Genomic DNA, 44223 nt, shown 5'->3' with positions numbered 1-44223 from the left:
ATGTTTTTGGTTATATTCAATTACTTTTTCTCTTATGTAATCACTATCTTCTTGGACCCATTGTTTTACTATTTTCATTTTAATTATCACGCTCCTTTTAAAGTATCTATTCAATTTAATAATCGTAATATCCTGTCTAACTTAATAGTCGTAGTGCACTGTTTCATTTCACTAAAATTTTAAAAAACCGTACTACATTTTATCTGTAGTATGGCTTTTTACCGCGTTTGATTCTTTTTAATTCAAGTTTCAACATATTAGTACAATAATTCAATTGTATCACTGCGAAAAAGAATGAACATTCCTAAACCAATTAGAACAATTGGAACAATAATATGACAATTGTTCTCAAGTACTTTAACTAGAATAGGAGTTCTTATCAATTTGTAGCTAATAAAACACCATATCGCTATCATGGAAAAAAGATTATTAATGTAACGATATTTGCTTCCAAGGATTGACTAGCGAACATTGGTATATAAATTGAGATATTGTCAGCTCCATTAGCCAATGTAATCGTAGCTACTTTAAATAATGACTCAGAAGTGTTATCAATGACTTCATTACTTTTGTTAGAACGAATCGAGGCTTCTCAAATCATTTCATTTTAAATTAAATAACTCTATTCTCTCTATACTAAAAAGAGCCCTATATTAGGACTCTTTTTAGTATTACGCCACTTTCCGATGTAAATGTTTTAGTTCCTTTTTCTTCTCTGCATTTGGTGGACGGATTAATATTGAAATAATGAAGGAAATAACACTTAAAACACCGATTATAATGAAAGTTGGTTGAAATCCCCCGAGTATCGCTCCAATAAATGATCCTGCAAGCGCACCAAATCCAAAACCTTGGTAGACAATCCCGTAATTTGTACTATGGTTTTTTAATCCAAAGAAATCTCCGACAATAGCTGGGAATATAGTTATATTACCGCCGAAGCAAAAGGCGACACTTGCTACACAAGCAAAATAGATTCCGTAATTTAGCGGAATAAAACTTAAAGTAAAGACTGACAAACCTATAATAATAAACGTTGCAGAGACAATTTTCATTCGGCCGATTTTATCTGATAACGTCCCAAGAATGATTCTACCTACTGTATTAAAGATCGCAATCATAGCAACGGCGTTTGCAGCGGTTGCTGCGCTAAGTCCAACGAGTTGTACACCGATATCTTTTACCATACTGATTAAATACAAACCACCCATACACGAGGTGAATAACATAAAAAATAGCAGATATACTTGTTTCGTTCGCATCATTTCACGCGGAGTATAGTCATTGTGTAATGTTTCAGTTACAGCATTACTTACAATTGCCTCACGTAAGAAGAACGATCCGATTAACACTAAAAGTAACACGATAATACCCCAATATAAGAATGCTTGTGATACACCAAGGTTATCGATAAGATTTCCGTTTATATATCTAAAGATTAAGCTGCCCATTCCATACGCTGATACAGATATACCTGAAATAAGCCCTTTCCGATTTGGAAACCATTTAATTAAATTAGATAGTGATGTAATATAAGCTGTTCCATCCGCATAACCAACAACGACACCAGCTAATAAATATAATAGTGGTAAGGAAGAAACTTGTGAACTAAGTATTAAGCCGAGTCCTAAAACAATTCCTGCAGTAGCAATAAGTTTCCGAAGTCCTAATTTTTTCTGTAACTTTGCTGCAAATAAAGTTGAGAATGATAAAGAAAAACTTGTTATAGAGAAAGTTATCGCTACTGCATTAAGATTCCATCCAAACTTACTTACAAGGGGTTGATTAAATAAACTCCATGTATAAATTGTTCCAAGTCCAATTTGAACAATGATTGTACCTAGAACAATTAGTAACGGATTTATAGAAGTTTGTTTCATACTAACTGTCCCCTTCTTTTATCTTGACATGAATTTTCACAGTTAGTATATCCATCATAAATTGCAAGATACTGTACGGAAAATGGTAATTAAGTTCATATACACAAAAAGACACTTCATAAAGAAGTGCCTTTTGCAGGTTATATCAGATGTTTCTAAAGAAAGCTTTGTTAAGATAAGCCATTTTCAAATGCTTATGTATATATGTTATCAAATAATTTCTTATATGTGATGAGACTTAAGACGTATTTTTCATTCATCATATAGTCGGATGAAAAATTAATATTCGATTTCATCAAAATCCTTCGGCTGCGGTACAGTTTGCATATTAGCTGCATCTTTAGGATCGCTATAAATCGCATTTTGCTCTGTATTTACATCTTTTATATTTTGTTTTTTATTTTTGTTCACTTTATCTTTCACTTTCAATCACTCCTTTTTGTTATAGGAGTAATTATGCCCTATTACCGTTACTAAATGTATCAGCGACTAAATTACTAAATTCACGTAGATAATATAAGTAATTATCACCGCCGTAGTTATATCTTTTGTTATACATTTTTGCAACAACTACATTATATTCAGGTATTACTAAAATGGTCGGTCCAGTAATCCCTAATATTTGATACGACCCTTTTGGAACACGTTCACCAAGTTCGCTTAATTGCGCAGGCTCATTTTGGATGAACCAAAACAATCCATTTTGTGGTAGCTCTTTGTTTATATATGTTGGACTCTGCAAACTCGTAGCGATTTTTATAACTTCTTTTGGAACAATTTGTTTACCATCTATCCCACCTTGATTTAAATGAAGATTGCCCCACTGCGCAAATTCTCTAGCTGAGACAAACAAATTTTTTTCAGTACCGTCATCTACCGTACCAATTTCACTAATTGCGTCTTCATTTGGATTATTAACAACGTCAACTAAATTTTCATCTCGCTGAACTCTCCAACCTGTTTCTTGAAAATTAGCAGGCTTAAACACACGCTCCTTTAACAATTCAGGAAAACTTTTGTTATATAGCTGATAAATAAGACGTGTCATCATTCTTACATTAATATCTCTATACGCCCATGATTGTCCCGGTGCAAATTCACGAAAAATTGTCCTGTCATTCGTTTCTTCTAATCCGTGCGAATGTGTTACTAAATGTCTTATCGTCGTTTTACTAAGCAATGCAGGATCAAAGTCTTTAAAATATTTTATCGCTTCATCATCAATAGAGTTTATTTTCCCCTCATAAAGCGCATACGCTATCATTAATCCTAAATAACTTTTTCTAGCAGAAGCAACGTTAAATTGTGAAGATGCTGTTACTCTCTTGGTTGTAGATGTATTTGAGTGATAACCACTATAATGCTCTAGTACGATTTTATTATCTTTTATAATACAAAGTGCTGTAGCAGAACTATGATTTTTTTCTTTTATATCCTCTACCCAAGAAATCAACTTATCATATGTATACAAATAAATCCCCCTTAATACACATCAAAATTACAGCATGAAAGAAAAGTGCAAAATAGTTTTTACACCTTTCTTTCATATAAAATAACTTGAATTTTCTATACTTAAATAATCCACCAGTTCCAGCAATTAAAGCAACTGAAACATCCTGCGCATCCTATGCATCCGCCGCAACGACCTGCACAACCACCACATCTACCGCCACATCCACCGCAACGTCCACCACAACCGCCACATCCGCCGCAACGACGTGCATCGTCTTGAATGTAATAGTATGGATATTGACTTTGTTGTTGATCCCAATACACAACATTGCCAGTTTGATAATCATTAAGGTTTAATGATTGTAGTTCTTGTTGAAACTGATTCATTATGAAACCCTCCATTTATAAATGTAAATTCCGTCCAAATATTAAAGTTAATAAATTCTTTTAAACAAAGTAGAAACAAGACTATAGACTAAATGCGTACATCAACAAAATATGAACTTACACTAGGTGATGTACCTTGTTTTTCAGCCTATTTTCTTTATATTCATTCGATGGACGTATTTACTATAAATAAAGTGATTTAAAAATTACTAATCCAACAATTTAGTAGTTCATCACTTAACTTTCTTTCTAGTAATTCCTTCACTAAAGGCATTGGCATGATTTCATAATGATTTAAGGCTTCTTTATTATAATCTATCCAGTGAAATGCTAAATGAGACTCGCTAGATTTCGGTGTTAAGTCCGTATGTAAATCTTGTGACTCTACTTCAAAAATGTGGTTAATTTCATGATGAAGCACTTCTTTATCTTGCCATTGATTTTCTATGACTCCTAAAAATTGTTGTATACTACAGTTTACTCCAAGTTCTTCTCTTAACTCTCTTTTTAATGCATTCTCTGCTGATTCTCCAATTTCAACATGGCCACCAGGTAAAAAATAATGATGGCCGATATATTCAGCAACTAATAATTTTTCATCTTTTATCATGACTGCTCGTACAATATGATGAAATTTACTTTTCAATTGATATTCCTCCTAGTTATTTAATGTATAGTTTCTCAAAATAGTCATTTAGTATTGGTATAATATAAATCATAGGTGTTTCATATGGATGAATATCATTAATAACTTCAAGAGCATCTTTTACAAGTTCTCGTTTACACTTTATTTCAACTTTACATTCTTGTCCTTCGCATATTTGACCAATTTCTCCATTAAAAGGAGATGCCTCTTCTAAAGGTCTCCAATATCCTTTCACTGAACTATAGGAAAGACAATGGTCATATTCGCCCGTTTTACATGCTCCAATTTTATTTAATTCATCCCTTAATGTTTCAATATATTCTTCAGGAATGAACACTTCAATTTTCACTTCAGTAAATTGCATATTTCATTTCACACCTTTACTTCTTAATAGTTAAACAAATAAACGGTATACTTGCTCACCATCATACTCCTGTCCTAATGATATGAAACCATATCGTTCATATAATTTCTTTGCAGAGAGATTATCTTTATGTACGGTTAATCTTATTTCTTTACACGATTTAAAAGTATTTTTTATTATATCAATACTTTCTTGTAATGCTGCTTTTCCATAACCATTACCTTGTTGCGATTGATCAATAATAAATCCGTTAATCCAATACATATCCGATGTCTCTATTACAACAGCATGCATAACAAAACCAACCATAAGGTCACCATCGTATATAGCGAATGGTATGTACTCTACATTGTCACCATCTGGTTTTATATATACTTTAGCAAGTGAAACTGCTACAGCGGGGACAAATTTTCTTTGATCTTCTTTAACTTGTAACTTTAATGCATCTTCCCAATTGTCTCTCGTAACAACCTTTAACTGGACATTCAATATTGTAAGCTCCTTTATCTAGAGGATGTATTTTTATATTCAACGCATTGAAATAATTCCCTTTTTCGACAGCAACTTATAACATAATTTTTATAAAATCTTGAATGAATTTTTCTGCATCTATTTCTAAAGCTATACGGGCTCCTTCAGATTTAGAGTTAGGGCGAAAATCAGCAAATGTTTGTCCTTTCGTATCTCCGTATGTATCTACATTTACTGTACGATGCACAAATTCAAAAAAACTTGGATTTACTAATCCGCTTATTGCAACCACATCATGTAGCAAAGGTCCTTCCATAGATGGATTAAGTTTTTGGTATGCGGATAGATAGTAGTCATACATTGGTTTCATTATCATATGAAATGGATTCTTTGCATTAGCTTGAATATAGTTAAATACATTTGGTGTTAACACAGCTTTGTTTGTTACATTTAAAGGGAATATGAATAAATTCTTTGCTTGATGGAAAACAATTTTACTTGCTATCGGATCTCCATACACGTTTGCCTCTGCTAATGGCGTAACGTTTCCTACTTCTAAAAAAACACCACCCATGAAATAGATTCCTTTTACATTTAGCATTAAATCATTCCATAAATTAAAAGCAATTGCTAACGAGGTAGATCTTCCTACATCAACAATCGTTAAATCTTTTCCGTACTTTATAAGAATCGCAGCAATACTGCCGAAATTATATATTGGAATAGATAATATATTTCCTGGAACATGGATGGGCCCTAATCCTTCTGCTCCGTGAATTTCAGGATAGTACGTAGTGATTTCTTCTGTCAGTGGTTTTGTTGCACCACTAATGACAGGAATGTCTTGTCTATTTGCTAACTGTAAAATATACGCTGCATTATGTGCAGCATGTATATGCTCAACATTTCCGTATCCGGTTACAATACCTACAATTTCAATTTCGGGATGCAGTAAACCATACATAATGGCAAATGAGTCATCAATACCTGGATCTCCGAAAAATAATACTTTTTCCAAGAAATACTCTCCCTTCATAAAAACATAGAGTCATCAATAACTATGTATATGAAAAAAGCAAGTATATCTATGCGAATTTTAGAATGGATAATGTTTTACAAAACATTAAAAAGGAACTAGCGAATGCTAATTCCTTTCTTCAGTAACCATTCTCAAATTTAATTAATTATCGTATCCTTCATAAATTGCATCATTTATTAGATTTTGTGTTTTTTTATCATCAGGTACAGGCTTCCACCAATTTCCTGTAATAAATAACATAGTTAATAAATTATAACTATCACTAAAATAACTTTCTCTCTTATTCTTCATCCAATCCCAACCACTATTTACCCACTTTTGATTATTGCTACTCGTTATACTTGCAGCAATAAACGGTGAAACAAATACAGCAGTTGGATAACTACCAATATTGGATCCATTTAATTGATAACCATCCACAATTTTAGAAGGATTTCCATTCGTTTTATTTTGAATCCATGAAGAGACTTTATCAGAAATGACTTTACTTCGCTTCTCGCCGTACATCGCATAGTCCATTACAATTCTTAAAGGTACTCGACTAGCATTATAATAATATGCATTTGTATATTCTGACTCATCTAAGAAGTCTTTAGGTGCGGGTTGTGGTGGGTTTTTTACAACGAAATCTGAAATAAGTCCTGTATTTGGAGAGTACTTATTACTAAATTGCGTATAAACATCGTACAAATTATTAATAACAGTAATCCAAGTTTTATCACCTGTAAATTCATAAAATGCTCTAAGGTGTGACATCATCCAATCAGATGGTCTCGTATCAAGTGAACTTTTAGAATCCCAATCTCCTAAATTTAGTCGGTTATTATTTGTAACATTACTAGCTTTAATACCTTTTGTAATCATGTCTTGTGCTTCTTTCAAATAATTAACTGTTCCATTAGATCCCCACTGCTTATGAGCAAGAAGAAGAGAATACGCAATATCTAAATCTCCATCAGTAGCAGAATCAAAATGACCTTGTGCTTTTTTACTATCTGCGACAACCCATCCCATTAAATTAGGATTTTGAGAGCTTTTAAAAGTTCTTGCTGTTTTAAATAATCCGTCATATATTTTTTGAGCATTCGAATCATAACCAGCCATTAATACTGTAATTATCATCCCATACCCTTGACCTTCTGAAGTTCCAAGTGGCTTAAACCCATCCGCATCACCTGTAATCTCTCCTTTTACGTAATAACCACCAGGTAAAGAAGATAAATCATTTTTCAAATATTTCTTTTTCCAATTATCGTAGTAACTTCTTACAGAAGCATTTAAACTTTCCTGTGTAACATGATTCGGTTTTATAACACCTGCATAATTAACTTGCTGGGGAAATGGTTTCATTTCCTTTGCAGCAGCTACTTGTTGATTAACTACGGGAATAGAATTTTGTATTGAATTGTCCGTTACACTTGCTGCGAAACTAGAATTAGAAAAACTAGCTAGTCCGATTCCTACAATAGAAATACATGTAAAAATATTTCTTTTTCCATTCATTATGTTGTCAGCTCCTTTTAAAATGCTTACTACATAAAATGTAACATACAATATTTAACTGAAATACAAAATATTATATTTATCAACATAAGAAAGAAACTATATAAAAAAGTATCATAAAATTATTATTGAATTACATTATACGGATTGATTATTTGCTAAATTCCTATGTTTTTCTTTTCTTAATACCGGTATATGAGCAATCACAATTCCAAGTATAGTAATTCCTCCGCCAATTATCGAAACTAAAGTTGGCACTTCTCCTAACCATATCCAAGCAATGAAACACGCAGTTATTGGCGTTAAATATAGAGAACTTGTTGCTTCAGAAGCACCAGCACGAAATATAATATAGGCCAATGCAATATACGGGAGTACTGTTGGAAAGACACCTAAATATATAACGCTCAAGTTAACTTCAAGAGGAGCTGCTAGTATTTCTTGATAAACTCCGGGTAAGAAAATAAGCATACATACAGTACTAGACAAAATTGTATATATGGTAAATGGTAAGAAGCCGTATTTTTTTAAGTAAGATGTTTGGAAAACGAAAAATAGACTTTCTGAAATCGCCGCTAATAATATAAATAATCCCCCGCTATTCAATTGAATAGCATCGCCCTGGCTAAATGAAATTAAGGCAATTCCTGCAAAACTCATGACACCACCGATCCAGCCATTTAATTTCATTTTTTCATTCAAAAAAACAGAAGCAAGAATTGCCGTTACTATTGGGGTGACTGAAATAATTAAACTTGCAGATCCAGCATTTACTGTTTTTTCGCCGTAATTTAATGCGATGTGATAAACAGTAAACCCTAAAGCACCAAATATAAAAATTGCTGGGATATCCTTTAAATCCGGTAGTCGTAGTTTGTATATAAATGAAAATAACAAAAGTATAAATGAGGCGATTAATAAGCGTAGTAAAGTAAGGTGTTCAGGCGTATAAGATTCAAGCCCCATACGAATTGCTGGAAAAGCAGTTCCCCATATAAGAATTGTAAAAGCGTGAGCACATATAATGCGTAAATCCCATTTTTTATTATGCATATTTTCTCTCCTTCCCTAAAAAAACAACCATTTTTAAATTACCAATTATTTCTTTTCATCATATTTAATAGTTGATACAATGTCTTCAACCAGTTATTTATCGGAAAAACCAACCACTTTGAATCTTTTAAATAAACGAAGGAGTTTTTTATATGACGACCGATAAAAAAGTGCCCAAATATCAGCAGATAATAGACTATATGAAAGAAAAAATTGAAAACGGAGAATGGCCAATTGGAAGTAAAATCCCTAGTCAGCGGCAGTTAGCAAAATTATTTCATGTAAATCGAAGTACTGTAATTACTGCGCTAGATGAACTTATAGCAGATGGTTTAATTCAAGGACAAATCGGAGCAGGAACAATTGTAATGAATAATACATGGTCATTATTAGCAACTAATCCTCCGCCCGATTGGAGTGAATATGTAAAAGCCGGTATTCATAAACCAAGTAAGTTAATGGTGCGAGAAATAAATGAAGCAGAAGCAAATAAAACGCTTATCCATCTTAGTAAAGGTGAACTTGCACCTCATCTTTTCCCGCTCGAAACTATGCAATCTATAATAAAAAACGTCAGTGAGGAATTAGATTATTTCGGATACGAAGAACAAAAAGGTATTTATCCGTTACGTGAAGCAATAAGCAAATATGTAAGATCATTTGGAATACATGCATCACCGGATTCTATATTAATAGTCTCTGGTGCACTCCAAGCATTACAATTAATATCGATTGGTCTTTTACATAGAAAATCAACTGTTTTACTTGAGCAACCTTCTTACTTATATTCACTTCATGTTTTTCAATCAGCAAATATAAATTTATCAGGTATATCAATGGATCATCACGGTATTTTACCTAACGACTTATTAAAACGAATTAAATATAGTCAAAAGAATAATATTTTATATTCAATCCCTTGTTTTCAAAATCCAACGGGGATATTGATGTCCAAAGAGCGAAGAAAAGAAATATTAAAAATATGTGAAAAAGAGCAATTGCCTATCATCGAGGATGATATTTACCGAGAGTTATGGCTTGTTGAATCACCTCCAGCTCCTTTAAAGTCGATGGATAAACATGGACATGTATTATATATTGGTAGTCTCTCTAAAACACTTAGCCCAGGACTTAGAATTGGATGGATAATCGGACCAGAACCTGTTATTGATAGATTGTCAGATATAAAAATGCAAACAGACTATGGATCCAGCTCTTTATCTCAAAGAGTAGCTGCTAAATGGATAAATGAAGGTTTTTATGAAGCACATGTAGCAAACGTAAGAATGCACCTGAAAGAACGAAGACAAATAATGATACGAGCTTTAAATAAATATTGTGCAGATATTGCATCATGGGATATTCCTAGTGGTGGATTTTTTATATGGCTAAAGGTTGTACATAACATTCCGATGAAAAAACTATTTTCAGAGGCACTATCAAAAGGAATTCTTTTAAATCCGGGACGTATTTATGAAGAAGAATCAGATCAGTACATTCGTTTATCATATGGATATGCTACTCCAGAACAAATGACTAACGGAATTAAATCGCTCAGTGAATTAATTCGGAAGTTAACAGCATAAAAAAATCCTCTTTTGTTTTTGGAGGATTTTTTTATGTATCTTATTTACCACAATTTCATTTCCTGCCCTAATAAAATAAGTTCTTCATAAGGATCTCCGTCAATATTTAATACTTGAGCAAAAGCAGGTTCTGTTTTTAAACCTTGTTCCTTTAAGTGAATAACTTCTTCCCTTATATGGGGATGCTGCATTAATAACATGTGCTCCACTATCATATGTCTATATGCATTTTGATTACGCACTGGCTTAGGTTGAGCAAATAATTCAAATTCAAAACCTTCGAATTCAAAATTCACCTTTATCGATTCAGTACCTTTAATTTTTTTCTTTTTTATGTTGAACCCTCCATAAGAACCATATAAAGATCTCATTTCCTGCTCAAAAACATCAAAATTATATACTTCCATTACAATATCTAAGTCAGATTGAGGAGTATCAATTCTTATAGGGATTGTCCCGCAAAGAACGGGATTATATAAAGCTAAATCCTCCATTATGTTTAGGCTATTCAAAACATCATATATTTTTTGTTGTTTCTCATTGCCAGATTGTAAATATGTAATAGATGTAAACATAGAAGTCTCTCCTTCATTTAACATAATAATCATCTCACTAAATATTTAAATCATTGGGTTTTGTTCTAGGAGTACCTTTATTTCAATATATTAAGCCGAACTAACTATATTTTTCAACTTTTCTCCTATACTGCAATACTATAAAAATAAAAAAGGAGGAATTATTATGAGCATTTTTAACATTCTTTTAACCATACACATCCTATTTGGAACAATATGCTTAATCACTGGTATTGTAGCGATGGTTGCCCAAAAGAAGAAAGGAAAACATACCGAATGGGGCGAAATATATCATGCATCCTATGTTGTCATTACCCTTACGGCAATAATATTATCCATTATCAACTGGGATAAAATCGCATATTTATTTTATGTAGCAATCTTCTCTTATTCATTTGCGATTTATGGATACCTTGCACGAAAAAAACGTTGGAAAAATTGGCTCCATCACCACATTAGAGGCATGTTAGGTTCTTATATTGGTGCAGTCACCGCGCTTTTAGTAAATGTCGGCATCCATATTCCCATTATAAATTTACTTCCGCCAATATGGTTTTGGTTTTTACCGACCTTAATTGGTATCCCCCTCGTAGCCAGTGTATCAAAAAAATATAAAAAGCGTAGTTGAAATTAATTACATTTTGATTACTTTCTGATTATTAGAATGAAAAATTATACTCTATGTATCACGAATGATATTATAAGTGTTCGCCCTATGAATATTTAAAATAAAGTGCCGCCCAACTGGACGGCTCTTATTTTCACTTTACAAACGTAACATATTCACCAGAAACCCATTGATTTCCACCAACATTATACCAACCATCTTTATATCCAAACGATTGATATTTTTCACCTTGGTACACGTTTTTCACAATGCCGTAATTTGTTCCTGGGCCGGTACGAACACGCAATACATCAGCGATTATAGTAACTACACCTACACCATCGTTTGATGATTGTGAAGTTGCTGGTACATTTCCTCCCGTATAACGAATGTATGATGGATCGTTATAAACCCACTGATCGCCACCTAGATTTAACCAGCCATTTGATTGTCCAAATACTTTGTAGGACTCTTCTTTCCCTAATTGACGAATAACGCCATATCCAGTACCAGGTCCTTTTCGTAAATTTACATTACTACCGTTAATATAAGCAACCCCTACATTATCATTCGACGTGGGAGGAGTCACTACGTTTTGAGCACCTTTTCCAAAAGTATCCGTTCCATACCCTTTGTAGTTATATTGCAAATGCGGGCTATCCACAAATCCTTTCCAGTCACCGCCCCATTCGAAACCAATTTGTTTAGCATAACGAATTGCTGAAGCCCACGGTTCTTTATTATAGCCATTCCAATCTTCTGTACCATTCGACTGAATTGGAACAAAATCTAATGCCTGTCCTACTAAGTGATATGAGCGCATCGTTTGTGATGCTCCTTTACGAACATATTCACGTTGTTGCTCGACCGTACGGATTGTTTCATAAATTAATACTTCAATTCCATTGTCGATACAGTACTGATACCACTTAAAAGCTGCAGCTTTCGTATTATCCGCTAATTTATTCAGATTACTTACATTTCTATTGTGGTATTTCAATATGCAACATCTCCTTTTCTATTATCCTATGCAAAACTCGTCTCACGGGCTGTACATATACCTAGAACGATACGAAGTACAAATACATAGGAAGCCAATTCAGCTAAAAAGGTTTTCACTTCTAGCTTCAAACTTTGTAAGTTGAAATCGAAGCAATAAAAAAACCACAACCTAAGTCTTCAAGTTGCGGTTTTTGGTATTTTCTTTTTATATGCTACATGCCTTCTTGCATTGATAATCCTAATATGCAGGTTTTGTAAATTTCTCCTTTATGAATAACACTTCTTATTCATGACTTTTCAAATCCAATAATATTGAATGTAAACGATCCGGATAATTAGTAAACATCCCATCGACTCCCCATGAAAGTAACTTTTTCATATCTTTTTCATTATCTACTGTAAATGGATGAACTTCTAATCCGCTTTTCTTTATTTTCTTTACATAATCTGAATCAATATATTTGTAATTCATACCAAGACCTATGCAGTACGTTTTATACTTTTCTATCTCTAATTCTGTTAATTGAACTGCTTTTTTATAAGGTAATAATTGTACTAAGGATATATTACTATTTAAGCCATGAATCTTTTGTAGACTTTCTTCACTAAACGATTGAATAATAACTTTATCCTGTATTTCATAATGATTAATAATTTCTAATAATTTTTCTTCCATTCCTGGATATTCATTAGGTGATTTTGTTTCGATATAATAGTTCGCATTATGCCCAAACGTTTTAATAATTTCTGTTAATGTTGGGACTTTAACATTTTCAAATTCTTTCTTTGCTAAGTTCGGATATTTTTCATTAAAAAAAGAACCAGCATTTAGTTGCTTTATTTCTTCTAATGTATGCTCTTTCACTAGCCCAGTACCATTTGTTGTACGGTTTAAGGTTTCGTCATGCATTGCCACTAAATGCCCATCTTTTGTCATTTGGAGATCAATTTCTATATAATCTCCATTTATTTTTTGTCCTAATTGATATGCTGCTATTGTATGTTCAGGCGCGAACGCAGAAGCACCTCTATGTGCGATATTTTTTATATGATTTGATTGATTCATAGCTTTAGTATACTTATGTTCATTAATTTTCTGAAAAACAAAGATACTTATTATTATAAAGGCACAAATTATTGTAACGAGATATATCTTTTTCATAACGATTTATAAGCTCCTATATAAAGACAATTTAACTTGAATGATTTACTCAATTAAATGTCGATTTTCCAATACAGTCATTTTGCCGATAGCTTGAAATCCCGATTTTTTATAAATATTGATTCCATCGGTTGAAGCTTGTAATACACAATACGTATTTTTTAATTTTTGTGCTTCTTGCAGAAGGAAATTGAACATAGTAGATCCGAATCCTCGTCCTCTCATTTCTTCTTTCGTTGCGATGTCATAAATACCAATACTATCTTTTGAACATATCAATGAACCAACAGTTACGATTTCACCTTCATAAAATCCTAAAAATAGTTTCATATTCTCACTGTTCCATAAATCAAGATTAGAAATTTGATTATAGAATGCTTGTACATGTATACCTTCTTCCGATGTGCCGAATAGATTAGCTAACGTTTCTCCAAATTTTTTTATTAGTCCAGGTGAAGATGCTTGTTGAATTGTAAAACTTACTGGCATGTGTATTGTTGGAGAAATTGTTTTTAAGTCTGCTACCATCGCAATATTTTGCTCCGTTTCTTTTAACCCGATTTTATTTAACCCGCTTTTTATATCCCGCTCTTGCTCCTCATCCCATAACCAAACACTCATTGGAAATTTCTTTTGATTATAGTATTCTACCTCCTTATGTAATTTCTCGACCCCTTCCGTTAAATTATTGTTCAGTAGAGTAATGATATTGAATGTATCGGCAGGTAATCCACAATCAACAGCAATATAATCTTTCGTTTCTTTTATACTCATTCCGGGCACAAATTGCGCAACATATGAAGTTTTAAATGCAAAGTTATCTATTAGTAATTGTTTATAATTCATCAATAGTTCTCCTTTTCATAAAAAGTAATACTCGAATCCCTCTATATTAAATATAACATATTAGAAATTTACCTTTTTTTATAAAAAGTACCTCTTTAAATTGTGCTCTATAGTTTAAAATAATTAAAAATGATATAACGTTGTCGGAATGAAAAAAGTGGTATATAATAAATATTAACATTACTAGTAATTATTTTAGGTATTCCTAGAATAAAGGAGCGATACATATGAAAATTACTATTTATTTCGGAAGTCATGAAGATCAAGATGTTCGTACTATGGACTGTCATTTAGATGTAGAAGATACAGAAGAGATTGTTTCTGTATCATAATATAAATAGTTAGGATAAACCCTATTCCCTACAGCGTTTAAGGCACCTTTTATAAGGTGTCTTTTTTGTTATATTTTCATCAAAAACCCTTTACTTTATAGCGTTTTAATAGTAAAATATAAATATACGAACAAATGTTCTTTTTTATTTTAAACGTACATGAAGGGATGATTTTAACAATGGCTCCATTAAAGCGCAGAGGAAGAAAAAAGCAAGCACCTATTATTTCAAATACAGGCTTTATCGGCTCTGTCTTTATTGATACATTGGAGTTACAAAAGAAATCCTATTATTTCGCTCGTAAAAAACTTCAAATTGTTCATCACGTATTAGATGGTCTCTCTGGAGCAACAAGCGCTTTGTTTAAAGAACATAACATTTCAGCATACATGTCATGTGTGTATTTACATAAACAAAAGAAAATTGGTTTTATTCTTTCAACGAAACCATTTGAACAAAGTGATGGCGTTGCTTATTTTGTAAATTATTTAATCGAAAAGAATTTTTATGGCGGCCATGATGAAGATGTAGAATATCAAGAAGTATTTAATACAGGTTTTATCGGTGTAGTATTCGCTGATTTATCTAGTATAGATCGCTTTAATTTCGAGTTTGAAATGGGTATGCTAACGAAATTAATGAAAGATATGATTATCCCGGTTAAAGAACTCTTTTTACGCCATAATGTACCGGCTTACATCTCCACTTCTCACTTAGAAGAACAAAACAAATTAGGTTTCGTTCTCTCTGTAAAGCCATATGACGAACGCGCTGAAGCAGATTTATATTTTGAAGCATATTTAAAAGAACGAGGATTATTTATTGGTGATGAAGAAGATGAAATTGATAAGATCGTTATTAGAAAAACAGCTGAATTACGATAGAAAAGCGCAGGATGCTAATCCTGCGCTTTTTAAGTTACGTTAAACACTATAATCTTTTGAATGAATTTCTAAATTAAACTTATTTGCTAAAATTTTATTCAAAGTAAAAAATACAATCCCCCCTGCAATGGGAAGCGTGTAGGCTGGAATGAAATTTAATAATAGTCCTGATATTGCAAGTGCTATTGGTTGCATTATTTTACCTAAGCTTAATCCAATACTAAGAACTCTTCCTCTATATTCTTCAGGAATCTCATTTTGCATGAAATACATTAAAGGAATATCAATTTGTGCTATCATAAATCCTAAAAAGAACATAATCATGCAATACGTAGTAACATATACCCAATTATTTACTACAATAGATTTAAATAAAACAGGTATCCCTAAAACTATCATAAAAATTGCCAACATAAAACTTATTTTTTTCAATAGATAAGAATAAGAATAACAATCAGTTATCTTTTTCACTAATATTGCACCAACTATCATACCTATCGGAAAAGTCCCTTGAATCATACCAAATTGCTTAGAATTAAGATTGAGAACTGTGTTAATAATGTATGGCAACGGAACGGTTACAGCAAAGCCTAAAAAGAAATTAAGGGAAATTAAAATACTAAAAGTATTTTTTAAGCTTTTCCGCTCCAATAAGTAAGAGTATCCCTCCTTTATATCTTCAATAAAATTAATTTCTCTAATTGAACATTCCTCATTTATGTTTTGCTCGCACAATTTAAAGTTTATAAACAATATGGATATAGCCGAAAGGATAAATGAAATACCGTTAATAATTATAAAAGTTTTCATATCAAAGACTGCAAAAACAATGCCCCCTAACATAGGCCCTAAAATTAAAGATATAGAATCGATAATTTTACTTATAGAATTAATACTCATTAACCGTTCTTTAGTAACCATATTCGGTTTTACGGCCTCTAATCCTATTCCAAAAAACGTTGTAAATACGGTCATAAGAAAAGTAGTAGTATAAATAATGAATAAGTTTAATTCATAATAGTTGCTTAATATATAAACAGTTATTAATAAGCACCCGCTTAATACATCCATGCAAACGACGAGTTTCTTTTTATCAACCTTATCAGCAATGACACCGGCAAATGGATTCATAACAATCATTGGAATCGTTCCTAAAATAAGCGTAATCGCGAAATTTAAAGCAGATCCGGTTATTTGTAATACATACAATCCTAATGCGAAACTATAAATAGAGCTACCAAATAGTGATACTGTTTTTGCAATTGAATATAAACAAATATTTCTTAGTTCTTGGTTTCTATTTTTATTTTCTATATGTAATCGTAAACTTCCCATCATTTTCCCCCCTGCATAACTTTGTATTACGTACATTGTAAGTTCTTGGGTCAGCCCAATAGCAATATGTACGATTTGAAAAGTTTTAAGGGAAAATAAATAAAAGATGGAGTTAACCCCATCTTTTTCCGAAAAATGAATATGTATAAATTTCTTCTCCTTGAACAAAGAAATCCTCGTACTTTCCGCCTCGTTTTAAATAATTTGAAGTGCTTTCATCAATCGATTGAAACTGTAAATTTTGGATTTCTTTCGTTACTTTTGCAGATGTAAAATTCCCTCGGAGTTTAGGTGCAATTTGGCTATTTATACTAAATTTATTAAATAAAATAAATGAACTTAATAAATAACAATTGTGTTTAAAAAGGGAATTTAATTCGCGCAATAAGAACTCCTCATGTTCAAAACTATAATTACTTGTACCTGATTGATCGATCACAATATCAACAGAATTACTCTGAATAGGTATGTTTAGAAAGTCGGCACAAATAAATACAATATTTCTTTTCACATTTCTTCTCTCAATTACATCTTTTAAAAGTAAAAGTTTATTCAAATCTCGATCAACAGCAATATATAAACAATCTTCCGGTAGTTCTTCATAAATATTTCGTAAAAAGAACCCAATACCAGACCCTAAATCAAGTAGTATTTTTTCATTTAAATCTAGTTGCATTAGTTTCTTTTTTGACCATTCTCCTCCTCTTTGAACATTTTCCAAAAAAGCAGTATCGGTTTCATGGATATAATCCGAAATAGAATCTTCAAGTGATGTCTTTTCATACGCTTTCAATGAGGTGCCAGCTGTTAAAACTCCTGAAATAATCGCGTATTCTTCACCACAATTACAAATTAACTTTCCTTCAATAATTTGATTCTTATTAACAATCCCATCTTCAAGAATTAAATTTCCGTTACACTTAACACATTTAAATAAATGAAGTACTTTTAAATCTACCCCTAAAATTGAACTCGAGATTTCAGTTTCTATAGATAAATTATGTAACACTTCCTTTAATTTATCCCGTTTCTTCTCCAAAAGTTCTATTTCCTGTTCCATTTCGTCATATTTTAGTTTAAATAAAGATTGGTAAAAGGTAATTTTTTCGTAATTCATAGATTTCGCTAAATTTTTATAAAAAAATAGTTCTTTAATTTCATTCAAGCTAAACCCTAAATCTTTGTAATGTAATATAAGTTCTAAATCTCTTTGACAATACTCATCAAAAAAATAGTGCCCTCCTTTTTTTTCAGGAATAATGAGACTGAGATCCATATAATGTCTAATTGTATCAATACTTATGTTATTTACTTCACCAAACTTACCGATTTTCATAATATCCCTACCATTTAAATATTTTTTTATATAGATTTCTATTTTTACCTTTAAAAATCCTTTCACCTTTTTTTATCAGCATTATTTACGGAATAAACAAATAGTATTATTTATATTGTTGTGCCTAATAATATAACATGCAACTTTTGGTTTTATGTATGTTAAATTGTCAGTATCAAAATTATTAAACCTAAATAGATTTATTACTCTCTACTTAATGAAGTGTACCTATAAACGGACATTATAGCATCGCTTTATTGAATTGTTGGAGTAGGATTACTATAGAAGGTTACATAGGGGGAGCGTCAGGAAAATGCCGATTTACAATGATAAGGGAATTCCAAATTAAAAAGCGCAATTTCTCTGCAAATCAAAACAGAGAAATTGCGCTTTTTAATTATTTCATTTCTTTATTGAATTCATTAACTGGAAGAAGTATTCAGGTTTATGAGTCTTATTTAGGTTATACCATGAATGTAATGCATCTGGTGTAAATACATCTATTTTTTTCAGTACCTCCCTTGCAAATTCCAGAGGAGCTATTCCTGATGCAGTAACTAAATTCGCATCAGATACCGCAGATCCCAACTCATAAAACTTTTCTCCTTTATAGTTAGGACATACCATTTTAGTATATTCTAAGTTATTACTTGTATGCTTTCTAGTATCCAAGTATCCCATATTCGCTAGGGCATCAGTTGCACCACAAATTGCAGCAACAATAGTGCCAATCTTTAGAGCTTGGCCAATTCTTTCCAAGATAGGTTGATGAATTTCTTCGCTCCAAGTAGTCCCTCCTGGTAAAATTAAAAGATCTTTACTCTCAAGAGTACATTCATCAAGGGAAGTATCTGGTTTTATGCTCAGTCCTCCCATAGTAGTAATCATTTCTTTATTAGCTCCTACTGTAATTACTTTTAAAGGTGCTAAATCTTTTTTGAAATATCTTCCTGAGTTTAGTTCAGCAATTAAATATCCATATTCCCAGTCCGACATTGTATTAAATACATATAGAAAAACTTTTTTTGTTTGCATCCAATAACACTCCAATCACAATTTATATAGCTATTATAATATAACTTCCCTGACAGTTAACGTCAGGGAAGTTATCATACTTGATGAAATTTTATTAATTCCGACAGAACTTCAATAAGTCTTTTCTTAAGACTTATTGGCTCAATAACTTTAATAGATTTATTGTACGGTAAAAGTAAATAAGGTACATATGTATGTATCATATCTTTTCCAAGAAGAAAAACAGCTTGATTTGAAGTCCGTTCTTGTAAATAATGTCCTAAAAACCAATGTTGGCAAATATCAGCTAATACATTTTTATCCCCATTAATAACCAAAGAAATAATATCTTTCTTATCTTCTATAGTTGGAAGAAGACTTTTTATAAAAAAGTCCCGTGCTGAAAAATTTTCTGGCCGGTTAAACTTATTTTCCGTTAGCATTAAACTTTCAATTCGATCTACTCTAAAACTACGGATATCATTCCTAAGATGACAAAATCCAATCACATACCATTTATTATTCCAATAGATAATTCTGTATGGATCGACCAATCTATAATTTAATTTCTTTTCACCATTTTTATGGTAAAGAATTTTTACTGAGTACCCGTCAGCTACGACCTGCTCCAACTCCTTCAAAAAAGTTTCTATAGAGAGCGGATTTAATCGACTTATTACTTCAAGACTAGTTAAATGTTGATTTATCTTTGTTTCCTGCTCTTGATTTGAGTATTTACTTAGTTTTGAAATGGCCCTATTTAACGCTTCACCTCCATAATACCCGGCTTCTTCTGCAAAAACAGCAGCATGAAATAGTGAAGTTTGCTCCTCAAAATCAAAAAAAAGAGGGGCTTCAATAAAATTGTTCAATAAAGTGTATCCGCCGTTATGTCCTGATTCTGAAATTATAGGTACTCCACTAGTTGAAATTGTATCAATATAACGATACACAGTCCTTATATTCATCTCTAACTTTTCTGAAATTTGTTTTGCAGTAATTTTTTCACCTGAACGAAGCATCCAAAGAATTGCTAACATATTGTCAATTTTAGGCATATAATTTCACCTCTATATGAAACTTATTTTCTATTATAAATTTCCGATTTTCGGTATAACTCATCAATTGTTCCTTAAACTTTTTCTTCAAAAATAATATCCATTCTGATTTCGTTCAGTTGCTGAAATTGCCTTGAAGAATTCTGGTTAATTGAACTGACACGTATAATAGCATAAATGGTACTGCAAGCGTAACTAGTTTCCTTACTTTTATATTAACCTTTCCCCTTGAAACTAAAGATATATCTTTTATATACTATTGGTTAAATTTGGATGGATGAATATTATTTTATATTGAAAAAATAAATACGTCAAAATTATTTTACGGAAATTATAAAAATCATATTATATATAGATTAGTAAACTACTGAAATAATGCCCCCTAAAAGCGAAAAACGTGTTTCTATCTGTGAATTTATAAGAAAGGATGACGTTTTTATTTCTATTTGTATGTGTGATAAATTACACCTATTTCCCTGAGAATTTTAAAAATCCTCATACCCAATACCATACGAGTTGTTGCTACGGGTCTTGGTTTTGTACAAAAAATCGATAGAAACCAAGAAAATGATTTTATATCTTTTTATGTTTAGAGGAATTAAAAAATCACTACACCTCCTTCATATACGTGTAATATACAGGGGTTTATAACTTGATATAGAACATAAAAAGGAGATGTTTATATTATAAATAAAATGATATATATAAGTGGAGGGTTAGAAAATGAAAATTGCAATAGTCTGCTTCGATAACTTTACTGATATAGATGTTTTTCTACCATGGGATTTATTAAATCGTGTACGTTTAGTCGGTGGTCTTTCTGATTGGGATGTACAGCTTTTAGGAACGGAAGAAACTCATATATCTATGTCTGGCTTGCGTATTCCCATGACAGGAAGCATATCTGATATCCCTTTTGCCGACGCTGTAATATTTGCAAGTGGTAAAGGTGTAAAGGATTTATATAAAAATCAACAATATATTAATAGCATTCATGTAGATCCTCAAAGACAATTAATAGGATCTATGTGCTCTGGTTCACTACTATTAGGAGCTAAAAAATTACTAACTGGTAAAAAAGCTACAACATATCCATCCGCAGTAGAACAGCTAAAACAATTTGATGTAGACGTTATTGAGCAAAGTTTCGTAAACGAAGGAAATATCTCGACTGCTGCGGGTTGTTTTGCTGCTCAAGAACTCTCAGCCTGGATTATAAGGACCCTACTTAATGAAGAGATGGTTGATATTGTACTAGAAACTGTTCAGCCAGTAGGAAAAGGTTTATATTTTTAATCTCAAATCAAGTCAAGGAATTGTGGTTGCTCCCCAAAACGATAAAATAAGATTTTTGTTTCAAGTTAACACAAATTTCGTTCTAGAGTGCTATAAAAATTCAACTTGATGATGGCGTGCACCATTTATAAATAAAAAACCCGTGAACTATTCACGGGTTTTACTTTAATAACTAATTGCAATTGTACCTTCACCTGCATGAACCGCAAATGAAATTGGTAATGGATATAATTTGAAATCCATTTCAGGGAATGCTTGTCTAATATCTGCAATCCATTCTTCAGCTCCAGCTTTATCGTTAGCATGGAACATGTGAAGTACTTTTGGTAATTCTTTTTCAAGTTCATTTTTAATATATTCTCGACATTTTTGGATTTTACGAACTTTCTTTTCAAGTAAAAGCTCTCCACCTTTTACTTCTAATATTAAGTTGACACTTAATAAACTTCCAAGTAAAAATTGAACTCCCTTTACACGCCCACTTGCATAAAGGCCTTTTAAACTTTTTGGGAATACGTGGAAAGGTCTTCTTTTTTCCTCTACTAATGTTTTGTGTATATCTTGTAAAGTCATACCATCATTGTATAACGATTTCGCTTTTCTAATTAGTTCATCCATTGGATAACTTGTTGTTTCACTGTCTAATACCGTTAATGGAAAACCTGCCATTTCTGCAGCTAACTTCATATTTTGATAGGTTCCACTTACTTTTCCGCTAATAGCAACTGCAAATCCTTCTTCATATTCTTCTTTGCATTTCGAAAATAACTCTACCATTTCCCCTATGTTAGGCTGTGATGTAGTGACAGTTTTACCTTCGTTCAAAGCATTATAAACGCGCTCACGCACACCTTCTTCACAATCTTTGTACGACACACCATCAATAATAACTTCAATTGGGATAACAAAGTTATCTCCTTCTGTTTTAAAACTCGCAGTTGTACTATCAGTAATCCAAGCAACACGATTCATGTTGTTCCTCCCTTAATTCAATTCCTCTTTTCTAATTTTTCTATATATTTATGTTATGAAAAGAGAATATCCCTGTAATAGTAACAGGACTTTATTGTTTTGGCTATAGTAGATGCATATTAAATGTGACTATTTCTTGTCTATTTCACAAATAAAAAAGAAAATCAAGGAATTTGCTCGATTTTCTTCTTATCATATACTATTTAAAAGTTTCATTATCTAAAATTACTACATAATCATTCGTTAATCGTCCAGCTTCTTTTGTATAACTAACAAGCCTTTGTATATTATCACAGCAAATTTTTGCTCCCCATACGAGTAACGGTACGCCAATAAAATCAATATGGAACCTTCTAGAAAACAGCCCACCGAAAGTCATCGGTAAAGGCACTGTTGGTGATGTATTAGAAAATATAATCTTTTCATGGCTTTGATAATGTTTTTGCAAGATTTCTCCTAAATGCTTCATCGCAGGTACAACAACTTTTGATGCGCCGCATCCAATCGTATATACAGGATGACCATGTTCATCGATTCCATGAAAAATAATTTTTCCCATATCTTCTGTTTTCAATTTATTAAAGTAATCTACATTCAAAATTTCTTCTTTCGTTAACTTACGATCCGTTGGTAGTTTATTTAAATGATACGCTGCAGCTAGTGAGGTAGTATGTGTTCCACCAAAATCTGTGTAAATGTATATCATATTATCATCCCTTGTTGTAAAAGTTCAATGTTAATTAGTATTACCGTTCTTAGCAATGTTAAACAAGGGATGAATGTATTTACGCTTTTTGTGTTAATTCATTATATTTTTTCCAAATATAATAACGTCTACTAATCACGGTGCCTAATGTAATACATAAAAAGGCGTTTGTTACAACCATTAATGTCTGGTGTGTACTACCAGAAAACATACTTTGTTTAATTATAATTTTTGCTCCTAAAATAATAAGAAGGATTATTGTACTTACCCAATTTCCTTTTCGTAGTACATGACCTGTTTCACTATCTACTCGAAATGTTAAAGCTCTTCCTCGTATAATTCCAAGACCTAAGCCGATTCCAAGCATTACAACAAACAGTAGTCCTTGCAGCAAAGTTATTTGTCCCATATGAATAATGGACTGGATTGTTACAAAGCACAACAAAGCCGGAATGAGCCAAATACGGTTTATTTTCACTTTTCGTTCTTTACTTTGCATCAAAACAATAATAAGAACAACAAGTAAAATATCCATTTAGAATCCTCCTATAAACTTGTTTATCTTTAAAAATTATATTCTCCTCTTTTCATTCCATACTTGAAATACGATAGCTACTTTCAAGTGTAAGATGGAAAATGTGATTTCTCATCAGCCTTAAGCATTATTTATAAAAATAAAAAGACGTACTTTTTACTCGTACGCCTTTAATAACTCGTTTAAACTCCTATTTATCAACTAATTCCACACCTTTAGAATTAGTTTTACCCAACACTCGAATGTTAAATTTATTAATGGCTTTTAAAAAGATATTATAAATAGAATATCCAATAATAGAACCTATAACATTACAAATCACATCATCAATATCAGTAATACGTCCCACTCCACTAAATAAAGACTGAATTAATTGTAGCAATTCAATACTAGCTGATATAGAAAATCCTAATAAAATTGTATTTTTGAATTTCTTATATTTATCCCATAGGATAGGTGCTAAAAATCCTAAAGGCATTAATAATAAAATATTCCCGCCTACATTTCTTACAATTAGCCCAATCATAAATAGGGCATCTCCATCATAAGCACTACCAATTTGATTGATGTCTTTAATAATTGATGCAAATGGTATTATATTGACCGAGCGATTCAGATTTTCAATATTAGAAGGAAAACCGATTGGTAAAGGGAATAAAGTTACTGCAACAACCATACAAATGTAAACCACGAATAAAAAACTTACTATTTCTTTCCACCAAATCACATGTTTTTTATTTTTGGTACCAATTAATATTCCACGTACAATTAAATAACAAATAACCCCTAAAATAATAAACAAACTACCGTTGATCATATACAAATTGTTAACACATCCTTTCATATGAATTAATAATTTAAATTTACAATTATATAGTAATATTTTTTAATTTAAAAATCCGTATAAATATATGTAATTGTGCAGAATTACAAAAACCCCTTATTTAATAAATAAAGGGTTCCTCGTTAACTAAAATATTTTTCAGAACAGAAACAATCATAAACCCGTTTAAATTATTTTCGTATCTCTTCTTTTATATCCATATAATTAAAAAGCTCTTTCTATTTCTGTCATTAATTTTTCAGGTCCTGCCTCTTTATTCGATGGAATAACTAAAGTGATTCCTAATTCTGGATATATGGCCGAGCGAAAACTGACGCCTGGATCATATCCCATTACATGATATTTGAATACCTTATTTTCTCGTGTTTCAATCCATATTCCATATCCGTAAGACTGTTTATCATTTACATGAATGTGGGGAGTTAAAAGTAACTTTGTATATTCCTTTCCTAAAATTTCATTATTAAATAGTGCCGCCCAAAATTTCAACATGTCTGGTGCAGTAACATATGCACCTCCATCAGCCCCTCCTTTTATTGGTATAGAGTAAGCGTTTGTTCTCCAATTTTGGTTGGTTTCGTCCTTTATATATCCTAGAGCTGTACGTCTTGGTAATTTATCTAACGAAAAATAGCCAGAATCATTCATGCTAATCGAATTAAAAATGTTCTTTTCTATATACTCCGTAAATTTAAGTCCCGTCTGTTCTTCTATTATTAATCCAAGTATGATAAAACCTGCGTTGTTGTAGTGAAACTTACTCCCAGGTGCAAACATCATATTACTGTTTTGGAATAATGGTAAAAAGTCTTTTAAGCTCTTTAATAGATACATAGGTGTTTGTTTCCAAAGATCCTCGAAGTTATCTATAATACTTTCATCAAAATAATCTGGTATACCAGAGCTATGCGTTAGTAGTTGATGTATTGTAATATCTTCATCGAAGTTTGGAAGTTTTATCTCTAGACAATCCTTTAATTTTGTATGAAAAGAAATAACACCTTTTTCAACAAGTTGACAGATTCCAATTGCAGTGAAAATTTTACATCCTGAGGCAATGCCGAATCTTGTTTGTATCGTATTGTTTATACATTCACTTTTGTTTGCGTAACCCATTGCTTTTTCATAGATTAAGTCTTTTTCTTTTTTTACTAAAACTACTCCAGAGAAATCTATTTTCTTTTGTATTTCTTTTACAATTCTATTAATTTCATCTTTTGTTTTTATCACGACAACCACCCTTGTCTTTCGGTATTGTTCTTTACCCTTATTAATTTTTCCATATAAAAGAGAAAGAACCCTTTTATTAAATACGATAAATTGTTAATGAGAACACAAAGTTCATTTCGAATGTATTCCGCTATTTGTGGGCAGTAGGACCCCCATCTCAAAATTCAGCGAAAGCAAAGAAGTTAAGTGGGGACCCTGCTGCCCGTAAAAGCCCGATTGGTGAGGGCTGATAATCAGTGGGGGATGCTCCCCTGATTAAAATTTCACTTTATTGACTCAGTAGAATACAACTTAGATTGTGATGGGAATAAAGTAAACACACACAAGACGATAGTAATAAATAACATTATTACTGACCCTACAATAACTACAAGTTGTATAGAAATGAACTGAGTCGCAACACCAGATAGTATTGTAATAAAGATTGTTACTAACGCAATAACAAGTCCATATATGCTCCCGATCCGTCCCATTATATGAACGGGAACATTATTTTGGTAAAATGTATAAAATCCTGTATTTGCATATGCCATAGAGAAAGATAAAATAAAGAATCCAATAGCAGCTATTAAAAATACATTTGAAAAAGCATAAATTAAATAACCAATTGCGATGAATAATGATCCTATTCCAATTAGAAATGAAGGTGCTAATTTTTTTGACAAAATTGTATTTGTTACGGCACCTAAAATAAATCCTGCACCAGCTATACTAACTAGAAAACCGTATTCACTATCTGTTAGTAGTAATACCTCTTTCGCAAACGATAGTTCAAGTGAATCAGTAGCAGTTGCTAATACGAACATACTTTGAAATAAGAAATACACACATACGACATACACATGTTTTCTACTAAAATTTATAACAGTGTTCCAATCTTTTTTTAATACTGTAAGTGATAATGTATTACTAGTTGTATCCGAATCTTCTTTCTTATCAAGATTCGGTAAAAGTAATGTAATGAATCCTGATAAGAAAAATGCTATAGCATTCATATATATAGCAAACTCTGGTGTACTCGCAATTAATAAAACCCCCGCTATCGCTGGACCAATTAAAAATGCACCAGATCCTATTAAACTGCGTAATGAGTTGAAACGTTGTCTTTGCTCTACTGGAATTAATTTCGTCATATATGTCATAGCAGTTGGCTCATAAATTGCACTGGCCATACTTATAAAGAATACGAATACATAAACAATCCAAAGTGACGGAAGTAAAGGTAAAATAGCGATAAATAACGCACGATATATATCGAGGTGAATCATTAATTTCCGTTTATTTAAACGATCAATCATACTCCCAGACCAAGCGTTTGTAAATAAAGTGGCTAATGGTTTTATTACATATAAAGTAGCAACAGCTAAGGCTGAGCCACCCATATTATAGACAAGTACATTCAGTGCTATTAAGTAAATCCATGCCCCTAAATTCGCAATACCAACTCCGGACAATAGTAATAAAGGATATTTCCAATCTTTAAGTAAATTTTTCATTTTTGGCCCCCGCTTTCAAAATTGTTTTACAACAATAAAAAAATCCCACCCCCAAGACTTTTAATCTTAGGGACGAGATTTATCATCGCGGTGCCACCCTAGTTTGTTAATATGTCACCATACTAACCTTATCAGGTACTGCATTCTAATTCATGCTTATACCATAGCTCTATAACGGGAGCTCCCGTCACACCATCCCCTAATAATAGGTTCCGATGAGCTGCTCAGAGGCTTGGTTCAATAAAGAATTTTTACTCCTTTTCAGCTAAATGGAGCTCTCTGTGAAAAATTCATTTTATTTACTCTTCTCTTCACTGCATTTGATTTTTTCCATATTATCACATATACATTTAACTGTAAATAAAAAATAATCAGATATTTATATTTTCGTCATTTTTGCTTTACGACCAATTTGACATACGAAACGCATTAGCTTTTTATGAAGATAAGGAAATAAAGCGAAGAATACGTCCATCGTTTTTTTTAATGGCATTGGACAAATTACTAATTTATTTTTATGAATAGCTTTCAGTGCAATTTCAGCGAATTTGTCAGCTGAAATTGGCTTATTTGTTTTTAGTTGTTTTATAATTTGATTCTTATTCATATTAATTGCAATTGATTTTTCAAATATGGGTGTATCTACAAAAGTTGGACAAAGCACACTTACATTTACACCGTATTCTTCCGCCTCATAATGTAATGAAGTTGTTAAACCTACGATAGCATGTTTGGTTGTTGCATACGCGGTACAAAGGGGAGCTGGTCCTAAACCAGTTGCAGAAGCAGTATTAATGATATGACCAAATCCTTGTTTTTTCATGAATTGGTAAGCCAATTGTGTTCCGTAAATTACTCCTAATAAATTTATTTCAATAATATGTTTCCAATCATCCAAAGACATATCGAATACTTCTCCATACATAGCAATTCCTGCATTATTAAACATATAATCAATTCTACCAAACTCATTAACTATTTTTATAATAAGTTCTTCTACGGATCCAGCGTTAGTAACATCTAAATATTCGAACCTAGCTAGTTGATTATTATTTTTTATATTATTCACAAGGTCTTGGCCACAAGTTTCATTAATATCAGCGATAATTACAAATATATCTTTATTTGCTAATTGAATGGCTAAAGCTTTACCAATACCAGAAGCGCCGCCAGTTATAATTGCGATTTTTTGCTCATCCATATAAATAACCTCCTGTTGTTTATACATATAATGAAAACGGACGAGTGTAAGGATTTGAACAATCGTTCTAATTCGCGTGTCACGCTACATAAATTTGTTTGAAATAGAGAGTAAAAAAATTTTAATAGCTTCTTCAAATAAAACTTCTAATTTCTCCATTTCAATTGAATGAATGAATTGACATAATCCACCTAGCCATGAACCTAATAAAAGGCATGAACCCTCAACATTTTTCATATAAAACTCACCACTTTTTATACCTTCATCTAAAATTTGTTGATATGCCTTTAAAGGGACAACAGCTAAACCATAAAGTTGTTGAACTGTAGAAGGATTCGTGCTCGGATCAGAGGCAAGTTCTTGCCCCGCTCTTAATAACGGCGTTTTGTAATTATAAAGTACAAATTTAGCCATTCCATATAATTTTTCAGTTGCGTTTGTATACTGTTTTTCTGCTATTTCCCATTTATCATGCCAGTTTTTCATACTGTCTTTAGCTAAATAAACAAATAATTCTTCTTTATTTTTATAATGATAATATATATGTCCTTTACTATAACCAGAGGCTTTAGCAATGTTATCAATGGAGGTTCTTGTATACCCTTTTAAGGAAAATAACTCTATCGCTTTTTCTGCTATTATTTCTTTGGCTAAATCACTATCATATCGTCTTTTATTCAATGTAGACTCCTTCCATCGTTTAATACAAAAATTGAACAATCGTTCTAATTTCAATATATGTAAGTTTTTTTGTTTTAGTAACTGTTAAGTATTTTATTTATTATTTTTTCTGAAAAATACGGTGCGTGAAATTACTCATAAATTTTTAAAAAAGAACCTATTGGATGTAGGTTCTTCAACAAGTTTGAATTAATTCGTATTCGCCTCTGTTAACGGTTGTAACGGCGGTTCTAATTCTAGTTCTAGTATATCTCCTTCTTGTAAATCTTGTCCTTTTTCAATACTTTGACTCGTTACATAACCCGTACCAGAAGTTTTCAAATCTAATTTCAAAAGTTTAGAGAAATACATAACATCACGCATGGACCACCCTTTTACATTTGGCATTTGTGCGTTATTCCCTAATAAAAATATACGATCACCTTCACTCATTACCTCGCCAGACTGTGGATATTGTTTTATTATTTTTCCTTCTCCTAAAATTACCGGCTGTAGCTTCTCTTTTTCTACACTTTTCTCTATTGTATCCATCGATTGATTTACATAATTTTGTACTTTTAATTGAGATGGTTTCGCTGCATCAGCTATTTGTTTTTCTGTATACGGTTTCACCTTTAAATATTCAAGGCTGTTTTTTATAACAGGTTTAAATATTTCAGCAAGAGGCTGAGCTCCATACTCATCTCCTTTTAACTTTGGCTGCTTAATAGCTAAGTATACGATTAACTCCGGATCATCAATTGGAGCCATTCCTAAAAAGGAGAAAATGTAATTCTCTTTCCCTTCCATATATCGGCCGTTTTCAGGATTCGGTATTTGTGCTGTTCCTGTCTTACCTCCAATTGGATAACCATCCACTTTATACATTGTACCAGTTCCTTTTGAAGATGTTATAACACGCTCCATTAAGCTTCTAACTTTGTCCGCTGTTTCTTTTTTTATCGGATTCCCAATTTCTTTCGGTTGATTTTCCATAATAACTTCCTTGTTTGTTGGATTTACAACTTTATCAACGATATATGGTTGCATCATTTTCCCGTCATTTGCTATAGCAGTAGCCGCTTGGATTAATTGAATTGGAGTTACTGTAGAACCTTGACCAAAAGAAGTTGTAACCTGTTGAATTTGTGTATTTAATAATAAAGTATTTTTACTTTCTCCAGGTAAATCTATCCCTGTTTTTTGATTGAATCCAAATTTATTCATATATTGCTTAAATTTATATGGTTTCAGTAACTGATCTTCTAAAATAGAAAAAGCTACGTTTGATGACCTTTCAAAACCTTCATCAAATGTAATTGATCCCCATCCAAATCCACCATTATGGTCTTTTATATCAGAGGAACCAACGGAATATTTTCCAGATTGAAAATATTCTTTTCCGTTATATACACCTTCATTAATGGCAGCTGCTAACGTAAAAACTTTCATTGTTGAACCTGGTTCATATGCATTTGCAATCGGGTCATTTAAAAAGTATTCGATATCACCTACATTAGGATTGTAACTAGGTTTACTAGACATTGCTAAAACCTTTCCTGTTTGTGGATCAGCAATAATGCCAATTAACATAGAAGGATCATAATGTTCTTGCGCTTTGTTCATCGCTTCTTCTAAAAAACTATTAATTTGTTTATCAAGCGTTAAATATACGTTATTCCCATTTTTAGCTGGTTCTACTTTACCTATATCATTTGTAAGCGGAATTCCCCTTCGTGTACCCACATATTCTATATTCCCGTTTGTAGAGCGCAAATATTTATCCAAACTCTTTTCAAGCCCAAACTTCCCTTCCGTATTCCCTTTATCATCTGGTCTAGCAAAACCAAGTATATAGGATGCAAAGTCTTCATTTGGATACACTCTTGCTTTTTCCGACATAAAAGATACACCTGGTATTTTTAAATCATTAATTTTTTCCTTCTTTTCCCTAGATAAGTTCCGACCAATTTTCCCAATTTCAACTTGCGTACGCCCTTCATGAAAGTTTTTTAATACTTCTTCTTTATCAATTTCAAGCACATCGGCTAATTGTTGTGCGGTTTCATCTTTATTTTTCACTTTATCTTTTCCTTTTAAATTCACAACAACTCGATATGTTGTAGAATCTTGTACTAACACCTTTCCCGTTTGGTCATAGATAGTGCCACGATTCGCTTCTAAAACACCTTTTTTATTATGTTGTTCATCCGCGAGGTCCTTTACATTTACATTATGCACGACTCCTACTGCCTGAATATAGACTATACGCAAAATCATAATAAGAAACAAAACAATAAAAGCAATCATCATATATCGAGCGCCTTTATTCGTTTGAAGTTTTTGCATACTTATCTCCTCTCTTTTGGAATGGATTCGTACGAAGATGCGTTTTATAAGTTGTAGTTTTTGTTTACGATACTATATGTTTCGAAGTTTTCTTTTTAATTCCTTTAAAACAATACGAAACTAACTATTGTTATTTTTTGTTTTTGTTTTATTTCATTAAAATACGGTGCGTGAAATTTCCGAATATTAACTTCACCAAAACTTGATTGCATAGCACTCTAAACTCTTTTCTTATTTACTATAAAAAGTTCCCCTCTGGATTTCCAAAGGGGAACTTTTTATAAGAAAATTATGCGATATGGTTATATTTTGCTAAGAAAGGAATTCGTCTCGCTACTAATGCATACATTTTGAATACGAATTTCGCTATTGGTTCAAACATACGTGTACTTTGCATTACTAAACCGCTCGTAACAAGTGTTATGAAAGCTGCACCAAGTATATCTAAAGGATAATGAACACCTACATACATACGTGATATACCGACTAACACTGCCCATAAGAGCGCGATATATTTCAGTTTTTCTCCTCTAAGAATAAATACGAAGGCAATTGAAAATACAAGTACAGAATGATCACTAACGAATGATGAATCTGCTGCATGTGGTACTAATTGGTGTACATCATGTGATACGAACGGACGCGGATGGTAATATACGGCGTGTATAAGAACATTTACTACTAATGCAATAATAACCGAAAGCGTCGTATATAAAACTGTATATTGTTTTCTAATTGCATTCTCTTTCTTTCCATTATTAAACCATAAGATAAGCATAAATAAAATGGCTACGTATGCAGCGCTATTTGTAATTGCAACCATTATTGTATCTAATAGTTTGGATGAATCAGCAAAATTATTAAACCACTGAAATACTGTGTAATTCATAATACTCTCTCCCTACTTACAAGTGTTCTTGATTTACACAGTATACAATACCATTATGAAAATGGGCTTAAACTTTTTTCATCTAATTCTCATTTTACTATTACTCATTTGACAATTATAAAACAAATTTTATACGCTATTTATGTATAAAGCCGGTAAACCTTTATAATAAGGCGGTTCGTATTTTTTTCATGTTTGGAATACATAACATGTTCATTTAAATATACTAATTGCAAAATCATATTTTTTAATTCATTTGAAGTACAATATTTCCGAATTGTTCTCCATGTTCCATACGGCTTAGGGCTCGAATTGCTTCTTCTAACGAGTAAACTTTATCAATAATTGGTTTAATTTGATGTTTTTCTATAAATTTTATCATCTCATTAAATTCCTCACGGCTACCCATGGATGTTCCCATAATATCAATTTGATTGTAAAATAGCGCGCGTAATGGTAATTCAATTTTATCTCCTGAGCTTGCACCAAAATTCACGATTCTTCCGTTTGGTTTTAATACATCAAAATATTTCAAAAAAGTTGCTGGACCTATACTATCTATTATTAAATCTACTTTTTCACCTTGTAAGCTCTCTTCCCAATTTCCGGCACTATGAAAAGAAATATCTGCACCATATTTTACAGCAAGTTCCATTTTATTCTCTACCCTTGAAGTAACACTCACTTTTGCGCCAATTGCTTTCGCGAATAACATGGCAAATGTAGCAACACCACTGCCTATTCCCGGAATTAAAACGTGTTCGCCGCGCTTCAATCTACCTTTAGTAAAAAGCGCTCTATATGCAGTTAATGCGGATAAAGATAAAACACCTGATTCTTCCCAAGTAAGATATGACGGCTTTTCTACAACATTTTCAACTGGTACAATTACATATTCAGCAAACGTTCCATCTTTCGGCCCACCTAGCACTTCCGGTAACTCCGGTACTTCAGTAGCATGTTCCCATCCAATACTAGGATTAATAATAACTTCTGTATGTAATATGTTATCAGAAACACCGTTTCCAATTTCCGTAACAATACCTGCACCATCTGATCCTAAGATTAAAGGTAATTGCATTTCTTTTCTATTATTCATAATAAATAAATCCCGATGATTTAAGCCTGCTGATTTTAATTTCACTTTAACTTCCCCATCATTAAGTGCTCTCTCAGGTGATATTTTATATTCTACACCGTCAAACCCAGTTTTATATTGATGTACGATAGCTTTCATTATTATTCCCCCTTAATAATTTTAATGTACTAGAAATTTCGAAATAAACAAAATGATTTGATCGTAAAAAAAGAAGGAATGCAAAACGCACCCCTTCTTTGAAGGCTTATTTTATTATACATGGTAATGTAATCGTAACGATTGTTTCTTCATTTTCTTTACTCTCTATTTTAATAGCTCCTTTATATTTTTCTACAAGTCGTTTTGCAATAGACAAACCTAGTCCGTTTCCACCTTGTTTTCGACTTCTCGCTTTGTCAACTCGGTAAAACCGATTAAGAACAAATGGTAAATCGGTTTCAGGTATTCCCGTTCCATGATCTATTACACGAATTGTAACTTTCCCTGATTGTAAACTGGATTCTATGCAAATATATTTATTAACCTCTTTTGTATACTTAACTGCATTATCCATTATGATAATAATAATTTGTTCTAAGTAAGATGATGGCATTGAAACATAAGCCTCGTCATCCCCGAATCTCATATCAAATTGAAAATCACTTTGAATTACTATAAAGTTTTGTGTAACATGTTTTAATACGCTATTTACATGGACTGGCTCAGCTGCTATTGGATACATTTGTTCAGATTCAGCTCTTGATAGTTCAAGCAATTCTGAAACTAATTTATTTAAACGATCTACTTCCTTTAAACTAGATTGAAGAGATTTATCTAATACTGCTGGATCATTTTTCCCCCATCGGTTTAACATCGCTAAGTGACCATGAATAATTGTTAACGGTGTTCTTAGTTCATGAGATGCGTCTTCGACAAACTGTTTCTGTTGTGCAAAAGAAGTTTCTACTTCATCCATCATCTCGTTAAAGAGAAATGATAATTTTGCAAGCTCATCATTATTTTCTCGTACTGGAACCCGTTCATTTAGTCCATTCTTTTTAATACGTTTCATCGTATCTGTTATATTTTGAACACTTGATAATAGTTTCTTCGTTATAAGAATCCCACCTAAAAAACTAAATATCAATCCAAATATTCCAGCAATAAGCATTACCACTAAAATAACTTTTAATAAATAATCAAATGTCTCTAGGTTTTTCGTAAGTTCAATAGTGCCAGTAAACTCTTTCGTTTTAATTGGTATGCGCTTAACTAATATTCGATCTTCTAAATGCCTTTTTATAAATGACTCATCTTTTATAACCTGTTTCGGCTTTATCCACGTTTCATTAAAATCTCGTGAAACAGTAATAATCGGCCCCCCATCCATGTCAATAATACGAATCATTTGATGCTTATCAATCATATTGTTTAGAAAATCTTTACTGTTTTCAAATGTTTTACTCGAAAGGGTATCATTTTTATCTTGGAAATATGCCGCTATTTCCGTCACTTGCCTATTTATTTGTTTCTGTTCATAATCTATAGTCCACTTATTGATTACAATAAACTGCAAAGCACTATATAAGATGAACAAAATAAATACTAGTGTAGTGGACCAAAGTGTTAGTTTCCACTTTATAGGTAGATTTCGAATTCGAAACATAATATTTTTTATCATTTCATTATATATCCCGCACCACGGACTGTTTGGATATACTCCTCCTTATCTACACTATGTAACTTGTTTCGCAAATAACGAACATATACATCAACGATATTTGTCTCAACAATTGCATCATATCCCCATACTTGGTCCAGTAAAACATCACGAGTAAGTACGCGATTAATATTTTTCATAAACATAAGCAATAACTCGAATTCTTTATTTGTAAGTTCAATTTCTTCATTTCCTTTAGTTATAGTTCGAGATTCAATCTGAAGCTGCAAATCTTTGAATGTAAGAAATGAAACCTGCTTGTTTTCAATATGTTCTTCTCTTCTAAATATCACTCTCATACGTGCTAACAGTTCTTCAATTGCAAATGGTTTCGGAAGATAATCATCCGCTCCACTATCTAAACCTGTCACACGGTCCATAATACTATCACGAGCAGTCAGCATAATAATAGGTGTATTTTTAGTCGCTCTTAGTCGACGACATACCTCTAGTCCATTTAATCCAGGCAGCATTAAATCAAGCAAAATGAGATCGTAATTCTTTTCAAGTGCTGCGCTTAATCCTTTTCTTCCATCTAGTTGTATATCTACTTTATACCCTTCATATTTTAGTTCTAATTCTAGAAAATCTGCTAAACTTTCCTCATCCTCAATAATTAAAATGTGTTGCAACAGTAGTTCCTCCTAGACGATTAAATGAATAAATAATCCTATTCCAAAAATAATTACAATGATTTGATGCACTTTTTTATACATCACAAATTTTTCTTTATTATTTATTCGCTGTAAATAAAACCCAACAATCCCTAGTACAATTATAGCTAATAGAGAAAATATACCACTGTATATGAGTAAAATATGACGACTCCCTTTTATTAAAAAATAAAAACCGTGAGTAATCGTAACAGCTATTACAGCGTAACCAATTAATACATGAAACTTTTTGGCGAATAGATATATTTCTTTAACTTTTTTAAATCCTTGTATATTTTTATTCTTTAAAAACAACCATATATGCCGTAAAAACCATAGTGAAGCAGCGATAATCGCCCCATATTCACCAAAAGAGCCTAATTTTTTATTTAATCCTTTTACATTCAGTGCATTGCCGTACATAACATTAATAAATAGCAATTCTACACTACAAATAATAATAGTAATGCCTATAATTTTAACACACACATGCAAATATTTATTTCTTAATATCTTCTCCATTTTATTTAATCCCCTTACTAATAAAGGCTTTGTAACAAGCAGTCTATCAAATAAAAAAGAAAAGAACATGAGAAAAAGATTAAAATAAAATGAGAATATCAATTACTATTGATTTTTTTTAGCTAACTTTATTATATTTTGAATAAACGGCGCTTTCGCCTTTGTATATGAGACACGATCAAAAGCATATGTAATAGCAAGCATTTCTTTTAATTCTCTATATTCTTTACGTGCCCATTCATGGCTTATTAGAAAGTCACGAAATAAAATATTGTTTCTCCATTCGTCACTATTATAAATATAAACATGCAAATGATGAGTACCCGCTCTCCATTTTCCCTTTCTAAAAAAACGCCAATTCGTAGCTTCTTTTGGAACAAACTCATATCCAATTTCCGATAGAATTTCAATCCAGTTTTCAGTAATTTGCAAGTCTGTTACGCCAATCATCATATCAATAAGAGGTTTAGCTCCTAATCCTTCTACTGCTGTGCTCCCTATATGTTCAACAGCAATTATTTCTTGTCCTAACAAGGAACAAAATTTCTCTTTTTCTTTTATATACTCTTCACCCCAGTCTTTTTGATATGCTTTAATAACAATTTGTTGATCCATTGTATTCACCTCTTTATAAGTATTTATCATTATATTTATAAAATTTTATATTATTAGCATAGGATTTCCATAAAATATGTCGAATAGTGGAATGTACAACTTAATTATATTAAATGTGAGGTAATCTATGAAAGATAATTCAGTCGAAATTCAGTTAAATAACGTAACATTCCAATTAAAAGAATATCATAATTTTGATTGGCTTATTAAATTAGGGACCGTATTTGCAGTTTTTGACCAGCAAGATTCAGGGAATATAAGTTTTGGTGTAGAAAAAGATGGGCATAAGAAATTTATCAAATACGCAGGAGCACAAACAATTGCATATGAAGGAACAACGGGTGATGCTATTAAAAGGCTAAAAAATTCAGTTACTATCTATGAAGATTTAAAGCATGAATCGCTCATAAGACTAATTAATCATTTTCCAGTCCAATCTGGATATGTATTAATTTTCGATTGGTTTGATGGTGAATGTCTTCATTCGCATTGGAGTTTCCCACCTCCTGAAAAATATAAAAATCCAAACTCACCATTTTATAAATTTAGGCATTTATCTGCTATAGAACGAATTCATTCCTTACATTCCATTTTTTCTTTCCATAGTTATGTAGAAAAGAAAAACTATGTAGCAATAGATTTTTATGACGGTAGTATTTTATATAATTTTAATACAAACGAAACAAAAATTTGTGATATAGATTTATACAGTAAAAAACCTTACATAAATAGAATGGGCCGGCTATGGGGTTCCTCCCGTTTTATGTCACCAGAGGAATTTGAACTAAACGCAATAATTGATGAAAGAACAAATGTATTTAATATGGGAGCAATGGCTTTCTCACTTTTAGGCGGCGAAAAAGATCGTTCTTTTCTAAAATGGGAAGCAAGTAAGGAATTATATGAGGTAGCGTATGGTGCTGTAAATAAAGATCGCGCGGAACGGTATGCATCAGTTACAGAATTCTACGAAGCGTGGTTAAAAGCAGCTAACGCAGTAAAGATATAACCCTAAATTATTAAAAGAAATATAGAGTTTATACTATTTTCATGTATATTAAAAATAGTTTTATGAGCGTTTCGTACTAGTGTGTTCTAGTTGATTATGGCTATTATTGAGGAAAACATATCAGTGATAATTTATGTCTATTTTGTATAAGTGTTAGCAAGTTCGTTTGCAAACTTGCTAACACTTTTTTGTTTAAATATTTCACACCCAAAAGGTGCATACATATGATGATCACCATATAAACCGACTTTCTTAGCACCTAATTGACATAATTCATCTATAAAAGCCTGTGTACCTGCTCGCATATCATCCATTGTTTTCACTTCTACATCAGCCACCCAAACTGTTGCACTCTTGTCACCACAGTTCCAGAAATCACGGGCTTCTACGCGTGCATCATTTTCAGAAACGACGGAATGCATAGTTACCAAAAGAAATCACATGCTGCTTCATAGCTTGTACATAACCTTTATACGATACCTCTACACCACTTGTATGTAAAACTGATATATCATTAATTAATAGATGATAATGCATTACATCTTTTATTTCTACATCTTTTTCACGCTCTTTTATGCTACCCGTAACACGTATAACATGTTTTGTAGTTTCCATACTTCCATCGCTTTTCTAATTAACGACCTGTCCACATATCTTGCACAATTCCATTTTTAAATAATTCATACGGGAAATAACAATATCCTTTATCTCCCCAGTCTTCTCCCCAGCTGTTGCGAATAATAACCGTTTGCTTATCATCATCATATCCAACAGCACAAACAGCATGTCCTGCTGGCTGACCATCTTCAACAATTACATCATCTGTTCCTGATACTGGAACTATACCAGTCTTTTTCACTTCTTCTGACATAAAAGATTTTGGTACAGCAAATCCAAGTACAGCAACTAATCCATGAGCAAGTGCAGCCTTTAATCCCGATAAATCTTGAATACGATGGTAGGTTCCAATTTTATAAAGTGCAGCATCTGATTCGGCCTTTGGTGATGGCTTATCTCTAAAATTCTCAGTATAAGGAAAATCCTCTTCAGGGCATACCCCAATATTTTTAAGAACCCCCATACCATCACGAACATTCGCTCCACTATCTTCCTGAATATGTCCTTCTATTTCTCGTTCATGATAATATAAAAACAAACGAGATAAGCAAGTAAATGGACGACCTGATTGTAATAATAGATATTCTCGTAACCCTGAAACAATTGCATTTGCCGTACAAGAACCTATATTCCATTGGTTTACTATACCTGACATTTTAGGACGAAGATCGACTTGCGTTGGCAAATCCGCCTCATTACTAAACAAGTAACTCCGAAACATTTTGTCTCTTAAATCAACAGGGTCTTTTCTTACATTAAGGTACTTTACAATATCTTTGTTACTGGTAAAACTGAAATTTGATTCATTTGAGCTCATTATAAAAATCCATCCTTTCTTAATATCTAGATAATTCATTTCTTCTCTATACTTAACTTAAAAATTAAAAATATACCTGTTTAATTTTCATTTCATTTTCATTCAATACATCCGTATGTTTAATTATTTATCTTTTTACTTATCAATTTCTATTTTCACTTTATCTCACAACTACTTGAACTCTATATCTTTTTTTCTTTCTTGTTTGATTCAATTGCTTTTGCCACTCACGTGATTAGTCTTGTAGTGCCCTCATATTTTCCTATCTCCCCCCTTCCAAAATAAAAAGGACACCAATTCATTAAAACAACTTGAATTGCTGCTTTAATGAATTGGTGTCCTCTAGTTTTCTAGCTGGAGTATATATATTTCATTATACTTGTCTGTTTAAAAAGATTCCTCCAAGCTTTATCTATTCTGTCTTTCTCATATTTTTGTATAACCTTTGTCCGACGAGCAATTGCTTTTTTTAGTTTCTTTTTCTTTAAATTATCCAATCCTCTCACTCCTTCTTACGAAACGTTTTTTCCATTTTTAGGCATTCCCATCAATTTAATACCTTCTTACATTCAAAAAGCCGCTCAGATGTGAATTGTACCTATATAATTTCAAAAGGATTATTTTATTAGGTTTTCAATCAAACTTCATTTCAAAATTCTCAGTTTCAGATGAACTACTAGACGCATACACCATATACTAATTTAAATGCTTCCTAGGAAAGAAGGTGAAAGCTATGCCATCTATTGTCGGAAATATGGTTGTGCAAAATAGTAACGGTTCTTTCAACTTAGGTGATTTTTATAACGTTTCCCCAAAAGAAAATACAAAAGCTTATAATGGTTCAGGTTCATCTAACGTTGCTTTTGTTCTCAATACATTTAACGGTGTTAGTGCAACAAACACATTTGATTCTGATGTTGCAGACCAAAACCAAGTTGGAACGGTCTAAACTTATTCATTCTCCTCTAACTCCTGAATAAAACCCAATATTCCGTTAATAATATATATACAGTTTCTGATTTCCCTTCATACCCGAAGGCTGAGCAGCTAGTTTTTACTAGCTGCTCTTTTTTAATTTCCTTATTTCTAAAAAATGAAATTTTTATTACATTTTTTAATTTAAATATCCTTCTCATCAATATTTAAAGAATATTACTTCTTCTTTAAGCATCTTTATGAAAAAATACATATACTATTTGAGTGCACATGTATTCAGCTTACAAATTAGGCCTTGTGGGCTGACACCTATTTAAAGGGCACATTTATATATGTGCTCTTTTACTTAAATTTGTTTTCACATTTAAACCGGACAAGCGTATATTATTGTATGGAAACCCTCCAGGAATAGAGGTCAACCTTTCAAAGATCATATTTATTAGTGTGCTCTTTTCATTTGCTACTAAATAACGATTTTGTTAAGTTATACCCCATCCATTTTTCACACGTCTTTCCGCTAAACACATTTGTCTAGAAAACCCTATATTATTAAAAATGGTTATCGACTCTCAACTTGAAATTTTTCACTTTTGATAATGCAACCACCTACAACGGAAATATACCTTTTTCAAAGGAGGCATCTAATGTATATATCAAATAGGATTGGCTTATTTAGTTGGATTGCAACTTGCCTATACTTTTTAATTGAACCTTTCTTTATTTTCACTTCTACAGCATCTTATAACTATTTGCATCATGCAATGAGTGATCTTGGTGTAACAACCTGTGGAGAATTCACCTACGAAATAGCCCCTTATGAAATATGCTCCCCTAATCATTTTTGGATGAATTTACTCTTTATTATTAATGGAATAACATTTTGCATTGGAGTACTATATATTTCACAACATCTAGAAAAAACTAGAATTAATAAAATAGCAACATTTTTTATACTTATTAATAGGAGTCTCCACTATAGTTTCAGGATTAATTCCTGCAAATGTAAACCTAATTGGACATTCTATCCTTGTTTGGATAGGTATGCTTACTGTATTTCCAGGACTATTTATTTTTGCTAAGAATCTTAAAAAAACTAGAAAATGGACGTATTTCTGTTTACTAAGCTTAATAGTAATATTAATCCTGATCTCACTTGTTTTTATTTTCCCCTTACCTGCCGGTCTACTACAAAAACTTTTTTACTTGGTTCTTTTCGTTTGGGGAACTGTATCAACCTACAAATTAATAAAATAAAAAATTTGTAGGTTAATACATATATGACTTTTGAAGACAATCGTAAATTAGGCATTTAACAAGGATGTATAGTAATAACAGATCAATCGCAATATCTTGTTGTTAAAAAGAATGAAAATTATTCTTTATTAAGCATCGCAACTGCGGAATGTATAAACTTTGAAGTTTCACTTGAACATCTTGAAGAAATGGTCCAAGCAGATTTAAAAGAAAAAATTCAAGATATCATTCCACCAGAGAATATTAAAATCGTAGCTCAAAGCAGAATATAAAATGTATTTTCTAAGAGCACTTTCGATGGTGCTCTTTTTCATGAACAGTTTCAAATAACTATTTTATTATGTTTTCTAACTTACAGTAATGTCATAAAAAAACATTCATATATATTTATCAGATGCACTTTTAAATCCCAGAGTATCAAATACTTTTAAGAGTTGACTGATCAATAATATTCGACTTATCTTTAAAAACTTATTAAAAATAACTTAGATACAAAAAAGCTACGTTTTATATAGGATAAAAAATTATCTTACGCAAAGGAGCTTGATTATTTGTGAATTACCAAAATGATAATAACTCTAACATTCACAAACCTTGCACTTGTCCATCCCCCACGGCTAACAGTTTAAATGTTGTTCAAACTACCCCATCAATAGTCTCGGTAAATTCTGCGATTCCACTAGATACCGTGGTAAATTCTAATGGTACGGCAATCTCATTCACACCACCAACAACTGTTTTACTTGAAGGTGGAAGAACCTATTTGGCAATCTATGAAGTGCAAGTTATCATTCAACCAGGAGGTAATTCGGCAGGTATCACTATGTATCTTAATAATAATCCAATCATTGGCTCTGGTACTTCTCTGGGATATACTGCAGGATTCACTTCTGTATCAGCACCCGCTATTTTCACTACACCTTTAGGTATAACAAGTACTCTTACTGTTAATGTAGGACCATATTCTAATACATTAAATACATTGGGCTTAACTCTTGCTGTTGTAGCATTAACATAATAAAATGTAAAACTCTCTAAAATGATTTTATTTATCCCTTAACTGTCTATTGGGCTAGCCTCTAAGAACTCCACATAACTACATATAGAAAAAGAACATTATTTGGTTCCATAGTACTAGGTGACTCGGCTAGCACAATTGCTGAGTCACCTATTTATCTATAATAAAATAAAGCTTTTGTTTAATTTATTACTTGTTCTTTTTTATGCATTATTCTATTACAATCCATTTTCATGTTATAATTACCAACAGTACATATTTTAATAGGCACAACAAATTCCTATTATTTCTAAATGGATTAACAAATAAAAATACGTGTAAAAGAATTCAGAGTTTTACTGAATTCTTTTTTATGGATCTTTCAAAATCTTTTACATCTTCCTTCATTCCTTCTTTTTAATAAACTTCAAATTTTATTACAATAACGCTTTTTTAAAATACAATCGCTTGCCTATAAACTTTGTAACCTTCATTTTCTTTCCTATGATTACAACATCCTCCTAACAACCAAGTATTGGTTATATATCCCATATGAACACCTCTATTTTATTGGCATATACTTTGAAGGAAAAAACATTTCACATTAAACATATACCTACAAACTCAGTTGCTAATAATTTACCGAAAATTACTTAATATTCAATTTTTAAAAGGAGGTATTTATGAGATATAATCGAAAATCAAATTCCCAAAATTCGTGTGATAAATTTCAGCAACCCTGCTTTATTTCTATATCCGCTTGTGATCAAAGTAATTGCTGTACACCTGTTTTTTTCTCGAATTCTCAACAACAAGAATTATTACAAATAATAAATCAATTAAATCAAGCCATCCTTTCTTTTTTCACAACACCAAATCCAACAACTATACAAATACTCCAATCAGCATTACAGGCATTAAATGATTTATTAATAACAGTACAACCAAATACACCAAATAGAAATTTAGTTATAAGAACTATAAATCAATTAATTAATTCTTTACCTACCGCATCTCTCACTCAAATCTCAGCATTATTCCAATTTCTATTCCAAAGCTTGTCTTCACTTATAAGTTGTTCAAATATATCGGACCCCTTATTACAGCAAACATTCAACTTAATTTTACAAGGAATCTTAAATAGTTCGCTATTAAGTAACATCGGAACACCGGGGCCGACTGGAGCCACTGGACCTAGAGGATTTCCTGGACCTAGAGGCGCTCAGGGTTCTCAAGGTGTGCCAGGAATTCAGGGGCCGGAAGGACCAGAAGGACCGGAAGGACCTCAAGGTGT

General features: G+C 31.9%; 44 protein-coding genes, 4 pseudogenes and 1 other annotated feature. Of the genes and pseudogenes, 10 read left to right on the top strand and 38 right to left on the bottom strand.

Going from position 1 to position 44223, the window contains the following annotated elements:
* The 12 genes and pseudogenes from MR107_RS18400 to MR107_RS18345 all read right to left on the bottom strand — a co-directional run.
* Positions 1-87: pseudogene (locus MR107_RS18400) on the bottom strand (GNAT family N-acetyltransferase); the annotation flags it as partial.
* A 170-nt stretch (positions 88-257) separates the two neighbouring features.
* A pseudogene (locus MR107_RS18395) lies at positions 258-586 on the bottom strand (cadmium resistance transporter); the annotation flags it as partial.
* 85 nt (positions 587-671) lie between these two features.
* Complete coding sequence (locus MR107_RS18390; protein WP_025687535.1) at positions 672-1880, bottom strand: L-lactate MFS transporter; 1209 nt, start codon at positions 1878-1880, stop codon at positions 672-674.
* A gap of 279 nt (positions 1881-2159) precedes the next feature.
* On the bottom strand, positions 2160-2303 hold the full coding sequence (locus MR107_RS18385) for a hypothetical protein (RefSeq protein WP_000653680.1): 144 nt from the start codon (positions 2301-2303) through the stop codon (positions 2160-2162).
* A gap of 31 nt (positions 2304-2334) precedes the next feature.
* Positions 2335-3351 (bottom strand): serine hydrolase domain-containing protein, encoded by a 1017-nt coding sequence (locus MR107_RS18380; RefSeq protein WP_000288894.1) that lies wholly within the window; start codon positions 3349-3351, stop codon positions 2335-2337.
* A gap of 101 nt (positions 3352-3452) precedes the next feature.
* Complete coding sequence (locus MR107_RS18375; RefSeq protein ID WP_001071389.1) at positions 3453-3719, bottom strand: heterocycloanthracin/sonorensin family bacteriocin; 267 nt, start codon at positions 3717-3719, stop codon at positions 3453-3455.
* A 199-nt stretch (positions 3720-3918) separates the two neighbouring features.
* A complete protein-coding gene (locus MR107_RS18370) occupies positions 3919-4365 on the bottom strand; it encodes an NUDIX domain-containing protein (RefSeq protein ID WP_000836832.1) in 447 nt (148 codons plus the stop codon).
* 16 nt (positions 4366-4381) lie between these two features.
* Positions 4382-4729 carry a divalent cation tolerance protein CutA gene (gene cutA, locus MR107_RS18365; RefSeq protein ID WP_001160791.1) on the bottom strand — a complete coding sequence of 116 codons (348 nt, stop codon included), beginning with the start codon at positions 4727-4729 and terminating at the stop codon, positions 4382-4384.
* A 30-nt stretch (positions 4730-4759) separates the two neighbouring features.
* On the bottom strand, positions 4760-5218 hold the full coding sequence (locus MR107_RS18360) for a GNAT family N-acetyltransferase (RefSeq protein ID WP_001102671.1): 459 nt from the start codon (positions 5216-5218) through the stop codon (positions 4760-4762).
* A 76-nt stretch (positions 5219-5294) separates the two neighbouring features.
* Complete coding sequence (locus MR107_RS18355) at positions 5295-6218, bottom strand: nucleoside hydrolase (RefSeq protein ID WP_000416786.1); 924 nt, start codon at positions 6216-6218, stop codon at positions 5295-5297.
* A 162-nt stretch (positions 6219-6380) separates the two neighbouring features.
* Complete coding sequence (locus MR107_RS18350) at positions 6381-7742, bottom strand: family 8 glycosyl hydrolase (protein ID WP_048656835.1); 1362 nt, start codon at positions 7740-7742, stop codon at positions 6381-6383.
* 138 nt (positions 7743-7880) lie between these two features.
* Positions 7881-8795 carry a DMT family transporter gene (locus MR107_RS18345; RefSeq protein WP_242292584.1) on the bottom strand — a complete coding sequence of 305 codons (915 nt, stop codon included), beginning with the start codon at positions 8793-8795 and terminating at the stop codon, positions 7881-7883.
* 152 nt (positions 8796-8947) lie between these two features.
* Between MR107_RS18345 and pdxR the strand changes: the two genes are divergently transcribed.
* Complete coding sequence (gene pdxR, locus MR107_RS18340) at positions 8948-10381, top strand: MocR-like pyridoxine biosynthesis transcription factor PdxR (RefSeq protein WP_242292583.1); 1434 nt, start codon at positions 8948-8950, stop codon at positions 10379-10381.
* Positions 10382-10425: 44 nt separating this feature from the next.
* Here the strand turns inward: pdxR and MR107_RS18335 are convergent, their stop codons facing one another.
* Positions 10426-10956 carry a DUF4269 domain-containing protein gene (locus tag MR107_RS18335; RefSeq protein WP_048656837.1) on the bottom strand — a complete coding sequence of 177 codons (531 nt, stop codon included), beginning with the start codon at positions 10954-10956 and terminating at the stop codon, positions 10426-10428.
* A gap of 166 nt (positions 10957-11122) precedes the next feature.
* Between MR107_RS18335 and MR107_RS18330 the strand changes: the two genes are divergently transcribed.
* Entirely contained in the window at positions 11123-11584 is a 462-nt protein-coding gene (locus MR107_RS18330; RefSeq protein ID WP_000021744.1) for a DUF2306 domain-containing protein, read from the top strand.
* 133 nt (positions 11585-11717) lie between these two features.
* On the opposite strand, the gene MR107_RS18325 is transcribed toward MR107_RS18330, so the two are convergent.
* The 3 genes from MR107_RS18325 to MR107_RS18315 all read right to left on the bottom strand — a co-directional run bounded on the left by MR107_RS18325 (position 11718) and on the right by MR107_RS18315 (position 14573).
* Positions 11718-12563, bottom strand: coding sequence for a M15 family metallopeptidase (locus tag MR107_RS18325; RefSeq protein WP_078187138.1), 846 nt, complete (start codon positions 12561-12563; stop codon positions 11718-11720).
* Between the two features lie 285 nt (positions 12564-12848).
* Positions 12849-13727 carry a glycerophosphodiester phosphodiesterase gene (locus tag MR107_RS18320; RefSeq protein WP_000725645.1) on the bottom strand — a complete coding sequence of 293 codons (879 nt, stop codon included), beginning with the start codon at positions 13725-13727 and terminating at the stop codon, positions 12849-12851.
* A gap of 45 nt (positions 13728-13772) precedes the next feature.
* Positions 13773-14573 (bottom strand): GNAT family N-acetyltransferase, encoded by an 801-nt coding sequence (locus tag MR107_RS18315; RefSeq protein WP_242292582.1) that lies wholly within the window; start codon positions 14571-14573, stop codon positions 13773-13775.
* Positions 14574-15084: 511 nt separating this feature from the next.
* Here MR107_RS18315 and MR107_RS18310 point away from each other — a divergent pair.
* Positions 15085-15789, top strand: coding sequence for a hypothetical protein (locus MR107_RS18310; protein ID WP_242292581.1), 705 nt, complete (start codon positions 15085-15087; stop codon positions 15787-15789).
* A gap of 39 nt (positions 15790-15828) precedes the next feature.
* On the opposite strand, the gene MR107_RS18305 is transcribed toward MR107_RS18310, so the two are convergent.
* The 4 genes from MR107_RS18305 to MR107_RS18290 form a co-directional block, all read right to left on the bottom strand.
* Complete coding sequence (locus tag MR107_RS18305; protein ID WP_242292580.1) at positions 15829-17124, bottom strand: MFS transporter; 1296 nt, start codon at positions 17122-17124, stop codon at positions 15829-15831.
* A gap of 112 nt (positions 17125-17236) precedes the next feature.
* On the bottom strand, positions 17237-18460 hold the full coding sequence (locus tag MR107_RS18300; protein ID WP_242292585.1) for a methyltransferase domain-containing protein: 1224 nt from the start codon (positions 18458-18460) through the stop codon (positions 17237-17239).
* Between the two features lie 402 nt (positions 18461-18862).
* Entirely contained in the window at positions 18863-19495 is a 633-nt protein-coding gene (locus tag MR107_RS18295; protein ID WP_226368736.1) for a type 1 glutamine amidotransferase family protein, read from the bottom strand.
* 74 nt (positions 19496-19569) lie between these two features.
* Entirely contained in the window at positions 19570-20532 is a 963-nt protein-coding gene (locus tag MR107_RS18290; protein WP_226368735.1) for a helix-turn-helix transcriptional regulator, read from the bottom strand.
* Between the two features lie 723 nt (positions 20533-21255).
* Here MR107_RS18290 and MR107_RS18285 point away from each other — a divergent pair.
* Positions 21256-21828 (top strand): DJ-1/PfpI family protein, encoded by a 573-nt coding sequence (locus MR107_RS18285; protein WP_000684456.1) that lies wholly within the window; start codon positions 21256-21258, stop codon positions 21826-21828.
* A gap of 165 nt (positions 21829-21993) precedes the next feature.
* Here the strand turns inward: MR107_RS18285 and MR107_RS18280 are convergent, their stop codons facing one another.
* The 15 genes from MR107_RS18280 to MR107_RS18210 form a co-directional block, all read right to left on the bottom strand.
* Positions 21994-22800, bottom strand: a complete 807-nt coding sequence (locus tag MR107_RS18280; RefSeq protein ID WP_001082413.1) for a DegV family protein — start codon at positions 22798-22800, stop codon at positions 21994-21996.
* A 199-nt stretch (positions 22801-22999) separates the two neighbouring features.
* Positions 23000-23506, bottom strand: a complete 507-nt coding sequence (locus MR107_RS18275) for a DUF3189 family protein (protein ID WP_000639421.1) — start codon at positions 23504-23506, stop codon at positions 23000-23002.
* Positions 23507-23585: 79 nt separating this feature from the next.
* Complete coding sequence (locus MR107_RS18270; RefSeq protein WP_061660853.1) at positions 23586-24041, bottom strand: CcdC protein domain-containing protein; 456 nt, start codon at positions 24039-24041, stop codon at positions 23586-23588.
* Between the two features lie 190 nt (positions 24042-24231).
* Complete coding sequence (locus tag MR107_RS18265) at positions 24232-24864, bottom strand: VanZ family protein (RefSeq protein WP_000281841.1); 633 nt, start codon at positions 24862-24864, stop codon at positions 24232-24234.
* Between the two features lie 225 nt (positions 24865-25089).
* A complete protein-coding gene (locus tag MR107_RS18260) occupies positions 25090-26115 on the bottom strand; it encodes a serine hydrolase domain-containing protein (protein ID WP_000598061.1) in 1026 nt (341 codons plus the stop codon).
* Positions 26116-26378: 263 nt separating this feature from the next.
* The gene (locus MR107_RS18255) at positions 26379-27611 is read right to left on the bottom strand and encodes an MFS transporter (protein ID WP_226368734.1); all 1233 of its coding nucleotides are present in this window, start codon (positions 27609-27611) and stop codon (positions 26379-26381) included.
* Positions 27612-27676: 65 nt separating this feature from the next.
* Positions 27677-27935 (bottom strand) — a binding site (T-box leader).
* A 55-nt stretch (positions 27936-27990) separates the two neighbouring features.
* Positions 27991-28812, bottom strand: coding sequence for an SDR family NAD(P)-dependent oxidoreductase (locus MR107_RS18250; RefSeq protein WP_242292579.1), 822 nt, complete (start codon positions 28810-28812; stop codon positions 27991-27993).
* Between the two features lie 84 nt (positions 28813-28896).
* Positions 28897-29493, bottom strand: coding sequence for a TetR/AcrR family transcriptional regulator (locus MR107_RS18245; protein ID WP_001042674.1), 597 nt, complete (start codon positions 29491-29493; stop codon positions 28897-28899).
* Between the two features lie 189 nt (positions 29494-29682).
* Positions 29683-31821 (bottom strand): penicillin-binding protein, encoded by a 2139-nt coding sequence (locus MR107_RS18240; RefSeq protein ID WP_226368733.1) that lies wholly within the window; start codon positions 31819-31821, stop codon positions 29683-29685.
* A gap of 289 nt (positions 31822-32110) precedes the next feature.
* Positions 32111-32710 carry an undecaprenyl-diphosphatase gene (locus tag MR107_RS18235; protein ID WP_001110118.1) on the bottom strand — a complete coding sequence of 200 codons (600 nt, stop codon included), beginning with the start codon at positions 32708-32710 and terminating at the stop codon, positions 32111-32113.
* Positions 32711-32957: 247 nt separating this feature from the next.
* Complete coding sequence (locus tag MR107_RS18230; RefSeq protein WP_088363817.1) at positions 32958-33947, bottom strand: zinc-binding dehydrogenase; 990 nt, start codon at positions 33945-33947, stop codon at positions 32958-32960.
* Between the two features lie 106 nt (positions 33948-34053).
* Positions 34054-35469 carry a HAMP domain-containing sensor histidine kinase gene (locus tag MR107_RS18225; protein WP_088363816.1) on the bottom strand — a complete coding sequence of 472 codons (1416 nt, stop codon included), beginning with the start codon at positions 35467-35469 and terminating at the stop codon, positions 34054-34056.
* Positions 35466-36140 carry a response regulator transcription factor gene (locus tag MR107_RS18220; protein ID WP_001163828.1) on the bottom strand — a complete coding sequence of 225 codons (675 nt, stop codon included), beginning with the start codon at positions 36138-36140 and terminating at the stop codon, positions 35466-35468. Before MR107_RS18220 ends, MR107_RS18225 begins: the two co-directional genes overlap by 4 nt.
* A gap of 12 nt (positions 36141-36152) precedes the next feature.
* Positions 36153-36683 (bottom strand): hypothetical protein, encoded by a 531-nt coding sequence (locus MR107_RS18215; protein WP_088363814.1) that lies wholly within the window; start codon positions 36681-36683, stop codon positions 36153-36155.
* Positions 36684-36788: 105 nt separating this feature from the next.
* A complete protein-coding gene (locus MR107_RS18210) occupies positions 36789-37298 on the bottom strand; it encodes a GrpB family protein (protein WP_139849379.1) in 510 nt (169 codons plus the stop codon).
* Positions 37299-37425: 127 nt separating this feature from the next.
* Between MR107_RS18210 and MR107_RS18205 the strand changes: the two genes are divergently transcribed.
* Positions 37426-38307: a protein kinase family protein gene (locus MR107_RS18205; protein WP_226368732.1), complete on the top strand. Its 882-nt coding sequence runs from the start codon at positions 37426-37428 to the stop codon at positions 38305-38307.
* A 206-nt stretch (positions 38308-38513) separates the two neighbouring features.
* Here the strand turns inward: MR107_RS18205 and MR107_RS18200 are convergent.
* The 3 genes and pseudogenes from MR107_RS18200 to MR107_RS18190 all read right to left on the bottom strand — a co-directional run.
* Positions 38514-38793 (bottom strand): annotated as a pseudogene (locus tag MR107_RS18200) (glycoside hydrolase family 25 domain-containing protein); the annotation flags it as partial.
* A gap of 148 nt (positions 38794-38941) precedes the next feature.
* Positions 38942-39742 carry a C1 family peptidase gene (locus tag MR107_RS18195; protein ID WP_000097509.1) on the bottom strand — a complete coding sequence of 267 codons (801 nt, stop codon included), beginning with the start codon at positions 39740-39742 and terminating at the stop codon, positions 38942-38944.
* 350 nt (positions 39743-40092) lie between these two features.
* Positions 40093-40239 carry a DUF3983 domain-containing protein gene (locus MR107_RS18190; RefSeq protein WP_141241049.1) on the bottom strand — a complete coding sequence of 49 codons (147 nt, stop codon included), beginning with the start codon at positions 40237-40239 and terminating at the stop codon, positions 40093-40095.
* Between the two features lie 236 nt (positions 40240-40475).
* Here MR107_RS18190 and MR107_RS18185 point away from each other — a divergent pair, with 236 nt between their 5' ends.
* From MR107_RS18185 to MR107_RS18165, 5 genes and pseudogenes are all read left to right on the top strand, one after another.
* Entirely contained in the window at positions 40476-40691 is a 216-nt protein-coding gene (locus MR107_RS18185; protein WP_001139345.1) for a spore germination protein, read from the top strand.
* A 631-nt stretch (positions 40692-41322) separates the two neighbouring features.
* Positions 41323-41932 (top strand): annotated as a pseudogene (locus MR107_RS18180) (DUF998 domain-containing protein).
* 68 nt (positions 41933-42000) lie between these two features.
* Positions 42001-42204, top strand: coding sequence for a hypothetical protein (locus MR107_RS18175; RefSeq protein WP_226368797.1), 204 nt, complete (start codon positions 42001-42003; stop codon positions 42202-42204).
* A 281-nt stretch (positions 42205-42485) separates the two neighbouring features.
* Positions 42486-42950: a hypothetical protein gene (locus MR107_RS18170; RefSeq protein ID WP_001109248.1), complete on the top strand. Its 465-nt coding sequence runs from the start codon at positions 42486-42488 to the stop codon at positions 42948-42950.
* Between the two features lie 662 nt (positions 42951-43612).
* The coding region (locus MR107_RS18165; RefSeq protein ID WP_242292578.1) for a collagen-like repeat preface domain-containing protein at positions 43613-44223 on the top strand (611 nt) is incomplete at its 3' end.

Source organism: Bacillus cereus group sp. BfR-BA-01441, assembly GCF_022663075.1.
Classification (GTDB): Bacteria; Bacillota; Bacilli; order Bacillales; family Bacillaceae_G; genus Bacillus_A; species Bacillus_A cereus.
The sequence above is the reverse complement of the archived record's forward strand: the minus strand, read 5'-3'. Positions and strand labels throughout refer to the sequence as shown.

What these genes read in the sequence shown, in the direction of transcription:
- MR107_RS18285 (WP_000684456.1), top strand. Translation starts at nt 21,256, where the DNA reads ATGAAAATTGCAATAGTCTGCTTCGATAACTTTACTGATATAGATGTT.
- MR107_RS18270 (WP_061660853.1), bottom strand. Translation starts at nt 24,041, where the DNA reads ATGGATATTTTACTTGTTGTTCTTATTATTGTTTTGATGCAAAGTAAA.
- MR107_RS18210 (WP_139849379.1), bottom strand. Translation starts at nt 37,298, where the DNA reads ATGGATCAACAAATTGTTATTAAAGCATATCAAAAAGACTGGGGTGAA.
- MR107_RS18280 (WP_001082413.1), bottom strand. Translation starts at nt 22,800, where the DNA reads ATGAATCGTGTTGCTTGGATTACTGATAGTACAACTGCGAGTTTTAAA.
- MR107_RS18295 (WP_226368736.1), bottom strand. Translation starts at nt 19,495, where the DNA reads ATGCAAACAAAAAAAGTTTTTCTATATGTATTTAATACAATGTCGGAC.
- MR107_RS18330 (WP_000021744.1), top strand. Translation starts at nt 11,123, where the DNA reads ATGAGCATTTTTAACATTCTTTTAACCATACACATCCTATTTGGAACA.
- MR107_RS18335 (WP_048656837.1), bottom strand. Translation starts at nt 10,956, where the DNA reads ATGTTTACATCTATTACATATTTACAATCTGGCAATGAGAAACAACAA.
- MR107_RS18185 (WP_001139345.1), top strand. Translation starts at nt 40,476, where the DNA reads ATGCCATCTATTGTCGGAAATATGGTTGTGCAAAATAGTAACGGTTCT.
- MR107_RS18375 (WP_001071389.1), bottom strand. Translation starts at nt 3,719, where the DNA reads ATGAATCAGTTTCAACAAGAACTACAATCATTAAACCTTAATGATTAT.
- pdxR (WP_242292583.1), top strand. Translation starts at nt 8,948, where the DNA reads ATGACGACCGATAAAAAAGTGCCCAAATATCAGCAGATAATAGACTAT.
- MR107_RS18195 (WP_000097509.1), bottom strand. Translation starts at nt 39,742, where the DNA reads ATGAGCTCAAATGAATCAAATTTCAGTTTTACCAGTAACAAAGATATT.
- MR107_RS18235 (WP_001110118.1), bottom strand. Translation starts at nt 32,710, where the DNA reads ATGAATTACACAGTATTTCAGTGGTTTAATAATTTTGCTGATTCATCC.
- MR107_RS18350 (WP_048656835.1), bottom strand. Translation starts at nt 7,742, where the DNA reads ATGAATGGAAAAAGAAATATTTTTACATGTATTTCTATTGTAGGAATC.
- MR107_RS18255 (WP_226368734.1), bottom strand. Translation starts at nt 27,611, where the DNA reads ATGAAAAATTTACTTAAAGATTGGAAATATCCTTTATTACTATTGTCC.
- MR107_RS18310 (WP_242292581.1), top strand. Translation starts at nt 15,085, where the DNA reads ATGGCTCCATTAAAGCGCAGAGGAAGAAAAAAGCAAGCACCTATTATT.
- MR107_RS18225 (WP_088363816.1), bottom strand. Translation starts at nt 35,469, where the DNA reads ATGATAAAAAATATTATGTTTCGAATTCGAAATCTACCTATAAAGTGG.
- MR107_RS18305 (WP_242292580.1), bottom strand. Translation starts at nt 17,124, where the DNA reads ATGGGAAGTTTACGATTACATATAGAAAATAAAAATAGAAACCAAGAA.
- MR107_RS18250 (WP_242292579.1), bottom strand. Translation starts at nt 28,812, where the DNA reads ATGGATGAGCAAAAAATCGCAATTATAACTGGCGGCGCTTCTGGTATT.
- MR107_RS18230 (WP_088363817.1), bottom strand. Translation starts at nt 33,947, where the DNA reads ATGAAAGCTATCGTACATCAATATAAAACTGGGTTTGACGGTGTAGAA.
- MR107_RS18345 (WP_242292584.1), bottom strand. Translation starts at nt 8,795, where the DNA reads ATGCATAATAAAAAATGGGATTTACGCATTATATGTGCTCACGCTTTT.
- MR107_RS18290 (WP_226368735.1), bottom strand. Translation starts at nt 20,532, where the DNA reads ATGCCTAAAATTGACAATATGTTAGCAATTCTTTGGATGCTTCGTTCA.
- MR107_RS18240 (WP_226368733.1), bottom strand. Translation starts at nt 31,821, where the DNA reads ATGCAAAAACTTCAAACGAATAAAGGCGCTCGATATATGATGATTGCT.
- MR107_RS18320 (WP_000725645.1), bottom strand. Translation starts at nt 13,727, where the DNA reads ATGAAAAAGATATATCTCGTTACAATAATTTGTGCCTTTATAATAATA.
- MR107_RS18315 (WP_242292582.1), bottom strand. Translation starts at nt 14,573, where the DNA reads ATGAATTATAAACAATTACTAATAGATAACTTTGCATTTAAAACTTCA.
- MR107_RS18205 (WP_226368732.1), top strand. Translation starts at nt 37,426, where the DNA reads ATGAAAGATAATTCAGTCGAAATTCAGTTAAATAACGTAACATTCCAA.
- MR107_RS18275 (WP_000639421.1), bottom strand. Translation starts at nt 23,506, where the DNA reads ATGATATACATTTACACAGATTTTGGTGGAACACATACTACCTCACTA.
- MR107_RS18390 (WP_025687535.1), bottom strand. Translation starts at nt 1,880, where the DNA reads ATGAAACAAACTTCTATAAATCCGTTACTAATTGTTCTAGGTACAATC.
- MR107_RS18300 (WP_242292585.1), bottom strand. Translation starts at nt 18,460, where the DNA reads ATGAAAATCGGTAAGTTTGGTGAAGTAAATAACATAAGTATTGATACA.
- MR107_RS18215 (WP_088363814.1), bottom strand. Translation starts at nt 36,683, where the DNA reads ATGGAGAAGATATTAAGAAATAAATATTTGCATGTGTGTGTTAAAATT.
- cutA (WP_001160791.1), bottom strand. Translation starts at nt 4,729, where the DNA reads ATGCAATTTACTGAAGTGAAAATTGAAGTGTTCATTCCTGAAGAATAT.